Annotated in this window: 48 protein-coding genes and 2 pseudogenes (1 of these 50 running past the window's edge); 25 read left to right on the top strand and 25 right to left on the bottom strand. The window is 41.5% G+C overall.

All coding sequences use genetic code 11. From position 1 onward, the window contains the following. A protein-coding gene (gene yghU, locus K358_RS0103515) for a glutathione-dependent disulfide-bond oxidoreductase (RefSeq protein WP_027695521.1) crosses the window boundary here: on the top strand, window positions 1–157 show its end. The gene continues 698 nt to the left of window position 1, outside the view; only the last 157 of its 855 coding nucleotides appear in the window; its start codon lies off the left edge, out of view; the stop codon is at window positions 155–157. 70 nt (window positions 158–227) lie between these two features. Here the strand turns inward: yghU and K358_RS0103510 are convergent, their stop codons facing one another. Further along, on the bottom strand, window positions 228–584 hold the full coding sequence (locus tag K358_RS0103510) for a helix-turn-helix domain-containing protein (protein ID WP_027695520.1): 357 nt from the start codon (window positions 582–584) through the stop codon (window positions 228–230). A gap of 346 nt (window positions 585–930) precedes the next feature. Here K358_RS0103510 and K358_RS0103505 point away from each other — a divergent pair, with 346 nt between their 5' ends. Genes K358_RS0103505 through K358_RS0103495 form a run of 3 tightly spaced genes read left to right on the top strand, consistent with a single transcriptional unit; the run spans window position 931 to window position 6,124 of the window. After that, entirely contained in the window at window positions 931–3,003 is a 2,073-nt protein-coding gene (locus K358_RS0103505) for a type VI secretion system Vgr family protein (RefSeq protein ID WP_027695519.1), read from the top strand. Beyond that, window positions 2,985–3,626 carry a DUF4123 domain-containing protein gene (locus K358_RS0103500; protein ID WP_027695518.1) on the top strand — a complete coding sequence of 214 codons (642 nt, stop codon included), beginning with the start codon at window positions 2,985–2,987 and terminating at the stop codon, window positions 3,624–3,626. The genes K358_RS0103505 and K358_RS0103500 overlap by 19 nt, the downstream gene beginning before the upstream one ends. Next, entirely contained in the window at window positions 3,623–6,124 is a 2,502-nt protein-coding gene (locus K358_RS0103495) for a LysM peptidoglycan-binding domain-containing protein (RefSeq protein WP_027695517.1), read from the top strand. The genes K358_RS0103500 and K358_RS0103495 overlap by 4 nt, the downstream gene beginning before the upstream one ends. A 72-nt stretch (window positions 6,125–6,196) precedes the next feature. Here the strand turns inward: K358_RS0103495 and K358_RS0103490 are convergent, their stop codons facing one another. The 4 genes from K358_RS0103490 to K358_RS0103475 all read right to left on the bottom strand — a co-directional run bounded on the left by K358_RS0103490 (window position 6,197) and on the right by K358_RS0103475 (window position 10,687). Then, a complete protein-coding gene (locus K358_RS0103490) occupies window positions 6,197–7,249 on the bottom strand; it encodes an SUMF1/EgtB/PvdO family nonheme iron enzyme (RefSeq protein ID WP_027695516.1) in 1,053 nt (350 codons plus the stop codon). A gap of 136 nt (window positions 7,250–7,385) precedes the next feature. Next, window positions 7,386–7,868 (bottom strand): DUF1097 domain-containing protein, encoded by a 483-nt coding sequence (locus K358_RS0103485; protein WP_027695515.1) that lies wholly within the window; start codon window positions 7,866–7,868, stop codon window positions 7,386–7,388. Between the two features lie 170 nt (window positions 7,869–8,038). Beyond that, window positions 8,039–8,908, bottom strand: coding sequence for a DMT family transporter (locus tag K358_RS0103480; RefSeq protein ID WP_027695514.1), 870 nt, complete (start codon window positions 8,906–8,908; stop codon window positions 8,039–8,041). A 147-nt stretch (window positions 8,909–9,055) separates the two neighbouring features. Beyond that, window positions 9,056–10,687, bottom strand: a complete 1,632-nt coding sequence (locus tag K358_RS0103475; RefSeq protein WP_027695513.1) for a diacylglycerol kinase family protein — start codon at window positions 10,685–10,687, stop codon at window positions 9,056–9,058. A 567-nt stretch (window positions 10,688–11,254) separates the two neighbouring features. On the opposite strand from K358_RS0103475, the gene K358_RS0103470 reads away from it, so the two are divergent. The 5 genes from K358_RS0103470 to hpf all read left to right on the top strand — a co-directional run bounded on the left by K358_RS0103470 (window position 11,255) and on the right by hpf (window position 16,077). Next, window positions 11,255–12,379 (top strand): polyamine ABC transporter substrate-binding protein, encoded by a 1,125-nt coding sequence (locus K358_RS0103470; protein ID WP_027695512.1) that lies wholly within the window; start codon window positions 11,255–11,257, stop codon window positions 12,377–12,379. 91 nt (window positions 12,380–12,470) lie between these two features. Beyond that, window positions 12,471–13,622 (top strand): polyamine ABC transporter ATP-binding protein, encoded by a 1,152-nt coding sequence (potA, locus tag K358_RS0103465; RefSeq protein WP_027695511.1) that lies wholly within the window; start codon window positions 12,471–12,473, stop codon window positions 13,620–13,622. Then, the gene (locus K358_RS0103460) at window positions 13,619–14,509 is read left to right on the top strand and encodes an ABC transporter permease subunit (RefSeq protein WP_027695510.1); all 891 of its coding nucleotides are present in this window, start codon (window positions 13,619–13,621) and stop codon (window positions 14,507–14,509) included. The genes potA and K358_RS0103460 overlap by 4 nt, the downstream gene beginning before the upstream one ends. Before the next feature lie 28 nt (window positions 14,510–14,537). Continuing rightward, window positions 14,538–15,380, top strand: a complete 843-nt coding sequence (locus K358_RS0103455; RefSeq protein ID WP_027695509.1) for an ABC transporter permease subunit — start codon at window positions 14,538–14,540, stop codon at window positions 15,378–15,380. Window positions 15,381–15,717: 337 nt separating this feature from the next. Continuing rightward, a complete protein-coding gene (gene hpf / locus K358_RS0103450; protein WP_027695508.1) occupies window positions 15,718–16,077 on the top strand; it encodes a ribosome hibernation-promoting factor, HPF/YfiA family in 360 nt (119 codons plus the stop codon). Window positions 16,078–16,171: 94 nt separating this feature from the next. On the opposite strand, the gene K358_RS0103445 is transcribed toward hpf, so the two are convergent. The 14 genes from K358_RS0103445 to K358_RS0103375 all read right to left on the bottom strand — a co-directional run bounded on the left by K358_RS0103445 (window position 16,172) and on the right by K358_RS0103375 (window position 32,793). Then, window positions 16,172–16,798 (bottom strand): LysE family translocator, encoded by a 627-nt coding sequence (locus tag K358_RS0103445; protein WP_027695507.1) that lies wholly within the window; start codon window positions 16,796–16,798, stop codon window positions 16,172–16,174. Window positions 16,799–16,876: 78 nt separating this feature from the next. Then, on the bottom strand, window positions 16,877–17,782 hold the full coding sequence (locus K358_RS0103440) for a DMT family transporter (RefSeq protein ID WP_038149638.1): 906 nt from the start codon (window positions 17,780–17,782) through the stop codon (window positions 16,877–16,879). A gap of 105 nt (window positions 17,783–17,887) precedes the next feature. Beyond that, window positions 17,888–18,595 carry an AraC family transcriptional regulator gene (locus tag K358_RS0103435; protein ID WP_051241154.1) on the bottom strand — a complete coding sequence of 236 codons (708 nt, stop codon included), beginning with the start codon at window positions 18,593–18,595 and terminating at the stop codon, window positions 17,888–17,890. A gap of 280 nt (window positions 18,596–18,875) precedes the next feature. Further along, on the bottom strand, window positions 18,876–19,223 hold the full coding sequence (locus tag K358_RS0103425; protein ID WP_027695504.1) for a YajD family HNH nuclease: 348 nt from the start codon (window positions 19,221–19,223) through the stop codon (window positions 18,876–18,878). 97 nt (window positions 19,224–19,320) lie between these two features. After that, entirely contained in the window at window positions 19,321–19,980 is a 660-nt protein-coding gene (locus tag K358_RS0103420; RefSeq protein WP_244875220.1) for a Qnr family pentapeptide repeat protein, read from the bottom strand. Between the two features lie 92 nt (window positions 19,981–20,072). Further along, on the bottom strand, window positions 20,073–20,282 hold the full coding sequence (gene cspE, locus K358_RS0103415; RefSeq protein WP_017025474.1) for a transcription antiterminator/RNA stability regulator CspE: 210 nt from the start codon (window positions 20,280–20,282) through the stop codon (window positions 20,073–20,075). A gap of 379 nt (window positions 20,283–20,661) precedes the next feature. Continuing rightward, window positions 20,662–22,155: a sodium/proline symporter PutP gene (gene putP, locus K358_RS0103410; RefSeq protein ID WP_027695502.1), complete on the bottom strand. Its 1,494-nt coding sequence runs from the start codon at window positions 22,153–22,155 to the stop codon at window positions 20,662–20,664. Window positions 22,156–22,258: 103 nt separating this feature from the next. After that, the gene (locus tag K358_RS0103405; RefSeq protein WP_027695501.1) at window positions 22,259–22,972 is read right to left on the bottom strand and encodes an aldehyde dehydrogenase family protein; all 714 of its coding nucleotides are present in this window, start codon (window positions 22,970–22,972) and stop codon (window positions 22,259–22,261) included. Between the two features lie 11 nt (window positions 22,973–22,983). Continuing rightward, the gene (putA, locus tag K358_RS0103400; protein WP_027695500.1) at window positions 22,984–26,133 is read right to left on the bottom strand and encodes a bifunctional proline dehydrogenase/L-glutamate gamma-semialdehyde dehydrogenase PutA; all 3,150 of its coding nucleotides are present in this window, start codon (window positions 26,131–26,133) and stop codon (window positions 22,984–22,986) included. Window positions 26,134–26,322: 189 nt separating this feature from the next. Next, window positions 26,323–27,111: a helix-turn-helix transcriptional regulator gene (locus tag K358_RS0103395; RefSeq protein WP_027695499.1), complete on the bottom strand. Its 789-nt coding sequence runs from the start codon at window positions 27,109–27,111 to the stop codon at window positions 26,323–26,325. 90 nt (window positions 27,112–27,201) lie between these two features. Continuing rightward, window positions 27,202–27,846, bottom strand: a complete 645-nt coding sequence (gene pdxH / locus K358_RS0103390; protein WP_027695498.1) for a pyridoxamine 5'-phosphate oxidase — start codon at window positions 27,844–27,846, stop codon at window positions 27,202–27,204. A gap of 154 nt (window positions 27,847–28,000) precedes the next feature. After that, window positions 28,001–30,211, bottom strand: a complete 2,211-nt coding sequence (locus tag K358_RS0103385) for a tRNA(Met) cytidine acetyltransferase TmcA domain-containing protein (protein ID WP_027695497.1) — start codon at window positions 30,209–30,211, stop codon at window positions 28,001–28,003. Between the two features lie 384 nt (window positions 30,212–30,595). Continuing rightward, window positions 30,596–31,570: a ParB/RepB/Spo0J family partition protein gene (locus K358_RS0103380; RefSeq protein ID WP_027695496.1), complete on the bottom strand. Its 975-nt coding sequence runs from the start codon at window positions 31,568–31,570 to the stop codon at window positions 30,596–30,598. After that, the gene (locus tag K358_RS0103375; RefSeq protein WP_027695495.1) at window positions 31,570–32,793 is read right to left on the bottom strand and encodes an AAA family ATPase; all 1,224 of its coding nucleotides are present in this window, start codon (window positions 32,791–32,793) and stop codon (window positions 31,570–31,572) included. Before K358_RS0103375 ends, K358_RS0103380 begins: the two co-directional genes overlap by 1 nt. 1,528 nt (window positions 32,794–34,321) lie before the next feature. Between K358_RS0103375 and K358_RS0103370 the strand changes: the two genes are divergently transcribed. Then, the gene (locus K358_RS0103370) at window positions 34,322–36,298 is read left to right on the top strand and encodes a replication initiator protein RctB domain-containing protein (protein ID WP_027695494.1); all 1,977 of its coding nucleotides are present in this window, start codon (window positions 34,322–34,324) and stop codon (window positions 36,296–36,298) included. Window positions 36,299–36,404: 106 nt separating this feature from the next. On the opposite strand, the gene K358_RS17985 is transcribed toward K358_RS0103370, so the two are convergent. After that, the gene (locus K358_RS17985; protein WP_051241153.1) at window positions 36,405–36,869 is read right to left on the bottom strand and encodes a hypothetical protein; all 465 of its coding nucleotides are present in this window, start codon (window positions 36,867–36,869) and stop codon (window positions 36,405–36,407) included. Between the two features lie 406 nt (window positions 36,870–37,275). Between K358_RS17985 and K358_RS0103360 the strand changes: the two genes are divergently transcribed. The 3 genes from K358_RS0103360 to K358_RS0103350 all read left to right on the top strand — a co-directional run bounded on the left by K358_RS0103360 (window position 37,276) and on the right by K358_RS0103350 (window position 38,783). Next, window positions 37,276–37,473 carry a hypothetical protein gene (locus K358_RS0103360; protein ID WP_027695493.1) on the top strand — a complete coding sequence of 66 codons (198 nt, stop codon included), beginning with the start codon at window positions 37,276–37,278 and terminating at the stop codon, window positions 37,471–37,473. A 255-nt stretch (window positions 37,474–37,728) separates the two neighbouring features. Beyond that, window positions 37,729–37,938, top strand: a complete 210-nt coding sequence (locus K358_RS0103355; RefSeq protein ID WP_027695492.1) for a DUF3283 family protein — start codon at window positions 37,729–37,731, stop codon at window positions 37,936–37,938. A gap of 122 nt (window positions 37,939–38,060) precedes the next feature. After that, a complete protein-coding gene (locus K358_RS0103350) occupies window positions 38,061–38,783 on the top strand; it encodes a YebC/PmpR family DNA-binding transcriptional regulator (protein ID WP_027695491.1) in 723 nt (240 codons plus the stop codon). A gap of 108 nt (window positions 38,784–38,891) precedes the next feature. On the opposite strand, the gene K358_RS0103345 is transcribed toward K358_RS0103350, so the two are convergent. Further along, on the bottom strand, window positions 38,892–39,878 hold the full coding sequence (locus K358_RS0103345; RefSeq protein WP_027695490.1) for an HAD family hydrolase: 987 nt from the start codon (window positions 39,876–39,878) through the stop codon (window positions 38,892–38,894). 100 nt (window positions 39,879–39,978) lie between these two features. Further along, entirely contained in the window at window positions 39,979–41,526 is a 1,548-nt protein-coding gene (locus K358_RS0103340) for an arylsulfatase (RefSeq protein ID WP_027695489.1), read from the bottom strand. Between the two features lie 303 nt (window positions 41,527–41,829). Here K358_RS0103340 and K358_RS19550 point away from each other — a divergent pair. The 9 genes and pseudogenes from K358_RS19550 to K358_RS17975 all read left to right on the top strand — a co-directional run. Beyond that, window positions 41,830–42,421, top strand: a pseudogene (locus K358_RS19550) (AAA family ATPase); the annotation flags it as partial. Window positions 42,422–42,498: 77 nt separating this feature from the next. After that, window positions 42,499–42,816: pseudogene (locus K358_RS19545) on the top strand (AAA family ATPase); the annotation flags it as partial. Window positions 42,817–42,826: 10 nt separating this feature from the next. Next, window positions 42,827–43,771: a DUF58 domain-containing protein gene (locus K358_RS0103330; protein WP_027695487.1), complete on the top strand. Its 945-nt coding sequence runs from the start codon at window positions 42,827–42,829 to the stop codon at window positions 43,769–43,771. After that, window positions 43,768–44,271 carry a DUF4381 domain-containing protein gene (locus tag K358_RS0103325; RefSeq protein WP_027695486.1) on the top strand — a complete coding sequence of 168 codons (504 nt, stop codon included), beginning with the start codon at window positions 43,768–43,770 and terminating at the stop codon, window positions 44,269–44,271. The genes K358_RS0103330 and K358_RS0103325 overlap by 4 nt, the downstream gene beginning before the upstream one ends. Further along, window positions 44,268–45,314, top strand: coding sequence for a vWA domain-containing protein (locus K358_RS0103320; RefSeq protein WP_038149633.1), 1,047 nt, complete (start codon window positions 44,268–44,270; stop codon window positions 45,312–45,314). Before K358_RS0103325 ends, K358_RS0103320 begins: the two co-directional genes overlap by 4 nt. After that, entirely contained in the window at window positions 45,307–46,995 is a 1,689-nt protein-coding gene (locus K358_RS0103315; protein WP_027695484.1) for a VWA domain-containing protein, read from the top strand. The genes K358_RS0103320 and K358_RS0103315 overlap by 8 nt, the downstream gene beginning before the upstream one ends. After that, window positions 46,992–48,260, top strand: a complete 1,269-nt coding sequence (locus tag K358_RS17980; protein ID WP_038149630.1) for a BatD family protein — start codon at window positions 46,992–46,994, stop codon at window positions 48,258–48,260. Before K358_RS0103315 ends, K358_RS17980 begins: the two co-directional genes overlap by 4 nt. An 87-nt stretch (window positions 48,261–48,347) precedes the next feature. Further along, complete coding sequence (locus tag K358_RS0103305) at window positions 48,348–49,289, top strand: LysR family transcriptional regulator (protein WP_027695483.1); 942 nt, start codon at window positions 48,348–48,350, stop codon at window positions 49,287–49,289. Between the two features lie 184 nt (window positions 49,290–49,473). Then, window positions 49,474–51,744: a tetratricopeptide repeat protein gene (locus K358_RS17975; RefSeq protein WP_038149627.1), complete on the top strand. Its 2,271-nt coding sequence runs from the start codon at window positions 49,474–49,476 to the stop codon at window positions 51,742–51,744. 76 nt (window positions 51,745–51,820) lie between these two features. On the opposite strand, the gene K358_RS17970 is transcribed toward K358_RS17975, so the two are convergent. Together K358_RS17970 and K358_RS0103290 are read right to left on the bottom strand one after the other, a co-directional pair. Beyond that, window positions 51,821–52,111 carry a hypothetical protein gene (locus K358_RS17970; protein WP_038149624.1) on the bottom strand — a complete coding sequence of 97 codons (291 nt, stop codon included), beginning with the start codon at window positions 52,109–52,111 and terminating at the stop codon, window positions 51,821–51,823. 186 nt (window positions 52,112–52,297) lie between these two features. Further along, complete coding sequence (locus K358_RS0103290; RefSeq protein ID WP_027695482.1) at window positions 52,298–53,692, bottom strand: MATE family efflux transporter; 1,395 nt, start codon at window positions 53,690–53,692, stop codon at window positions 52,298–52,300. 112 nt (window positions 53,693–53,804) lie between these two features. Here K358_RS0103290 and K358_RS0103285 point away from each other — a divergent pair, with 112 nt between their 5' ends. The 3 genes from K358_RS0103285 to K358_RS0103275 all read left to right on the top strand — a co-directional run bounded on the left by K358_RS0103285 (window position 53,805) and on the right by K358_RS0103275 (window position 57,016). Next, window positions 53,805–54,689: a helix-turn-helix transcriptional regulator gene (locus tag K358_RS0103285; RefSeq protein WP_027695481.1), complete on the top strand. Its 885-nt coding sequence runs from the start codon at window positions 53,805–53,807 to the stop codon at window positions 54,687–54,689. Between the two features lie 295 nt (window positions 54,690–54,984). After that, complete coding sequence (locus K358_RS0103280; protein WP_027695480.1) at window positions 54,985–55,962, top strand: DUF1852 domain-containing protein; 978 nt, start codon at window positions 54,985–54,987, stop codon at window positions 55,960–55,962. 19 nt (window positions 55,963–55,981) lie between these two features. Further along, window positions 55,982–57,016 (top strand): methionine synthase, encoded by a 1,035-nt coding sequence (locus K358_RS0103275; protein ID WP_027695479.1) that lies wholly within the window; start codon window positions 55,982–55,984, stop codon window positions 57,014–57,016. A 100-nt stretch (window positions 57,017–57,116) separates the two neighbouring features. On the opposite strand, the gene K358_RS0103270 is transcribed toward K358_RS0103275, so the two are convergent. After that, complete coding sequence (locus K358_RS0103270) at window positions 57,117–57,455, bottom strand: hypothetical protein (protein WP_027695478.1); 339 nt, start codon at window positions 57,453–57,455, stop codon at window positions 57,117–57,119. Between the last annotated feature and the right edge of the window lie 216 nt (window positions 57,456–57,671).

Raw genomic sequence — 57,671 nt, 5'->3', positions numbered from 1 at the left:
TTACACGCATGTTCAGCGCTGGGCGAAAGCGATATTAGAGCGACCTGCTGTTCAACGTGGCCGTATCGTCAATAAACCGATGGGTGAAGCTTGGGAAGCCATTGAAGAGCGTCATAGCGCAGAAGATATTGATAAAGCGCTGAATTTGAAGCCTTAATTACATTTCTATCCAAACCCAAACGCCTAGCCGATACAATGATCGGCTAGGCGTTTATTTTATTAGCATATCAATTAAGTTTGGCAACCTTACAACAGTAATCAATGATCACTTGGTTACCGTCGATTTGTACGTTTTGAATATCACCATCAATGCTAATTCGGTTTTGCAAATACACCACCGCATTTTCTGGCGCTATCTGGTTTTTAAGTGACGGTAAAATCGTATGTGGCTCAAGATCTAGTTGCTGAAAGAAGCGACTAACAAAGCTTTTACTAATCTCGCCTTTGCCACGGATCACTTCTGAAAACTCACTGATCGTCATGCCCAAACGCTTTGCCATATCCATTTGTGTTAAGTGACGTTTGGCTTTTTGGGACATCCATACATGATAAATCGCGTCTCTGTCTTGCTCTGTATATTCCATTACTTCTGTAAATCCATAACCGATAAAAACTGCCTACCAAAATGACAAAATCTGGTAAATGGCATGTCATTGACAGGTCAGGTTTTGTTTGGGGAAATTTAAACTATGACCTAAGGGGCTGTTGATCGGATTTTATTGGTTAAAAACCACACGTATCGACTAGGCAAAAACTTGCCGTACTGTTGGCAAGTTCTTGCCTAACTTAAAGAACAATAAAACATAACCAGTTGATTTAAATAAAAATAAAAGATGGCTCAATTATTGCTTAGACCACTCCAAACATAGTGTTCAACCGATCATATAAATGGCCACTATTGAATTCCAAATTTAACGAGCAGGTTTATCTATGGCAAGGCTACAATTTAGTATTCGCGTCGATGGCGTCAGTGACGAATCGTTAGTAGTGAGAAGCTATCAAGGACAAGATAACTTTTCTTCGGTTCAACAAGCTGATGGTAGTTGGTGTCATGGTTTTCGTTACCAAATAAAGCTTGCCAGCCGTCGCCCAGATTTAACCGCTTTGGATATGGTTGATAAAGGTGCTGAGCTTGTAATGCATCGCGATGGCGAAATCGTGCAGCGTATCAACGGCATTGTGCGTAACTTCACCCAAGGCGAAACAGGCCATCACCACACCTTTTATTCCCTAACTCTAGTACCTGAAATTGAGCGTTTATCCCTGCGCCATAACAGCCGCATTTTCCAATCCATTTCTGCGCCGGATATCATCGCCACCTTATTTAAAGAAATGGACATTCAGGACTTTGCCTTTGCGCTAACTCGCACGCCAAAACAGCGTGAGTTTTGCATGCAATATCGAGAAACTGACCTTGAGTTCATTAACCGTCTTGCCGCTGAAGAAGGGATGGTCTATCACATTGAGCAATCGAAAGGTAAACATAACGTATTGTTCACCGATGATTCTCAAATCATTAACTCGTTAGATTCTCCTGTTCCTTATAACGTCATGGCAAGTGGTATTAGCCCAACGCCGTATATCAAAGAGCTCAGCAAGACCACTCAGTTTGAGGTCAGTGAAGCGCATAGTGGTGACAACAGTTTTAAAAAGCCGCAATACACCTTTAGCCAACAAGCAGTCGCCAGTGATATAGACTACCAGCGTGATACCTACCAACACTATGACGCGCCAGGGCGTTTTAAAGATGACGCGATTGGTAAAGAGTTTAACCAACTACGCTTAAATAGCCTGCGCCGCCATGCTCACACCGCCAAAGGCAAAAGTAATGAGCCACAACTACAAACGGGCGCTAAGTTCGAGCTAAGCGAACATTCTGATGACAGCTTTAATAAAAGTTGGTTGATTATCGCCAGTACCCATCAAGGCGACCAACCGCAAGCACTTGAAGAATCCGCAGGCAGCAAACCCACAACTTACGCCAACCAGTTTGAAGCCATTCCAGCCGATAAAACCTGGCGCATGCCACAGATGACTCGCCCACAAGTCGATGGCCCAATGACTGCTTACGTTGTCGGCCCTGAGGGTGAAGAAATCTTCTGCGATGAATACGGCCGAGTAAAACTGCATTTCCCGTGGGATAGATACTCAAACGGTGATGAGCACAGTTCGTGCTGGGTGCAAGTCTCCCAAGGCTGGGCAGGCAGTCAATACGGACAAATCGCCATTCCAAGAATTGGCCATCAAGTCATTGTCTCATTCTTAAATGGCGACCCAGACCAGCCTATCGTGACGGGTCGTGCATTTAATGCGCAGAACCTACCGCCTTACACACTACCTGATAACAAAACCAAAACCGTATGGCGCAGTGAATCTCATCAGGGTGAAGGCTTTAACGAAATCAGCTTTGAAGACCAATCCGGCTCAGAGCAAATCTATGTTCATGCGCAGAAAGACTTTAAATCGGAAACTCTCAATGACCACATTACAGATGTAAATCACGACCAGCATTTAACAATAGAAAACGACCAATTCACTCAGATCAAAAATAATCACAATTTAACCGTAGAGGGTGAAAGCCGTAGCAAAATCACCAAAGATCAAACCTTTGTGGTTGACGGTAACCTACAAATCAAATCCGGCTCAGTGATCGTCAATGATGCTGCCAATGAAGTCCACATAAAATCGGGTAACAAAGTAGTAATTGAAGCCGGTGCAGAAATCACCGTTAAAGTGGGTGGTAGTTTTGTAAAAGTCGATGCAGCTGGTGTTCATATTGTCGGTACTGGCGTGAACATTAATTCTGGTGGTAGTGCAGGCAGTGGTAGTGGGTTTAGTGGCACGATGCCAGCATTGCCGAATGGGATAGAGCCACCGATTGTAGAAAGCACACCGCCCGCTTCAATTACTCCGAGCATGCACGCTGAGATGGTCGATTCTGGCAGCTTAATGATAGAGCTTTGCAACTGTGGCATGGGGGGAATATGCAAAATTCATGGTTAAATCCTAATTGGAAAATCCAAGAATCGGACAAGGATCCATTAGGCAATATTTCCTCAAATACATCGAAGATCTACGCATTAATTGAATCATCATTAATGCCGAATTGGAAAGTGGAGCTCTACCAACACATCAATCAACACCAACTCAGTGAACCTTATAGCGAACTACTTTTCAGTGGCACTCACTATCAACACTTAGATTTCGGTCCTGTAGTCGTCGATATTACCTCCTACCCTGAGCTACAAGCCAAATGGCTAACTCAATTTGAGCAAGCCCCTTTAGGATGCATACTTATCGCACCTCCAAATGTTCAACAAAGTAATATCGTTGATTTGTTACGCAATAGATTAACCATCTATAAAAACGCCTCCCCCACCTTTATTCGATACTACGAACCAAGAACCATGTTGGCATTTATCGGTGCTTTGAGTGACGAGGAAAGGCAGCACTTCTTCTATCCAATTCATGCGGTTTATTGGCATCACAACCAATGGTTTCAAGCGCAATGGTCCACACCAGAGGTCGCCCCTAAACAGCTAGATTCATGGAAAATGACACCAACTCAGATCGATAAAATGGCAGACATTATGCAACAAATTCAATCTCATGAGGCATTAGCATGAGCCAAACTTATACCGTTCAAGCCGGTGATACCTTACTGGCTATCGCAATCCAGCAACAAGTTGATTTTAACCAAATACTGGCACTTAACCCTAAATATCAACCCAATCCAGATTTGATTCAAATTGGCGATATCATCAGGTTACCAGAGCCCGTAACAGCAGAAACCAATAAACCAATCAGCCCAGTTGCCCCCCCAGAGCCGAAACGTCCGTTATGCAATACAGGCTCTTTAGATACGCCTCCGCAGTGTGAAGGCAAAGATATTAAAAATGTGTTGTTTGTTACTGAAGAACAAGGCAAACAATATTATTGTTTAGATGAAAATTCACAACAATATCTAGAAGAAGAAGCCTCTTATACCCAACAACTTATCGAAGGTTTTCAGCAGGTGTTAGAACAAGCACCAGATGTAAACTCCGCCAGTGAACAAGATCACCTTGATCATGCCAATAAGAAAAAACAATGGGCGATTGATGCGGCAAATGCGGGAGCGATTGCTGTCGAACCACCCAAAGGTGAAACACAAGCAGCTTCGGCACAACAAGATGACAATCCAAAACGAGTGCAAGCCAAGCTAAAAGAACTTAAGCAACGCCGACGCTTTGTTTCCAACTACCGCCCCCCTTTCCTTAAAGATGAAAGCTCAGTTGATGATGTAAAAACGCGAGTTCTACAGTCGATTGAAAAAGAAATCACGTTTTATCAGCAACTAACAGAACCAACAACTAAACCTCAAAAGCCAGCGACAAGTGCCGTAACACTAGAGAATTTCACTCATAGTAAAGCATTAACCAGTAAGCCGGCTCGTAAGCATATTGTTGAAGTTTTTTCGGTACGCCAAAATCACTTCATGTATGTACGCGCAGAGTTTTTAGAGCGCGAGCAAACCTATTGGCACAAAAGAACCACCAACCAAACCATGCTTTCAAAACTGCGTGATGGCAACGTGGCAGAATTTAAAGATGCCATCATCAAAGACATAAAAGACGGCGTCACCAAGAAAATAGAAAACCCAGAAATCGATCTGGTCCTTAAAGAATGGAAAGCCGAAGGGGGTAATAGCGGTAAGTGGAAAGCCAGTCATTATATTTTAAATGAAGATGGTGATACTCGCTTTGCCACTAACGCCGAAGCGCAACTCCTACGCTGGGGTGCCAGTGCGACGGTTAAATCCACCTTTGAGCCAAGTAAAGGCAATGTTGATATTGGTATTAAAGCAGAGGCCGCCTACTCACTAGCGGAAGCCTCTGTAGAGTTTACTTCCTACCTACCTTATGAGGCGGGGTTTCCTATATCGCTTAGCTACACTGATGCCAACAAACAGACCATGAATTATTCTTTTGGTCGTTTTCGTACTAACTGCACAGCCAAACTCAGTTGTTTTGCAGGCGCAATGGTCAATGGCTCAGCAGGAGTAAGTAATCAAAATTCACAAAATAACCAACAACAACCAGCCGGCCATAGCATATTGCTGGCACCATCAGTTGGCATGGGCGTAAACCAAGCAACCGGCCAAGTGGGCGTGAAAGCAGAAGGGTTTGCTGGGGCACAAGTTGGGGGAGAACTTTCAGGCGGCCTTGAGTGGCAGCATCCAGACAAAGAAACTACGTTAAATTTTGCTGAGCTGGCTAAATTAAAAGCGGAAGGTAACGTTGCATTTGGCCTAGGTGGTGGGATTGATTTCCAAATCGAACTAAGGGGGAGCGAACTCTACCTCTTATGCAATGGCCGTATTGTTTGGGGAGCGGGAGGAAGCGGTGGCTTTGGTGCTACAGTCAACTTTGAACAGATATGGGAGCTTGCTCAGGTCGTCTGGGAGGGGTTGCAATATGTTGACTATCGTCAACTAGAAAATGTGAATGGCTTGATGTATGAATATTTAATGAAGTCTAGCTATGTTGCTTTTGCTACTGCAATGTTCAACCCAACTCAAACCCTGATAAATACTATTAAAGTGGGTAGAACTGGAATTGAAGAATACTGGAGTAACAGACAATCACAACAAGCCGAAGCCGAAATGCTATCCGAGCGTATTTTAAATAAACAAGCTTGGTCTGGCATTACGCCAGATAAACTGCAACCAGAAACCATCGGCATGATGCTTGATACCTTAACTGAAACCTTTTATAACAGCTGGGAAAAAGATCAAGAAAAGGCGATTTGTTACCTACTGGGCAGTAGCATATACAGTTGGCGTAAGTTTGAAGAAGTATTAGCTAGAATGAATCCAGAAGGACAAAAACAAAATAGCGATAAATCTTTGTTTGACAATCTCGCTCGTTTAAATGCCATTTTAGATAATAACCAACAGCAAGAATTTAACGACTGGGTGCATACCTTAGCGCAAAAAGACAAGCTAACCAAGCTGGCAGAGATTAAGGGAACAACCAGACCATTCACGCCCTATAAAGGCAATCAATTTGATATGAAACGAAATCAAATCAATGTGCAATTAGCCAGCATAGGTCGAACACCCAAAAGCGGTCAATATGTATAACTAGAGGTTTTAATTAATTAAATAAAAAAACAAAAGTCTCACCTCGCAATGTGTGAATGAGACTTTTCTTGTTTACTGTGGCATAGCAGGAAGAGGTTGCTGTAAAGCACAACGGAAACTTGATGATAGATAATATTTCTTCTCACCCGAAGAATGTAAACGAGAAAACGTCATTGTCACCCCTCCGCCATCTCGCTGCACCTTCTCCGTGCCTGTTTCTGGGCCTTGTGGATTATGTTCTGGTGAGTGTAAATAATAGTCTTTAGCATACCAGTCATTGACCCATTCACTAACTTGATTGCTCATGCCGTACACGCCTAATGGATTTGGTGGGTATGCATTAACTTCATCCGTACCACTAGGTGCGTTAATTTCACCCTTGGTGTAATCCACCATATAGCCAGTTTTAGTGTCATAGTAGCTGCCTGAACGTAACTGTAAATACCCTGTATTGGTAGCAAAATAATAATGTTGGCCGCGACTACGCGCAGCGTATTCCCACTGGGCCTCGGTTGGTAAATCAAATGGTAGCGCAGTAACTTTACCTAGCCATAGACAGTAATCTTTAGCGTCTTGCCAATTTTTAGCAGGAGCGGCAAATGCTGTCCTCTTTTGCAACTGTTTAATATATTCATCAGTTCCCCGTATATAAGGGGAACCATCTAGTTTTTGGTAGGCAACAGGCAAGTCATTTACTTTCCGCATCACTTCCATATCTGGAAAGGTTGTTTCAAATTTAGCAATCGAGTAAGAGTCCAACGTAACTTTATGTAGATGCATAGCCCCAGCCAATGTTGCACTTGGCCCGCTAAAGCACTTATTATCAGGAGACCAATCAATGCGTTCAGCTCTTCTACTTGGAATTTCACAGGGCGCTTTAAAATCGCCCATATCAAAACTTCCCCCTTCGACAAACACCAAATTTTCAATGGCTTTTACTGCGACATCCGCAATTTGTTGTTTTTCTTCCGCGCTCGCGTTGGGGTATTGAGAGGCAATATTTTGCTTAATGGTATTGGCTTGCTGTTCGCTAATTTGAGTGCTGTTGATAGTGATATCCGAACGGGCATCACAGGCGGTTAACAACGGTAATAATAGCGTTATCCCTAACCAAGTGGCTTTCATAAAAATTCCATATAGTTCAATTATTTCCAATGAAAAACATTATAAATAAAAGGGCGTTATCTGGCTATAAAAACAACAGTCTATTCGTTGATTTTCAGAAAACACCTTAGAAATAATGCAACAAAAATCGCCTCTTTCATTTTTCTTGTATCACTTTAGGTTTTAGGCTTACACCGCTTCTCGCCTGTAACCACATACCACTCGCTTTCATGCTGTAACCGAATACTCCACCAATTAACAATGAAGGGATAACCAGCTGCCAATTTCCGTCGGCGGCAAAGGTGGCACATGCGCCAATGAAGGTTCCGGGAATAAAACTCAACCAATGTTTCTGCGCTTGAATGCACATAAAAAAGGAAACCAATGCTGTCAGAATATAGCCAATGACATCGCTGCCTAGCCATTGAGAGCCATGAATAATGATCAGAGCCCAAACTACCCCAGAAAGATTGGTCAGTAAGCTCACACTTAAACCTTTTAGTCCTTGAACCGGCGAGGCAAAATAGCTGGTGCAACCGAGAAAACCTGCCCAAGACAATAATCCCAAAGAAATGGCCACCCAGCCCCAAATCCCCGAAAGCAATCCAGTGGTCAATGAAATGGCAAATAATGTCGACATAAGCAGATCTTCAGTTAAAAAATGAAGAAGGGAGAGTAAAGAAGGAACAGGCTAAAAGAAGAGATTTTGATCACAGATAATATGAATGAAAAATTGCCATTACATATAAATGATAACGCAAGCGATTAACTACCATCACTTGCGTTATAGACCACTTAGGGTGAGGTGATTTACTTACGTCTCTCCCACTGAGTAATAAACACAATCGAAGCCATCATAATTGCAGCCCCTACCCATAAATTGCCTGTCGGGATCCAACCAAAAACGAGCCAACCTAAAAAGACATTAAACGGCAATTTTGCTAAATCAAATGGTTGCACAAAAGAGGCATCTGCCACGGCATAAGCTTTAACAATCGCCCATTGCGCTAACGCTGTCATTACGCCAGCACCAATCAATAACCCCCAAACACTCCAACCGGTTGGGGTAGACCATTCAGGTAATGCCAATAAGATATTAAAAGGCGTGAGTAAGATCAGCAGGTAAACCACCATGGTAGACGGTGAATCATTAACTGACATTTTCTTCACCATCAATGAATAACAGGCCCAGAAAAAAGCCGCACCGACAGGTAATAATGTTGCCCAACTAAACGCATCTGACCAAGGTTCCAATATGATCATGGCTCCGCCAAAGCCGGCTAAGGTTGCCATCCAACGTGCCCAGCCCACATTTTCTTTTAGTAATAGCCCAGAACCGACGGTCGCAAACAATGGTGAAGTCATTAACAATGCAATACCTTGCCAAATAGGAACCGGATACGCCAACGCCCAAAACCAAAGTTGAATGCCTATTACCGATAAAAAGACTCGAAACGCATGCCAGCCAAAGTGTTTGGTATACAGAGAACGGCGAATACCTAATGTTTTTAAGTAAGGCATGATCGCCACCAGCGCAATCGCATATTGAAGCAGAGCAACCGTGGTAGAAGGAATAGAAAAAGTAATGCTAATGTACTGTGCTGCGCTGTTAACTACAGCAAAAGACAAACCAGCAATTAGCATCCACGAGGCACCAAGCACTGGTGAGTGGTTAGGCATATTCACAAATTCTCATACAAAGGAATAAATTAAAGAGTGGGATAATAAATCACACAGATGGGAATAACTAGGCCAAACCGCATTCTCCCTACAGTGTGGCCTTAATTAATCTGACTGCGGATAGCTAAAGTGCTTAGTTACTTGATATTACTGCTCATTAAACCAACGTGGCACCATCACATTCAATGAGCGAGGTTGAGTGCGAATACTAAGTTGTTCAGTTTCATACAGCTCACCATCAATCACATATTTAAAAGCCACTTCACTGGATATAGTGACGTCTTTGGCTTGCTTATGCACAAACCCCATCGGCTCTGCGGTAGGGAGTAACCCTGAGATGGCCAATTCAGATAACGATAATAAGCGCCCCGCAACACTTTGATGACTAGGCATGTAGGTAATATCCAAAATACCATCTTGTAAATCCGGCTCTCCGCCACCTTGTGCAAGTAGCGTCGTAAAAGGTGCGGCATTGGCAACCACTAAACTACTCACGTCTAATTCTTGCGGCGTTTGTTTATCTAAAGCAATTCGAATCGTTAACGTTTCATTATTGGCAATCGCGCCCCATAAACCTTTTAAATAAGCCAGTTGGCCATCGTTATTTTTCTCTTCACGCTCAGCGTATTCAATCATTTGTTGTTCAAAACCAATCCCAGAGACCAACAACATTAAATCGCTATTACATAAAGCAGTATCAATTTGAGTCACCTCACCATTTAAAATAGCGCCACATGCCGTTTCCACTGGAATAATTTTATTCTCAATACCATAAAGTACATGACACAAGGCATTCGCAGTACCCAATGGTAAGATACCAAGAACAATGTCGGTATGGACTAATTGACTTGCCACTTCCGTTACTGTGCCATCACCACCACCCGCGACAATCAAAGAAGCCCCTGAGTTAATCGCCTCTTTCGTTAGTTCGGTTGCCGATATTTCAGGTGTGGTTTCGCGCACTTCTATCTGATATTTAGCTTTAAAGTTTTCTAGAATTTCATCTTTATAGGTGCCCCACTTTCCCCCACCAGAAACCGGATTCACAATCAGCCACACGGTCTGTTCAGAAACTAATGCTTGCTGCTTATCAAGTTGCTTTAACATTTTCATTTGTTCCTTATTCAAATTGGCGGTGCTGCGAATCGATTGAATTTTTTTCATTACATCTTCAATACTCATTCTTGGGTAACGACGTAATAAATAGGCAGCCAATACAAACACCGAACGCCCGCGACCTAATGCGCAATGCACCACTATTTTCTTAGAATCCGCGAGTTGAACATCCATCCAATCTAATGCTTTTAATAACTTCCGCTTTGATGGCACTTTATGGTCAAGCACTGGCAGATTGAAATACTCAAAATCACGGCTGGCTTTACGGCTTTGTAATCCATGAAATTCAGCAGTGATGTCTAAAATGCTGGTAATACCTTGAGCTTTTAACTCTTTTAGATCTTTGGTAAATAAGCGTCGAGCTAAGTACAACTGAGGATCAATACGTTGAATAGGCGCAACCGAATCATGAGTTCTCGCCCAATAATTATAGTAATGCGCACCAATCAAAAAAGGTGCAAGCACGAGCTGAATACCATTAGGGATCACCCCGTTAGGCTTTTTACGAAATAAGTGAGGGAAGTTGCATAGATAAGCGATGCTGACAACCGACAAGGATAAAGCAATCCAAGCAAGCGGAATCGACAACCAAAAATTAGGGCACAATAAGGCCAACATATAAAATAGAATACTGCCCACAATATAGTATTTGGTGACTAACATTGTCTCTCCCTGCATACCTCAGCCATTACAATAATGAAACAATAACATTACCTTACTAAAAATGCCTATCTTATCTCAGCCAAATTCCAGCATCGTTAAATCAAGTTTATTCTTTTAAGAAATAATAACACTCGCGGCCTTAACGTTTTCATCAAAACCGGCTGAAAAGCCAAAGAAACACCACCTTTTCTACAACAAACAAATCTTATCGAAACCATAAAATTATTCTGATTTACTATTTGAAAATTCGTTTTATTATCGCCCCTGTTCTTCGCAAGAAAGTACCAACCGCCACACTCAACTGTTAACATTTACAGTGTAAACAGCCTATTTAGTGTCGCTATTCGTTAACGCAAGGTTAATGGGCGCAGGTTGCAAATCTACGAGTTTGGATGATTTTTCCCTTCATACATCCAACTCAGAAAACGTCATATTGAATAAATTAACTTATGTTCAACCTGACTCAAATCAGTGATCTCCCAAGGCTAAAATCAAAAGGAATGCTGGCTATAAGCTAGGTTGGTGAGCTAACCATTGGATCAACCGATCCATTATTTGGGACCTACCATGTCTTTTAAAAATACTGTGTTCGCTGCATCAATGACAGTAACAACCTTGTTCACGTCTGCGGCTTTATTTACTTCAAGCAAAACTTACGCTCAAGATGAGCAAGTGCTACACGTTTATAACTGGAGCAGCTACATCGCGCCGAATACGATTAGCGATTTTGAAAAGCAAACCGGCATTAAAGTGGTATACGACGTATTTGATAGTAACGAAGTACTGGAAGCTAAACTGCTTGCAGGTCGTTCTGGCTATGACGTGGTGGTGCCATCGAATAACTTTTTAGCTAAACAAATTCGCGCGGGCGTTTTCCAAAAATTAGATCGCTCTCAACTGACTAATTGGAAAAACCTCAACCCAGAACTATTGAATGCTCTATCACCTAGCGATCCAGGCAATTTATACGCGATGCCTTATTTATGGGGCACTATCGGCTTTGCTTACAACATCGATAAAGTGAAGAAAGCACTCGGTGAAGATATGCCAACCGATTCATGGGATTTGGTGTTTAACCCGCAGTACATGGAAAAACTGAAAACCTGTGGAGTGTCATTTTTGGATTCACCAACCGAAATGTTACCAGCAGCATTAAATTACTTGGGGCTAGATACAGGCACACAAAAACCGGAAGACATCAAACAAGCGGAAGCATTGTTCTTGTCTATTCGTGAAAACATCAGCTATTTCCACTCATCTAAATACATATCTGATTTAGCGAATGGCGATATTTGTGTCGCGGTCGGTTATTCCAATGACTTATTCATTGCTCGTGACCGTGCCAATGAAGCGAATAATGGCAACAAAATTGAATACGTGATCCCGAAAGAAGGCGCAGGCAGTTACTTTGACATGATGGCCATTCCAGCCGATGCCAAAAATGTACAAGCCGCTCATGTATTTTTGAACTACTTAATGACACCAGAAGTGATTGCCAACATTACTAATGAAGTCAGCGCTGCCAACGGTAACCAAGCGGCAACGCCTTTTGTAAACCAAGACATTAATACTAACGCTGGAATTTATCCAGATGAAGCAACATTGAAAAATATATACACGATCAGCGATCTACCCGCCAAAACTCAACGTGTCATGACACGTACTTGGACCAAGATCAAAACAGGTCGATAGCGCCGAAAGCACATACTTGAGTTGAAGTGTGATTAAGGCGTCCAGGTTAGGACGCCTTTTTATTTTAAGAATAATTTAAAAGAGAGTTGAAATGGCCATCACTTCCAGTGCCTACAAAAAAGCATTAGAGCGTCAATCTAAACCAAAAGAAATCTTGGTGAAAATTGATCGTGTAAGCAAACAATTTGACGACACACTTGCGGTCGATAATGTGTCGCTCACCATAAATAAAGGTGAAATCTTTGCTCTACTCGGTGGTTCAGGTTCTGGCAAATCAACCTTGCTTCGTATGCTAGCCGGTTTTGAAAAGCCAACCGAAGGACGCATCATTTTAGACGGCGTCGATATTACCGACATGGCGCCTTATGATCGGCCGATTAATATGATGTTTCAGTCTTACGCGCTATTTCCACACATGAGTGTTGAGCAAAATATTGCCTTTGGTTTGAAGCAAGATTCACTGACAAAAGAAGAAATTAACGCACGCGTGGCAGAGATGTTGAAACTGGTTCATATGACGCAATACGCCAAACGTAAGCCACATCAATTATCTGGTGGTCAGCGTCAACGGGTCGCATTGGCTCGCTCACTCGCCAAGCGTCCAAAACTGTTGTTATTAGATGAACCAATGGGCGCACTGGATAAAAAGCTACGCTCGCAAATGCAGTTAGAACTGGTTGAAATTATCGAGCGTGTGGGCGTGACCTGCGTCATGGTGACTCACGATCAAGAAGAAGCGATGACTATGGCGCAACGTGTAGCCATCATGCACCTAGGTTGCATTGAGCAAATTGGTAGCCCGATGGACATTTACGAAACGCCAGTTAACCGTTTGGTGTGTGAGTTCATTGGCAACGTAAACTTATTCGATGGCATGCTGGTCGAGGATGAACAAGATCACGCTACGATTGCCTGTGTCGATTTGCCACAGCCCATCTATGTCGGCCATGGTATTAGTACTCAAGCTGAAAACAAAAAAGTGACTTATGCATTGCGTCCTGAAAAGTTGTTGATCAGCCCTACATTGCCAGAGGATTTTGTCCACCCTGACTTTAACTGGACAACCGGAAAAGTGTACGACATTGCTTATTTAGGTGGCTCTTCGATGTATCACATCCAATTGCCATCAGGAAAGATTGTCCAAGCGTTTATTGCTAACGCCGTGCGCCACGTCAAACGCCCAACCTGGGAAGATGATGTGTATTTATATTGGGAAGATGATAGTGGTGTGGTTCTGCAATGAATAAATGCATCCAACAACTAGGACGTAAACTGGTCATTGGAATTCCATTCTTTTGGCTATTTATTTTCTTTTTATTGCCATTTGTGATCGTACTTAAAATTAGCTTTTCACAAGCCGATGTCGCCATCCCGCCCTACACCGAACTGGTCAGTTGGGCCGATGAGCAGCTGACCATTTTACTCAACATGGGTAACTACTTGCTACTCAGTGCTGATGAATTGTATTTAGCCGCTTATCTCAGCTCGCTAAAAATGGCGCTGATCAGCACCCTAGCTTGTTTGATGATTGGTTACCCAATGGCGTATGCGATTTCTAAAACCAAAAAAGAAACGCAAACTATCTTGTTGTTATTGATCATGATGCCAACTTGGACAGCCATTTTGATCCGTGTGTATGCGTGGATGGGTATTTTAAGTAACAACGGATTATTAAATGGCTTCTTACTTCACCTAGGGTTAATTAATGAACCATTACGTATTTTGAATACTGATCTCGCGGTCTACATCGGTATTGTGTACTCATATTTGCCGTTTATGGTGTTACCACTGTACGCCAATCTAGTAAAGCATGACCAAAGCTTACTAGAAGCGGCGTCAGACTTAGGTTGTCGTAATGTCTCGACCTTCTGGAAAATCACCGTGCCGCTGTCAAAAGGCGGGATTATTGCAGGCTGTATGTTAGTGTTTATTCCCGTTGTCGGTGAGTTTGTAATCCCAGAACTGTTAGGTGGCCCAGATACCTTGATGATAGGTAAAGTTTTGTGGCAAGAGTTCTTCAACAACCGCGATTGGCCAGTGGCGGCGGCGTTAGCTGTCATTATGTTGGTGGTTCTTATGATCCCAATAATGTTCTTTAACCGTACTCAAGCCAAAGAACTTCAAGGTTAAGTTAAGTTCGAATTGTTTAGGAATAACGATGAAACGTTTTGGTTTTGCAAATCTAATGTTGGTGATCGGTTTGGTGTTCATTTACTTGCCGTTAGTCATCATGGTGATTTACTCATTTAACGCTTCCAAACTGGTCACAGTATGGGGCGGATGGTCAACGCAATGGTATGGCTCGCTCTGGCAAAATACTCAGCTGATGGGTTCGGTATTTCGCTCATTAGAAATAGCCTTTTACACCGCTATTTCTGCGGTTGCATTAGGCACCATGGCAGCTTTTGTCTTAACTCGAATCCCTCGCTTCCACGGTAAAGCATTACTAGGTGGCATGGTTACCGCGCCATTAGTGATGCCAGAGGTGATCACCGGTCTTTCATTGCTACTGCTATTTGTGGCAATGAATAACCTGATTGGTTGGCCGGTAGAGCGCGGCATGATGACAATTTGGATAGCCCATACCACATTTACTAGCTCGTATGTGGCCATCTTAGTCTCATCTCGCTTGCGTGAATTAGATATCTCAATGGAAGAAGCGGCGATGGATCTAGGCGCTAAACCTTGGAAGGTGTTTATGCAAATTACCATTCCAATGATCGCGCCATCACTTGTTGCGGGTGGCATGATGGCATTTGCTTTATCACTCGATGATCTAGTATTGGCAAGCTTTGTGTCAGGCCCAGGCTCAACGACGCTACCGATGGAAATTTTCTCCTCGGTACGCCTAGGGGTGAAACCTGAGATTAACGCGATTGCTAGCTTGATCTTACTGTGTGTATCCCTGTTTACTTTTAGCATCTGGTTCATTATGGCAAGAGCAGAAAAACGTCGTAAAAGAGAAATTTACCAAAGTAAAAAATCATTAGTGATGGCCTAAAATTAGAAAAAGACCGTTCACATCAAGAGGGGCTTCTATATTTGAAGCCCTTTTTTATAACGAATTCATCAACATCAATCTAAAACCAAATTTCAGTGCCGATGTTTTAACCCGAACATGACGAAAAAAGCACGAATCGGTCAACCTAAAAATGATTTTGTAACTAGACTTAAAAATGGAACAAAGCTCTTTGCCTATTGTCTTAAAGTTTGATAGCTTGAAACAACAGTGACGAACTTCTTAAGCAATTAGGCTTTTGAATAACAATCACTTATGGATATTAAATCCGCATTTTTGTCTTGTATTTTCAAGGCGCTTCAACAGGAAGGTATTGTGTATGAAAATAAACATCCAAACGCATCATGTTTCTCTCAGCGAAGACTCACGTTCTGAGATTGAAGGAAAATTCGATAAAATATCTTCACACTTCCCCGACTTAATCAGCTGCGACATTATTATCACTAAACAGCATAATGAACACCAAGTTGAAACCTTCACTAACTACGAAGGCGTTCGCATCTCAGCTAAAGCTGAAGACAAAGTGATGTATCCAGCGATTGCCGCTGCGGTTAAAAAATTAGAAACCGGACTTAAAAACCGTAAAGGCCAACTGAAAGCCGAACTTCATGCAACACCGACCAGCACTAAGCCGGAAATTGCCTCTGATATTATTCAAGAAATGAAGTTAGTCGATTAATTACTTCATTGTTTAAGAACACAAAAAGGAGCTCAAATTGAGCTCCTTTTTTCATTTCATATACCCAAAATAATTGGGCACGATGGATATAAAATTAACTACGAGTAATCATCAACTTAATACCTAGTGCCACCATCGCACCACCAAGTACTCGATCAATCCAGTGACCACATTGCTTAAACTTCTTATTAATCGTTGGTCGAGACAATAACGTCACAATCAAAGAGAACCATGCGAACTGTAAAATCATGATCCATACACCATAAATCGCGATTTGATAGATTGGCATCTCCGCTGACAGCACTAAAGTAAATAAAGACACAAAATAAATCGGCGCTTTAGGGTTTAAAGCATTACACAAGAAACCCATGCCAATCATCTTTTTCGCAGACTGCGCTTTCGCTACTGGCAATTCCACCTCATCAGGCATTGCAGCTTTCGCTTTTAATCCCTGCCAGCCTAGATAAATTAAATAACCACCGCCGAGTACTTTAATCACCCAAAGTAAGCTTGCTGAATTAGCAATAATCGCCGCTAAACCAAAAGCAGAATAAAGAATATGGATAGACAGACCGAGCGCAATACCGATACTACACAATAACCCTGCCTTTTTACCATTCGATAACGTTTGCTGAGATACCAGTATAAAATCCGGCCCGGGAGAAGCTGCGGCTAATAAGTGAATAGAAGTAATCAATACTAACCCATGCCATAAATCCATTCGAAAACTCCTTTTCCTATCAATGATTTGTATATAAAAACATCAATTGTGATTTCATTCAATAAATAGTTGATAGCTTTAGTCAGATATATCTTTAACTGGCTTCACTTTTTGAAACCAATACACCGCGATTACCACCACGACAATGCCAACCATCGTAATAACACTAAGTTGTTCACCAAAGATCAAATAATCAAACATAATGGCTAAAAGAGGTATGCAATAAAATAGCACACTGACTTGGCTGGCACTGCCTCGCTTAAGCATGTAAAGCAGCAACATCACAGCACCAACCGAAACCACAATACTCATCCAAAATAATGAAATAAACAGTTCATTGGTCCATTCAACTTGCCAGTCAGTACATAAGGCCACCACGCTAAATAGCAATAAGGTGAATAAGTTTTGGTAAACCACCATGCTTTCAATATTCATATTGATGCCTTTTTGCTTAATGGTGCCAAAAGTTAGCGACATCAAAGCCAGCGCGGCAAACAACAGGCCTATTACATGTGAAGCATCGATCCCTTTTGCGCCCAAAACCGCAATACATAAGCCGATAAAGCCAAGCGCTAACAGAGCATAACCTTGTTTCGACATACTCTCTTTCGCAAGAAATGGTGTAATGAGCGGCTGAAAACCTAATATCATGGTAATCAACCCTGGCGATATTCCGGCGTCAATCGACAAAATATAAGTACTCAGGTAGGCAAACTGCAAAAAGAAACCGACTTTTAGTACCGCAATAATCGACGCTTTATCATGGCGAAACAATTCAAACTTTAATTTGGGTTTTACCACCAGCAGCACAAGAGTTGAGAATAGGAAAGTCGCCACTGCTCGTAGGAATAAAAAAGTCCACGGTGACGCATCCATTAACCCCATTTTCACCATTACCGCCCCACTACTCCACATCAGCAAGAACAGCAAAGGAGCAGCGGTTTCAAAGCGAATAGGTGAGCGTAAATTTTCAATCCTTTGCATTTTTAACCTTTTGAATCCATAACTTTACCCAAGTGAGTTTTCAGTATAAGAATCATTGTTAACTAAAATGTGCTGATAAGACGGTCTTTATGACTAAAGTGATGGTTATCGATACGATTTAGGAGACAGACCAAAAAATTGGCTAAAGCGGCGAGTAAATGCTGATGGGTTGGAAAAACCGACTTTTTCTCCGATCAATTGCACAGGAAGATCGGTATGAGTTAATAGCGCTTTGGCTTTTTCCATTCGAAGTTGTAAAACAAACTGCTGGCTGGTTTGGCCTAGGTTCAATTTGAATACGGTTTTAAATTGAGTAGGACTTAAAAAGGATAGTTTGGCTAATCGTTCAACCGACCAATTTTGACTAATATCTTGTTGAATTTCACTTATGACACTCGCAATACGAGGATCGATTCTAAGCTGCTGGCCTTGCTGTTCTAATAGCTGAAATAGCATACCGCACATCGCATTTTCTAAATAGGCATTAGTTTTGCTCATCAACTGCAACCCGGCAAATTGCACATAAGCTAGAGTCGCTGGAGATAACAAAAACTTTTTCGTTTCAGCATGGCATAAGTTCGCTGGAAGTTGGCTGAGATCGACTACTAAAAAGCGTGCGGCTTCATCAGCGGAAAAAGCATGGTTCAAGCCAGCATGAATAACGATGGCATCGCCAACACTGACTTTGCCATCAAACTCACCGACTTGCATTTCAATCACGCCCTGTAGTGGCAGCACAATTTGATGATAATCATGCTTATGCTGGCGTGATTGACTAATGTAAGAACGAATCGATAACCGATCGTTAATCATAACCGTTTATACCCAAGTAACTTCAAGATGCGAGTTTCAGCAAGAATAAAACAAGCTTTAGGCAAGGCAAATTGAACATGATCATAGTTATTCTATCTCTGTTCAATTTAACGCAGGATAAAGCTTGTTTTAACTTGCCCTCCGGGAGCTTCACCCAAGCCTTTATGCCGCGTCAGATTAGCTTGAAAGGTGCTTACATTCCTACGCCAATCATCCTTGCCTAAAGGCTTGGATGATAGCTTTGAATTCTGCATCTTGAAGTCACTTGGGTATATATTCATTACTTTTTCAGTAAATCTTTCAAGTTTGCAAACGGGTTATGGGTTGCCGCTTGATGCTCATCTTCTTTTGGCGTGGAGTCAGCCGAGCCATATAAATCATGCTCTAAATATTTAGAGTGTTCATGGTCGTGACAATACAAACAAAGCAATTCCCAGTTACTGCCATCTTCTGGGTTATTAGTATGATCATGGTCTTTGTGGTGTACCGTTAATTCACGCAAATTAGAATACACAAACTCACGAGCACAGTTGCCACAAATCCAAGGATAAAGCTTTAAGGCCTTTTCACGATAACCACTTTCTTTGCGCGCATAACTGGCACTAGAACCATAAAAATCAGACGACATATTGTTTCCTAATCATTGTTATTATTGATTTAATTTACACTGTAAACTGATTATACCCAAGTAACTTCAAGGTGCAGAATTCACTTGGGTATATAACCTAATCTGGAATAGTGATCACACCTAAATGTTCAAGCAGCATTTCTTGTTGCCACTGACAAATCATCACGCCTTTTAAGTTCACGCTGCGAATGTCTAGGCCTTCAAGTTCAACATGCGCGAGATTACAGCTTTCCCAGTTTGCTTGGCTCCACTGTTCGCTAGAGAACTCACCGCGACTAAGATCAGAGCCTTCAAATGATGTGCCTTGTAGATTAGCACCACGCCAACGGTTTTCAAACAAATCACACTTTTCGAGGCGTTGATTTTCTAAGTTTGCGTAGGTTAAATCACACTGCGTAATATAAGCAGAACAGAAATAAGTATTGTGCGTTATGTGATTGGCAAACAAGGTTCGAACAAAGCTCGCCCCTTTCAGCATACTATTACGTATTTCGATGCCAAACGCTGAAGCCCCATCAAAGTTGGCCATGCTCAAATTACAATGTTTAAAACTGGCATCATTCAGTTTGGCGTAAGCAAAATTACAACCGATGACGTCACCGGATTCAATAAAAACACAATCGATAAACTGGATATCAGACAAGTCACAACGAGAAAAGTCACACTGATAAAAATGACATTTCTCAAACACTTCACCACTAAGATCTTGAGAAGAAAAATCGTGTTGATGAAAGGTTTGGATTACTGGTTCAGTCATTAGCATTACTCGAAGAGTTAAAACTTAAGAAAAACTGGCAACAAAAAAGCCGCAACAAGTGCGGCTTTTTTTAATTCGTTATAAGTACTTAATTATAGTACTTCAACGTTTGCAGCTTGAGGGCCTTTTTGACCTTGCTCAACTTCAAACGCTACTTTTTGGCCTTCAGCTAGAGTGCGGAAACCTTCACCTGTGATAGCACGGAAGTGAACAAATACGTCTGCGCCGCCATTCTCTTGAGTGATGAAACCAAAACCTTTCTCTTCGTTAAACCACTTAACTGTACCAGTTGTCTTAGACATGGGTAAATCCTATAAATATTTTTTACTAATCAATTACGCTTGTTGCGTGTTATAGCCGGCAATAGAGTTACTTAAGTGAGGATACTTAAGAGGCACTTCATGACACTTGACTGGTATATCAGGTGTTGTGAAGACTTCTAAAGTAAATTTCAAATAAATAGATCCTTTACAAGCCGTATCTAAAGATACTCGGGTTTTTCATCGTTGTATAGAGTTATTTTTAAAAACTTGGCCTAAGTAGTTTAAATTTTTTCACTGTCATTACCGACCTATTTATGTCTTTATTTTTATTACCAAAATCACTATAGACATTTAAACGTAAAAGCCCCCATTGCGTAAACAATGGAGGCCAAATGATAGGCAAATTTTTAGAAAAAGATTAATCTAATTCTTCTAATTGGCGCTGATATTTTTTGTATTGTTGAGTGACTTCTTCATTTGGACCACCCGTTAAGAGGCTGACTACAACAATCGAAATCGTCGAGAAAATAACACCCGGAACGATTTCATACACATCGAACCAACCGCCGGTTAATTGCTTCCAAATAACGATGGTCGCGCCACCAATTACAATACCCACGAGAGCGCCATTACGGTTCATCTTAGACCAATACAAGCTCAGTACAATGGCAGGGCCAAATGCAGCACCAAAGCCTGCCCACGCATAAGATACTAAGCCAAGCACCGAACTTTCAGGATTCATTGCCAGTATTAATGCTAATGCTGAAACACCAACCACGGCAATACGACCAACCATCACAACTTGCTGTGGCGTCGCATCTTTCTTAAACACTTGCTTATAGAAATCTTCCGCTAATGCTGAAGACGATACCAATAGCTGAGAATCGGCAGTACTCATAATGGCCGCCAAAATCGCCGCCAGTAAAATACCTGCCATCACAGGGTGGAAAATCGCATTCACTAGAATCATGAAGATTTTCTCGCCATCTTCAATTTGCAACGTTGGGTGACCGTTAACATAAATTAAGCCTACTAGGCCTACCATAATTGCACCCGCCATTGATAGTGCAGTCCACACAACCGCAATACGACGAGCAGTGGTTAAGTCTTTATTGCTACGAGTGGCTTTAAAACGCGCCAAAATATGCGGCTGACCAAAGTAACCTAAGCCCCATGCAACAAGAGAGATAATAGCTATAGCTGTTAATGGCTCCCCTTTGGCAGATGTCCACATGTTTAGCAATTCAGGGTTGATATTATTCAGGTCGATATCAACTTGAGTAAAACCGCCACTCATTGCCGCAATTGGGACAATCAATAGTGCTGCCGACATCAATAAACCTTGCACTAAATCGGTCCAAGCTACCGCTAGGAAGCCACCAAACAAGGTGTATGAAATGACACAAACCGTACCAATAATTACTGCAATTTTGTAATCAAGACCAAATACTGTTTCAAACAATTTACCGCCTGCTACTAAACCAGAGCTGGTATAGAACAAAAAGAACAACAAAATAAAGAAAGCGGAAATGGTTTGAATTAATTTTGACTTATCTAAGAAACGACGAGATAAGAAATCAGGAATGGTAATCGCATCAGTCGTAATACTATAAGTACGTAGACGTTTAGCATTAATTAACCAGTTAAGCCATGAACCCACAAGTAAGCCAGCACAAATCCAAGTCGCTTCAAGACCAGCAGCATAAGCATAACCTGGCACCCCAAGTAATAACCAACCACTCATATCCGAAGCACCCGCAGACAATGCCGCCGGCCAAGGCCCTAATGTTCTCCCCCCGAGAAAATAATCCGTCGAGTTAGATGTACGTTTATAGGCATAATAACCGATGGCAAGCATCATTATTAAATATGCAATAAACGTACTGGTAATAGCAAAGCTACTCTCAATCATAGATATACCCTTTTTAATTTATTACTCCCCTTTTCCTGAGGAGCTAATTGTGTATTCTGTTGCATTTGTGAAAGTAATGTCAGGCTATAGCCGTATCAATTACTTAGTGTTGATTACCTAATTCTAGCAGAGTTGCGTTACCCCCTACTGCGGTAATATTTATGGTGCGTGTACGCTCAGTAATAAAGCGTAACACAAGGCAAGGATCATGAGCTAAAGTTAACTCTTTCTCCTCTGCTGTCGTATCAATGGTTTCAGCGACAAAAGGCACGATAACGCCGTCTTTTTGTGCTAATAACCGATTAATCGACAATTCTGTAGTTGCAGAGCCAACAAACGAAGCGATTCGAATATCGGAACCAATCACTGACTGGTAAGAGTCATAAGCTACGATGTGCACAAGGTGTGCAGGCAAGGCCGCTGCAATCGCCGTTTCGATGCATTGGTTAAATGCCATATCATCACTACATATAATCACCGCATTACTAGCAATCACCGCGCAAGCCATTTGCGCCATAATTGCAGCCCAAGGCATATCCGGCTCGACAATCAAAGCGCAGATACCACGACCTGCAGTATAGAGCTCATTTGTCTCCCCTGTTGGCCCTGGCATTAATTTAGGTTCTGCTATTAATAATTCTGCCTGTTGCAAATGATACTTGATTACGGCTGTTAATTCAGGCTGTTCCTGCTCTAAATTGCGACAAACGGATAGTAAACACTCACTTTTGAAAGTGTAGTCGGTCAAGTTCCATTGTTCCCATGCCGTTTGAGCATCAAAAACCGTGACTTCAGAAAAACGAGTAATAGGTTGCATGACAAACTCTCCTAGGCTGATGGGTTAGAGGTGGACATTGCCACTTGAGAAAAACGGTACAAATAATGAGGGCCGCCAGCTTTAGGACCAGTACCCGATAAACCTTGCCCGCCAAATGGTTGAACGCCCACTACTGCCCCTACTTGGTCGCGGTTGATATAACAGTTACCGACTCGCGCTTGCTTTTCAATCCAACGGTAAGTGGTTTCATTACGGCTGTGCACGCCCATGGTTAGACCAAAACCAGTTTGATTTATATCTTTCACGACTTGAGCTAACTGATTCGCTTTAAAACGAACAATGTGCAAAATCGGACCAAATTTTTCTTCTTTCAGTACGCGAATATCATCAATTTCAATCGCAGTTGGTGGTACAAAGTCACCTTTCTGACACGCTTCCGATAACGGCAGTTCAATCACAACGCGTTGGCTTTGTTTCATATTGTCGATATGCGCAAGCAGCTTGTCTTTAGCGGCTTTATCAATCACCGGCCCAACATCAGTCTGATGCAAATATGGCAATCCAACCGATAACTCCTGCATTCCGCCTTTGATTAACTCGATAATACGGTCCGCAATATCTTCTTGTACGTAAAGCACTCTCAAGGCTGAACAGCGCTGCCCTGCTGAAGCAAAAGCCGAACGCAGCACATCACGTACCACTTGCTCAGGAAGAGCGGTACTGTCGACGATCATGGCATTTTGTCCGCCGGTTTCAGCGATAAATGGGACAGGTTTTGCTTCACGCTGCGCCAATGTGGCATTAATACGCTGCGCGGTGGGTGTCGAGCCAGTAAAAGCCACACCTGCAATCGCGGAATTAGAGGTTAATGCTTGGCCAATTTCAGCGCCATTACCCGGCAATAGTTGGATTGCACCTTTTGGGAAGCCTGCTTCTAACATTAGCTCAACGGCACGGGCGGCAATTAAGCTCGTCTGTTCCGCAGGTTTAGCGATCACCGTATTACCACTGACGAGTGCAGCGGTAATTTGACCCAGGAAAATCGCTAGTGGGAAGTTCCACGGGCTAATGCACACAAACACGCCACGCCCTTCACGGTGAATCACTCGCTCTACTCCATCAAAACCTAATTGACTTTGAGGATTAAAAATACCGTCTTGCTTGGCGTAGAAGCGACAGAAATCCACCGCCTCGCGAACTTCATCAATACTATCGTGTATGGTTTTACCCGCTTCTTTGTGACAAATCGCCACAAGTTCAGCCAAATGATCTTCCAACAGATCCGCCAAACGATCCAATTTTTCTGAACGAGACTGATAGCTAGCCGAGTTCCACTCATGGAAGCATGATTGAGACACCTCAATTGCCTCGGAAACATGATCAAGGTTAGAAAAGACCACCGATCCCACAGAGATCTTTCTATCATATGGTGCGGTGACTGGTTGGATCTTGGCATTCGCTACATTTTCATCCTTGATCATGCTTTCGTAATAACATTTACCAGCAATGATAGGACCGGCTTGCCAAGTTTCAGCAAGCCAATGTTCAACTTGCGCTTCAAATGGCTCTAACTCACTTTGGATATCAACATTAACGCCATAAGAGTTCTTACGGTCAGAGAAGATAGCTGGCGGCAGAGGAATCGCAGGGTTGTGGTATTCCTGATGCGCCATCAAAGTATCGACAGGATGTTGGTTTAACGTCTCAATTGGGCAGCGAGCATCTACTAAGCGGTGTACAAACGAACTATTGGCACCATTTTCAAGTAGACGACGGACCAGATAAGGGAGTAAATCTTTATGGCTGCCTACTGGCGCATAAATTCGTACTGATTGCTTAAACGCTTTCATCGCATGTTCATACAAAGAATCACCCATGCCATGTAAGCGCTGGAATTCGTAATCTTTATGTTCCGCCATTGTCGCAATAGCCGTAACGGTATGAGCATTGTGGCTGGCAAATTGTGGGAAGATATTGCCACGAACATGTTCACTTAATAAGAAACGCGCACACGCAAGATAAGCAACATCAGTCGCTTCTTTACGAGTGTAAACCGGATAGTTGGAATAGCCTGCTTGTTGAGACCATTTGATTTCACTATCCCAATACGCGCCTTTTACCAAACGTAGTGGAATAAGGTCACCTTGTTCTTTGGCGAGTGCATTTAACCAAACCAAAACAGGCAGCGCGCGTTTAGAGTAAGATTGAATCACCAGACCAAATTTACCCCAGCCTTTTGCAGCTTCACTGCGATAAAGCTTTTCAAAAAGCTCAAGAGACATTTCAAGGCGGTCAGCTTCTTCTGCGTCAATAGTAAGCGCGACACCAAGTTGTCTTGCCTGCACAATCAATTGTTCAACGGTCGCAAATAGCTCTGTCATCACACGGTCTTTATTAGCCACTTCATAGCGTGGATGCAATGCAGAAAGTTTAATAGAAACCGAGGGAGCAGGACTCACCGAATGATCAAACTTGTCATTACCAACAGCAGTGATCGCCATTAGGTAGTCATTAAAATATTTTTGTGAGTCTTGAGTCGTAAGCGCCGCTTCACCGAGCATATCGTAAGAGTAGGTATAGCCTTTCTCTCGCATAGTTTTACCGTTCTTTTGCGCTTCAGCAATGCTACGGCCCAGTACAAATTGGTGGCCCATGATTTTCATCGCCTGATGCATCGCTTTACGTATAACCGGCTCCGACATTTTATTGACTAGACGATTCAAGCCTTGAGTTGGGCTTTGCGCTTCTGATTCTTTCAGACCGACCACTTTTCCGGTCAGCATCAGCCCCCAAGTAGAAGCATTTACAAATACAGAATCGGAACTTTTGAGATGTGATTTCCAATCGGCCACGCTCAACTTATCGCGAATCAAAGCATCAGCTGTCGCAGAATCAGGAATTCGCATTAACGCTTCTGCCAGACACATTAATAAAATACCTTCATGAGTATCTAGGCTATATTCCAATAAAAGCGCATCAATCATTTGTACTGACTTCTTATCAGCACGAATGGATTTAATTAAATCAGTAGTCTGGCTTTCTATCGATTGCTTTTCCTGATCACTAGGCTGTGCTAACGGTAAAAGCTGCTTCAGCCAAGTCGACTCATCAACCATATATAAAGGAGAGATTAACGCCCATAGTCGATTTAAGGGCTGTTGATTAAATTCCGCTTTCAATACATCCGTTGCTGTAAACATGCATTTTCCTCATACCAATCGGAATAAATTAGTTAATAGATCCGAAGTGTAGTGGGAAAAATGGTAACAGAATTGTTTAAAACTCCGTTTTATTTGTAAAAAAGAACGCTTAGAAACAAAAAACCAACAAGATCACACAATTTAAACACAATGAAAGGAATATATACCCAAGTAACTTGGGTATATTGTTTAACGCTGCTTACGGAAGGTAGAAGGAGACATGCCGATAATGCGGTTAAAACTGTGGGTAAATACACTCTGATCCGAAAAGCCGACCATTGCCGCAATATTGCCAAAACTATATTGGCCTTCTTTAATCAGACGCTTCGCTTCTTCCATACGTTTAATCAACACATATTGATGAGGCGTCACGCCAACTTGAGCTTTAAATAGCAGGTGAAATTGGCTTTCGCCAAGGAAGGAACATGCGGCTAAGTCTGCCACGGTAATTTTTGAAGCAAGGTGCTGATGAATATAGCGGTCGATTAATTCCATATTTAATCGATGCCCTTTTTTGTACATCTCAAATTTCTTAATATGCCGATTCAATAAAGCAATAATAGTATCTTGGCAAGCTCGGCAGAGTAGAAGGTCGTCAGGGCTAGATTTAATTTCTTGCACCAACATTTGGATAAGCTGCTGAATTTGGAAATCTAATTGAAAATACACTTCTTCGGAAAGTAGATCATCAAGCAGATGGGCAACTGAAGAGTCAGACTGGCTAATATCTAAGAAGTTAAGCACGAGAATATCAGATGCACCAATCCCACCAAAACTATGCTCAGAAGAAGCTCGGACGATACATCCCTGCCCAGGGCCAATGAGATTCACCTCCCCTTCCACATCAAATTCTGCTCGACCAGATAGACCAATCACTATTTGAGTATAATTGTGCTGATGGCGAGCCATATGACTAGGCAAGGTCATTACCTGTGCCGGTTTCGGTGGCTCTGGGTGCAACTCATCAAAGGTAAGCATAATCCATTATCATCCTTTGCTTTTACTTGATCATCGTTCCGAAACGATGATCAAGAGTGTCTATTTTACGGTTAAATGCCGCTCAATAATTTATGGTGCTAAACGAGAGATATCCCAGCTGCTAGTAGAGGTATCTTGGTTACTATATACAAAGCGGTCATGCAGACGATGCTCACCACCTTGCCAAAATTCAATAGTATCCACTTTCACTCGATAGCCACCCCAGAAAGTTGGAACGGGTATTTTCCCTTCCGCAAACTTGGCTTTCAGTTCCATGTATTTGCCTTCTAAAACACTACGGGCAGAAATACGACTGCTTTGCTTACTCGCCCACGCTGCTAGCTGACTTTCTTTTGGTCGCGAAGTGAAATACTTCATATTTTCTATTGCCGATAATTTTTCTACGTGACCGGTAATGTGGACTTGTCTTTCCATTGGATGCCATGGGAAGTGTAAACTGATTTTTTGATTGTGCTCTAAGTGCTGAGCTTTACGGCTACCTAGGTTGGTATAAAAAACGAAACCATCATCATCGACATTTTTTAATAATACGATTCGCTGGAAAGGCTGACCATTTTCATCAACCGTTGCGACTGTCATTGCGGTAGGATCGGATAAGCCAGATTCAATCGCTTGCTGTAACCATAAATTAAATTGCTCAACAGGATTGTCCGCTAACTCAGAACGCTTTAAGGCATTCATCGCATACTCACGGCGCATATCAGAAAGTTTCATGTATTTTCCCTAATTCTATTTTTTATTATTTTGCGCTTAACGTCAGGTGAATTCAAGGCCTGAGGTTGATAGCTAAGAGTAAACTTCACGAGCCAGTTTACAGTGTAAATCGAGGTTATACCCAAGTGACTTGGGTATATTCATACCAACAGATTTACACTGTAAATTGCTTCAACCATTCTCTTAATTGTTGTTCAACTTGTTTTCTGCCCGCCAGTTTATGCTTTGCCGCTACCACTTGCCATGAATGGAAAAGCAGTACCTTATCAATCACAACTGATACGCCATCGCTATCCAGTTTACTTTGTTGTGAAGCTAATTCTGAAAATGGATTCACTTGAGATAAGTATTCTATGACAAACTGACTATACCAAGGCACAACCGATTCAAAACTATTTCCACCTAAAGCAAAGTTAGACAGCATAGGAGAAAGTAAAAATTGCGTAGAATCCTGATTCGGCTGAAACAATAAACTCGCTAATGTTTCATGCTCGATATCTTGATATTGCAGAGGCAGAACTCGCTGAAAGTTATCAAAGCAACTTAAAGCGGCTGGTTCAACCCAGAGCTTAGCGCGCTCAGATAATGCTTGTACCATAAAAGCAGAATAACAGCCGCTAGCGTGATCTCGACGAGTTCCGATTGAAACTAACTGAAAAGACTTTTTCCAGAAATTGATCAGCGCAGCCGTTGCGCCAAAACTAACAGAGAGAAAATCAACCGGACTTACGACATCAACCGATGTTAATTGCTGCTGTAATTTCTGTAGAGCCAAATTCCCTACCCCATTTCCTTGCCAAGTTGGGTCAACCGCAATTCGCATAATGCGAGCTGATGTTTGTTCCGCGGGTTGATTCATCGCTAGATGATTCGTCAGGTAGGCTGCGGCTAAATGCCCTTTTGGTCGACGTACTCCTAGCTGAATATCTTTAATCAATTGACTATCTAATCCGCCTTCCATGCTTACCAGCAAGCAACCAATCACTTTAGGTTTTTCTAAAGAATCCTTATTCAGATAAGAAATCTGATAAACCTGAATTTCATCAGACGCTAAAACTTGCATCACATCATTGGGCGTTGTTTGATAATGCGCAGTCACCAGCAAACCAAAAATAGAACGAAACAGTTCAGCGTTTTGGAGCAGCTGTTGTTTGGATACCAGACTCAGCTCTATTTGCGAAAGAAGTATTTGTGAAAGATCTAGCTGAGAAAGCTCCAATGACTCGGCATTAATATCATTGGTAGCATTAGTAGTATTGCTAGGAAGATTAAACTCAGAAACACCATCATCAGCATTAAGTAAAAACGTCTCAAACGACCAGTTTTCTAATGGATCATTTTCCGCCCAACGAATCGGTTGAGTTAACTCGACATGCTTCCAACCAGGACGATGCTGATTCAGCCATTGCATAAACTTAATCGAAAACCCTCGACCACAACCTTCGTAACCATGAATAGTGGAACTAAAAACTAAACGATGAAAACGATTCACGAAGTTTTTTAGCATAGGTAAAGGCAAAGCAGCTGCTTCATCAACTAATACTAGGTCAGCATCAACTTCCGAAATATTTAATTCATCCGGAGCCATAAAGCGTAACTGCGAGCCATTAGAAAGATGCCATTCGGTACGCGTTTGAGATAGCCAAGTTAATTGACCAACCGATTTATCAGCAAATTCAAAAAAGGGATTTAACGCGTTAATAGACGGCGCGGTAATGACTATCTTCATCACGCGCTGTGACATCAATTTTGCCGCCGCGATACCTAGACTGGCCGTTTTTCCTCGGCCGCGGTTGGCATTTAAGACTAATGGTCGGCGACGATGGCCGGTCACTACTTTTTCAATTGCAGCAACCGCCTCAGCTTGTTGATCATATCGATTACGGATTGCAGAAGCCTGATTAAGTTCAACATCAGCAAGTGATAAATCATCTTCTGAAAGATTATCAATACACGGCCAACGCTTAAAATGTTGAGCTAACCATTGGGATTGATATGAATTATCTAAAGATTCAAAATTGATAATAAAAAGAATGCCACCACCGACCAAAGCACCCAGCGCAGCATTAAAGCTATTGGCATCAAAGCTGCTGCTATCCAATACTTGGCTAAAATCCACAACCAGCAACTCTACCTCTTGCCCAAGTAAACGTTGGCCTTGTTTACTCGTATAATGTGCACAGCCTAGCAAAGGTTGATAGCCACCAAGCCAAGCGGTTCTGTTGATATCAATATTCTGCTGCTCGATAAACCGCGTTAGCAATTGATGAGCATCGGCATCATTTAACTGTAATTGCACCGCAACGCGCTGATTAACAAGGCGCAGCTGAGCAGACAAGGTAGTGAGGTAGTTAAGTGCTGACATACTTATTTCTAAATTTAAAATTGATAGTGTATACCCAAGTGACTTCAAGATGCAGAATTCAGAGCTATCATCCAAATCTTTAGGCAAGGAAGATTGACGAAGGAATGTAGGCACCTTTCAAACCAATCTGACGCGGCATAAAGGTTTGGATGAAGCTCCCGAAGGGCAAGTTAAAACAAGCTTTATGCTACGTTAAATTGCAAAGAGATAGAATCACTATGATCATATTCAATTTGCCTTGCCTAAAACTTGTTTTATTCTTGCTGAAACTCGCATCTTGAGGTTACTTGGGTATAAGCATATCACAGAGACAAAAAAAGCCGCACAAATGGCGGCTTAATTAAGGAGAACAGTGATAACCCAAGTTACTTGGATGAAAGCTAATTAGGCTAATTTACCTTGCACATAGGCTAAGATATCTTGCATCACTTCATCATCTACTTTTTTCAGAGAAAGCGATAAGTTAGCGCCTTTGCGAGTATAACTAACGCGCCCTTTCACTAACTCAACTTTATCAGAAGCTGTCTCTTTTTTGCTTGGTAGCAACTCTTCAATCCACGCTTCTAACTGGCTTGATACTTCTTTCGTCAAGCGAGCAACACCTTGAGATTGTGATTGTTGCCAAATTGCACCGTGCCCTTTTCGACACTTCTCAAGTAGCGTTTCTTGTGATTTTTGCGGTAATGAAAAGTACTGTTTATGCAGTTTAACGATAGTCGGACGGCCCACATCGCTTACATTAGGGTACGCTTGCAGTAATTCTAATGGTAGTGCGGCGGCTTTAAGTGCCCCACTCACCAAGGCTTCACTGCATTGGAACATTTGCGCTAATGCTTTTTGATCTTCAGCGGCACCAGAATCGAGCTTAGCTTGCATTTCGCGGCCACGTTCATATAACGATAACGGCTTATGCGCATTCGCTACATCAGATAAAAACTTAGCATGATCAGATTGAATATCGTCGGCGACATAGATCAGAAAATCTTTCTGCGCCAAAATACACGACATACGACGACGGCTACCGTCTAGTACTTCAATTTTACCTTCAGCATTACGTCGACCAACCGCAGGATACTGTTGCCCACGCTCTTTTAAAGTAACTAAAATGTCAGATAACGCATGCTCATTTAAAAATGATTGTTCACGGGAGTTCTCAGAAAACACCACGGTTTCGCTTTCGATCTCAGAGGCAGGTACAGACATCAACTCAAAAGCCACCAAATCTTGGCCAGCGATCGCTAATTCAATCACTTGTGCTTTTTCTTTTACTGCTGCTTGAGCTTCCACAGGAGAAGTCGCACGGCGTTTATTCGCCTTGCCAAATAATTTAGCATTCAATTCAGAAGTTTTAATCGCCATTATTTATCCCCTTGGTTTAATGACGCCCAATGACTATGCATCACACGCTCTAATTCTAGCGCGCTTTTTTGAATAGCATCTTGTGCAGTAGCTAAGGTTTTCTTACCGCCTTCAAAATCACCGGCAGTTAAATCAAATACTGTACTGTAAGTATCAGCACAAGTTTCAAATGCACGACTACGTGGAATGGTTGCCATCATCACTTGCTCAGCAAGTAGGTAATTCATTTCCGTTAATACCGAAACTTGTTTTTTATTGTCATCTTCAAACATCGTCGGCATGAGACGAACAAATTCTAAACCTTGCCAATCTTCCGGGAACATTTCATACACAGTTGGTAAATGTTGGAAAAAGTTCACTGTTGATGCCCAGTCTAAGCGCTTAGCAGCACAAGGAATTAATAACGCATTAGAGGCATACATAGCATTCCAAACTAATGGATCAACGTGCGGACCGGTATCCATCATGATGATGTCAAAATCATCGGCAATCTTATCAATCAGCTTCTCTTTTAGTAACTTCACAATATCTAATGACTGATTTTGTGATAAATGCTGCCAAGCTTCCGCATTGAACATAGCATCTTCAGGAAACGCCGAAATGGTTTTTAAGTTCGGATATTGAGTCGGCAATAACACATTTTTACGTAAAAACTCAGTATCAACCTCTACCCCTTCCGGCACATTATCCAGCATGACATCCACTGCAGAATAGATTTCTTCGTGATCATCAACGCTAATTTGTGGATTAAGGAACAAACGTAATGAGCCTTGTGGATCCAAGTCAATTAAACAAATACGGTAACGTTTATCTAAATTCAATGCTAAACAAGCGGCAAGATGCACTGCTGACATGGATTTACCTGTGCCACCTTTTTGGTTCTGCACATTAACAATCCAAGGTTTATTACCGGCGTTCTTCTTACGCTGATAAAACATATCAACGCCAGCTGCATCCATTAGCTGATGAGCTTCACTCAATGTAATTGAATAATGGTTCGCATTGTTTTTGGTAAATTGATGGCCTTCCGCTTCCATTTTAGCAATCGCTTCGTCTAACTTACGACGCGTCAGCCCTGAACGGGTTTCCATCAAAGCTTTAGACATAGCAGGGAAATGATCATCTTTACGTTCTTCTAAAACAATCTCGATACGATCTGCTTGAACTTGTTTCGTTTGCTCAGCAAGGCGTTCCAGATTTTGAATCGTCTGTTCTCTTTTCATAAGTTCATCCAGTTAACTTTATCTAAAATCATTGTACAACAAAAAACGATATAAACAATGATTAGCTGCACATTTAGTGTAATGATAAATTCAAAGCAAAATTGTCATTTATTTGCAATAACAGATAAAAACGTGCATTTACTCACATATTTTTCAGCATAATTTACCCTAAAACAGCAAAACTTTTTAACAGTTACAGCGTCACTTATTTACAATGTAAATACTCTTTACTACGGAACGATTAATTAAATAGATAAAATTACGGTCATTGTCGAATCAACATAAAAGTAATGATAAAGCAAGCAGGCTATTAACAAATAACCAATCGATAAGAGGGGAGGGTAAGATATAAATAAACAAATTATCAGGAACAAGCCAAACTAAGATTAACGATACAAAAAATGAATGAATTGATTTGTCTATAGCCAGATATAGAAGTTAGCAGATAGGGAAAATACACCAATTTCAGCTTGTAACTATATACTCAGAGTTGCAGTGAGGCGACAAGTGAATGAGACCCCATGAGTTTAGCTTTCCTGAGTGATTAGGGCCCATCACCAAAGCTGCAGCTTCAAGTACGATGGATATATACACAACATAAGTGAAGAATATGAATGAAATAGTCTAAAATTAGGATTTTCAAAGCGATAAATTGTCCATTAATCTCTAAAAAATAAATGAATAATACAATTTTAAGCCAAGCTGGATCGATAAAACAGCCTTGATCATAGTTCCATAACTGCGATGGAAATGGTCACAAACCTCCATACAAAAGTTGATATATTGAAAAACAGGGATCATTTCTATTTTAATCGGTCATTTATCAAATATAAGGTGAATATAGAGGAAGCATGATCAAGGATTAAAGTGTTCATTCACTTTAAGATCACTTTCGGATCGATGATCAAGCATAAATAAGCCTCGGAAGCATGAAAAGCCTTGTATAGATTACATTGAGTGTAAATTGAAGTGACATTTTTTATCTAAAAACACGCTTTAGTGTCGCCAATCAACGACTAATAGCCTTGATCAATCTTTCTAGCAGTAGAGACAAGCTATAATAATAGAAGGAACGATGAACTATAGTGCTCCAGCTTGATCATCGTTCCATAAGCAATAAAAAGTGAAAAGCAGACTATATTTCCATTTTTAACTAAATCGGCTGTTATGATCTGTGGATAACATGTCAATAGTAGGTGATCATCGTTTCACTATTTGTTTGATCATGCTTCATTAAATTAATGATCATGCTTCTGTATCAAATTGATCATGCTTTCAATTAAGTAATGATCATCGTTCTGAATTCTCTATGATCATGCTTTCAAACGATAAAAAAATAACTTATTTATATTCATGGACTTAAAAGTGAAATCCCAGCCAGATCATAAGATCATATAACCATTTAAGATCAAATAAACATAAAGATCAGTTATTAAAAGAAAAGCATTTTTTTCTTTCTTTTTTGATCTTTTTTATTTATTCTTTTGGAACTATATTAGATTTACATCCAATGACAAATGGAATTGATATGCCAGCCCAAGAAAAGATCTTGATCAAATTACCTAGAAATCACAAAGATGGTCACTTATTTCAGATCTCAGAACACACTATCGATTGGATTGAGCAATATCAACATTTCAAAGGTGTTACCAAAAGCATTGTTGAGCTATTAAATTTAATTTCTCTTAAAGGCTTATCCAGCAAAGATGGTTTAGTTTCTACCACTGAATTAATTGAAGCCACTGATGGACAATTAACTCGCGCTGCAATTCAACAACGATTAAGGGCCGCTGTCTCTATCGGCTTATTTGGTCAAATTCCAGTTCGATTTGAAGAAGGTCTTGCTGGCAAAACAATGCTCCATACCTTCGTGAATCCAAATCAATTAATTTCTGTACTTGGTTCTACCAGCTTAAAAACAGATTCCACTCGCCAAACCGAAAAGCAAAAACGTTCTAAAGCGCTGGCGCAAACTCAAGTGAACCGTCAATTGCTCAATGAACATGGTTTATATACGCCACCAGCAATGCGTGATGAAGCGGATCAATTTGTGGTTTCACCGACCAACTGGGCGGGTATTATAGATCAGGCTTTAGCACCACCAAGAACAAGAAAAAATTATCAAAAATCAATGGTTTCTATTTCTGGAACCCGAGCGGTCATTGAAACACGATCATCAAAAAATATCATGACGGTTGACGATCTCATGACCCTGTTTGCTTTGTTTACACTAACCGTTCAATATCATGATCATCACCAGGATGATTATCATATGAATGCTAAACAGATGCCAAATAAAACCCCTTTGTATATCACTGATATTTTGTCTTTACGTGGTAAAAAAGACAGTGGACCAGCACGGGATTCAATCCGAGACAGTATTGATAGAATCGAATTTACTGATTTTCAATTGCATGAATTAACAGGACGCTGGCTCAGTGAGAATATGCCAGAAGGCTTTAAGAGTGATCGTTTCCGTTTTATTGCTCGTACGATCACGGCATCAGATGAAGCACCAACAGAAAATGCCTCGGGCGAAATTAGAATTAAGCCTAACCTGTATATTTTAGTTTGGGAGCCTTCATTTTTTGAAGAACTATTGACCAAAGATTACTTTTTCTTATTCCCCCCAGAAATTCTGAAGCAGCATACCTTGGTCTTCCAACTGTATACCTTCTTCAGAAGCCGTCTGGTACGTCGTTTAACTGAATCCATGCTGCTTAGTGAGATTAACCAGAAACTCGCTCGTAACATCGAATGGCGTCGTTTTTCGATGGATCTTATTCGTGAATTAAGAAAATTATCGGAAGGCAAAACAACAGAGGATCTTTTCGTGGTGAATTTATGGGGGTATCACTTAACGATCACCACCATAATGGATAAAGGAAAAGTTCAAGATTATCAGATCAATATCCGCTGTGACGCTGAAGAAGTACTGAGATTTTCACGTGCTCGCACCACCAATGCTGGCAAGCGTAATATGGCTCCAACACTGCCAAATCCATTACGCCATGAGTTGGTTTCTAAACAAAAACTACAAGAGTTAGCGGAAATTATTGACGGTGAGTTTGAACCGATCCAACGAAAAGATCCGTCACCAAGAGGCCGCCTAGGTCGTCGCGTGAAGCTCAAAAAGCACCTTGTTGAGATCAATGCCGATGAGTTAACGATCACTCTATCTAAATATACCTCACCACAAGCTCTAGAACGCAGTATAACGGCGTTATCGGCAATGACTGGTCATCCATTCGCTTCAATCAAAGAAGAATGTGACGAGCTTATGAGTAAACTAGATTGGTTGCATGTTGGCGAGGAAGTGCTGCCATACGAAACATTAAGTAAAACCATTGAGTTATTTAATCAAGAAACCAAATCTAAACATCTTTCGATTGAAAGACTAATTGCAGGGCTTGCTGTACGACGTAAAGTTTGCAAGCAAGTGTTTGATGGTCATCTTGATGAAACGGTTATGCGTGCATTAGACGAAATGGCGAATGTTTCTTAATTAATTAGATTCAAATAGTTAGCGTTAAAACTGAAAGCATGATCAAGGAAGTGCTTATTCATGTTTTTGGAACGATGATCAAGTATTAAAAGATCAAGTTGTATGCTTAAAGGCTACTTTGATCTTTATTTTTCATGTTTAGTTCTCCTAACGGTGTCATAAACGCAATATGCAGCTCTATGAGCTGATAGCTTTCTTGCTGCCACTCTGGTTGTCTTTGGCAAAACTCCAACATCATCACTGTTAATTGATCAAGATAAGCGGCTCCCCAATATCTTAGCTCGATTTGAGTATGTGGATTGGCGGTTATGCTCTGTAAGCGAGCATAAGCCAATTGAGTATACTGGTAAGCTAATTGGTGGTGTTCGAGCCCATCAAAATAACGAAATAGCTGTAAACAACCATCAAACCAAAATATTATCGCTTTAATATGTGTCTCTGATAATGGCTCCGATTCCGACCAAAGTTGTGGAGGAGGGGAGTGAATAAGAGACACTAATTCTGAAATATTATGACTGCCTGTATCTTGCTGCTGACATTGAAGGCGAAATAACCAAGTGCTGAGTTCCATTGCGAGCCTCTTTCTTGGATGAGTATTTTCTTAGTGTAGCCGATTTGATCGGATGACGCTTATTTAGACAGGCTAAAAATCTCACTGAATATTGATAAAAAAATATAAAATTTGCACTTCTTGATCTTGCCAGCACAAAAAAATTACTTAAAATGCGCCAATCTGCTATTTATTTTTAAGTGATGGTTTAATTCCTAAATATGACCGGTGAAATAGTCATGTTTAGGATGGTGAGATCTTTGACGCTACACCCAGTTAAATAGAAACAAAAGCGGTAAATGGAATGGAAAGCGCAACTTGTTTCTGAACTCTGAGTTTAGTCACACTCTGTATTTTATTTACTTAACAAGTGGGTATGGGTTTGCTTAATATCCACTTTGTTTCCACATGGTTTCTGGAGGTACTTATGTCGATTAATTCAATTGTTCATGATGACATGACTGGAATTGCAACAAATTGGGACAACAAGGATGATTCGAATTCTCAGGCAACGCCAAAGCAAATGAAAAGCGCAGAAGCGCGACGTCGAATTGAAATGTTAAAAGATATTCGCGAGTGTGGTCTAACGCTAGAAGAAGCGAGAGAGCTTGGCTTACTGCATTAAGATGATTAACTAACTTCAGATTAAGTTAGTTAAGTTGATAAAGACAGGGTGTTTATTCATTCTGTCTTTTTATTTTCTGTTTTGGAAGTTACTTGGGTATAGGTATAGCAATATGGTTTGTTTAGTAAGGTAGTTGAATTACTTGCCGCTAAATATCTCAAATTTACACTGTAAACCGATGAATATCTTTTTATCATTTGCCCCCTGATATGGTATATTCCTGTGACTAACGACTCTTGAACATAGGCCATTTCAATGTCTATAAATTTATCTTTGTTGCCTCCAACTGAGAAAAATAAAATCGAATTAGATAAACAAGCTTCGTATGCGGTTTGGCAATTAAAGCAAGCAAAAGCTGGGCCTGAATTATTGCTAACTGAGGCTGAAAAAATTCGTAATGAAGATGAACGTTTATTCTTCGAACAAGCAGTCCAAAAATACAAACGGATAATGGGTGTCGCTTAAATCGCGAATTCGTTATCGGTATTCATAAGAGACATATTGCCAGTTTGCTTGAATGGTAATAGTGATACGCAAACTCTTATGATAAATATAACGCGTTAAATTGAATCAGAGAGAACATTCCCATGGGAAGAAGTTTTGAAGTGCGCAAGGCCTCAATGGCAAAAACAGCTGGCGCAAAAATTAAAGTTTATTCTAAATACGGTAAAGAGATTTACGTTGCCGCTAAAAATGGTGGTTCAGACCCTGATATGAACCTATCTCTTAAGCATCTTATTACTAAAGCGAAAAAAGATAACGTACCTGCTCACGTTATCGAAAAAGCGATTGATAAAGCAAGTGGCGGTGGTGGTGAAGATTTCCAACCAGCACGCTATGAAGGTTTTGCTCCTGGTGGCGCGAGTGTGATCGTTGACTGTTTAACCGATAACGGCAATCGTACCTTCCAAGATGTTCGCCAATGCTTTGTTAAGACAGGCGCAAAAATTGGTAGCCCTGGTACGGTCGCTCATATGTTTGACCACCAAGCTGTATTCCAGTTTAAAGGTGAAGACGAAGAAGCGGTATTAGAAGCGTTAATGATGAAAGATGTGGATGTAACAGATATTGAGCTAGAAGATGGCGTGATTACTGTTTTTGCTCCTCATACTGAATTCTTTAAAGCGAAAACCGCACTAAATGAAGAATATCCAGATCTTGTTGTAGATGTTGAAGAAATTACTTTTGTTCCGCAAAACCATACACCAGTAACGGGTGATGATGCGGTTAAATTCCAGAAGTTCTTAGACATGCTAGATGATTGTGATGACGTTCAACAGGTCTATCACAACGCTGAATTAGAAGGCTAAGTGAGCCTGTCTAATAATTTAAGAAAGTGATAAGCAAACACCGAGCAATTAAAGCTCGGTGTTTTTATTTTTGAGGAAACGAATTTTATATCATCGATTGGAAAGTGGTTAATCAGAAAATATTTGTTTCCAATCTTGCTTCATATCCACTACGTTCCAGTTGTCTTTTTTAGCTAATGGAAGCGCTTTTTCTAAATGACCCACGGAAGAGTTTTTATCATAAGCCCATTCACGCTTTTCATCGGTGTGGTGAATGAGTAGTGCAAAGCTTGAATACGATGAACTTTTTGTCCATTGCAACATTTCTAAATCCCCATCAGAGTTACCAGCTGCGAAAACAGGCTTTTTACCGATATAGGTTTGAATAGTTAATGGCTTTTGAGCTTTATCATTATTCACATTTACTTCAGGTAAACGCATGATGGTAGGTTTGCCATTAACGAATTTGTATTCAGTTTTCACTGAAGAACCTAGAATTTGCTCTTTCGGTATACCATAAACTTCCGGGGCCCAAGCTCGCATAAAATCAACACCACCGCCGGAAACAATATAGGTTTTGAAATCATTTTGTTGTAGGTAATGTAGTAGCTCTAGCATCGGTTGATAAACCATTTCAGTAAATGGGCGTTGGCTATCGGGATGACGTGCCGTTTTTAGCCAAGCTTTTACTGATGCATCAAATTCTTCAGTGCTCATTCCCGTATGGCTCGCCATTACTATTTTCACTAGACCATCCATGCCTGATTTTTTAACGCCTTCAAGATCGCCTTTTAACACGGATGCAAAAGGTTCTTGTGTTTTCCATTCTGGATGTTGGTTCGCTTTTTCTTTTATTTGTTCTAGTGCGAAGTACAGTTGGAAGTAAACCGGTTTTTCCGCCCATAGAGTTCCGTCATTATCAAATGTCGCAATACGATCGGATACAGGAATAAATTGTTTTGAGTCGAGAGTGGTGGTTTGTTGAACATATTGAATAATACTTTTTTTAGTTGCGGTATCATTCCATGATGGTAGGGGATCAACCTCAGTACTGGCGAATACTTGATGACTTATTACAGTGACCATCACCACACTTAATATCCGTAAAAATTTCATAATGTGTCCTTAATTAATACGAGCAATACGTTATTTTTTGTCTAACTTGATAAAAATAAGGCCTGCGATTAGTGGCAGGCCTTATATTACGCTCAGTTAATTACTTAGTGGTGGGAGCTTCAGACAGTTTCTTCATCACGTCATCTAAGTTAAATGTTGCTGGTGTTTGGCTTGGTGGAAACTCTTTAAATGTTTCTAAGAATTTCGCCACATACGCTTGAGCCGGCACATATAAATAAACATGATCCATTACCCAATCCCAATAGGTATTAGATGTGATATCGGCTTCTTCATATGGGTCTGAACGTAGGTTAAATAGCTTAGGAGTACGCAATGGTGTGAATGGGTCGGCCCATAAAGCTAGGGTCCCTTTCGTGCGTTGTTCCATAAAGACAATTTTCCAACTTTCATAACGAAGACCAACTAATTGGCCATCATCATTGAAGTAGAAGAATTCTTTACGTGGTGACTCTTTTACTTTACCGGTTAGGTAAGGTAGTTGGTTATAACCATCTAGGTGAACTTTGAAGGTTTTATCCCCTACTTTTTTACCTTTAAGTAGCTCTTCTTTTATGTTTGTTTCACCCGCAGCGGCGGTTATTGTTGGTAACCAATCAAGACCACTGACAATACCATTGGCAATGCTGCCTGGTTTGATGTGACCAGGCCAACGGATCATAGCAGGAACACGGTAAGCACCTTCCCAGTTGGTGACTTTTTCACTACGGAATGGGCTATTACCAGCATCTGGCCATGTGTTTTTATGTGGGCCATTATCAGTGGTATATAACACAATGGTATTATCCGCTACGCCTAGATCATCAAGTTTTTTAAGAATAGCGCCGACTTGATTATCATGCTCAATCATACCATCAGCATATTCAGTACGTGAGTTAAGACCAGGTTTATCACGATTTTCTTCTTTGACGTGAGTACGGAAGTGCATACGAGTTGCGTTCCACCAAACAAAGAATGGTTTATCTGCTTTAACTTGTTTTTCCATGAAATCCATTGCCGCAGATGAGGTCTCTTCATCAATGGTTTCCATACGTTTACGAGTCAGTGGACCTGTATCTTCAATTTTTCCGTCAGAATAAGAATGAATCACGCCACGTGGGCCAAATTTCTTTCTAAATTCAGGGTCTGTCGGGTAGTTACGTTGCTCTGGTTCTTCTTCGGCGTTTAAATGATAAAGGTTACCAAAAAATTCATCAAAACCATGTTGGGTAGGTAGGAATTCATCGCGATCACCTAGATGGTTTTTGCCAAATTGGCCAGTTGCATAACCAAGTGGTTTTAAGAGTTGAGCAATAGTCACATCACGATCTTGTAAACCCACATCAGCACCAGGTAAACCCACTTTAGCCAAACCAGTACGCAGTGTTGATTGTCCTGTAATGAAGGTAGAGCGACCCGCGGTGCAGCTTTGTTCTGCATAATAATCGGTGAAAATAACACCATCGTTAGCAATTTTATCAATATTAGGGGTGTGGTAGCCAACAAGACCCATTGAATAGGCGGAAATATTGGTTTGACCGATATCATCACCCATGATGACTAAAACATTTGGTTTATCCGATGCCGCAAAGCTACTAAATGAAGCTAATGCCCCACTTATTACTATTGCCGTCTTAAAAAAATTACGCATGAAATCCTCCAGCGCGATAGTCCATGAAAAGGTTGGTAAATACCATTCCTTCCGCTTAGTGTTGTTCACAAGATATTTTATCGCACAACCTGATGATGAAATACCCAACACTAATAAGTCTAAACCATTTGCTTAAAATAGCAGGTTTTGTTTTTAACTAATTGTTTATATTTAATTTTATTGGTTTGTTAATTTCCTTTTTTGATTTTTTAAGTGATTATAAAGGTTATAACCGGAAGTTATTTTTTATCCGTATATACTGCAATAAAGGATGTTTTTTTTGCGTGATTATATGAGGTGAACATGACAATAAATCGTGATTCTATTAAATATTTAGTCGAACATGTTGAACAGTCGGTGATTGGGCAATCTCATGTGGTTAATGCTTTAGTCATTGGTTTATTAACCGGTGGGCACATATTATTGGAAGGTTTACCAGGCACGGCGAAAACTCGTTCAGTAAAGGCGTTAGCCAATGCGTTACAAACTCAATTTGGTCGAATTCAGTTTACTCCCGACTTATTACCTTCTGATGTGACGGGAACCGAGCTATATCAAGAGGTGGATGGTCACCATCAACTGCATTTTCAAGCAGGGCCTATTTTCAATAACCTAGTGTTAGCTGATGAAATCAACCGTGCGCCGGCAAAAGTTCAAGCTGCATTACTTGAAGCCATGGCTGAAGGCACCATTACGGTTGGGGATAAAACGCATCAATTGCCAGAGTTGTTTATGGTATTGGCGACTCAAAACCCGATAGAACAAGAGGGCACTTACCCGTTACCAGAAGCGCAAATGGATCGCTTTTTATTGAAAGTGAATGTCGATTATCCGAAGGCAAATGCCGAGAAAGATATTATTCGTTTAGTGCGTAGTGAAGAACAAGGAAGCCTACAATCCCAGATTACCGATGACTCAACTTTTCAATTTGATATTCAAATGGTGTTTGATGCGCGCAAAGAAATTGCCGCGATTGAAGTTTCTGATATGGCTGAAGATTACATCGTTAATCTAGTGATGGCGACTCGTACACCAAGCGATTATCCCGATTCGTCGTTAAGCCAATGGATCCAAATAGGCTCAAGCCCTCGCGCCTCTATTGCTTTGGATAAATGCGCTCGTGCTCACGCTTGGCTTAATGGGCGTGATCATGTGACACCGGATGATATACGAGCCATGGTTCCTATGGTGATGAGCCATCGTTTTATCCTCTCTTATGATGCGCTTGCCGATGGCGTGACTCACCAGCGAGTGATTGATGAGTTATTAAGTTGTGTGGCAATAGGCTAAGAGAGGCAATATGGCGGCGCAAGACTTTGATCCTAGAGTATATTGTGAGTTCTCTCGTTTAGTTCATCTTCAAGCTCAATCCCATGCTTTTAGCTTCTTACCGCAAATGAATGCTGGCACGGCCTTGGCGGGGCGACATAATTCTCGCTTTCGAGGAAGAGGGCTGAATTTTGAAGAACTTCGTCATTATCAATTGGGCGATGATATTCGGAATTTAGACTGGAAGGTAACGTTCCGCACCGGCAAACCTCATGTAAGAACCTACACTGAAGAGAAAGATCGACATGTATTGGTTGCTGTTGATCAACGTAGTGGGATGTTTTTTTCCTCACAAGATACGATGAAATCTGTCGTGGCTGCTGAAATTGCTGCATTAACGGCATGGAGAGCACTTAAAGATAACGATCGCGTGGGTTTTAGTTTTATTACCCCTAACCATATCAGCCATCATAAAGCTCAACGTTCACAAAATGGTTTGTTAAGGGACCTCAATGAGATGGCTCGACATAACCAAGCATTAAACATTGAATCTAAGAATGCTAGCCATGTGCACTTTAGTGATTGGGTGAAAAGTATCGCTCAATTAAAACTAAAAGGGGCAACCATTGTGATGATCAGTGATTGGAATGATGCGACTGAATTAGATATTAAAAGGCTGCAATACTTACAACAACACAATGATATTTTAAGTTTGATGGTATCAGACCCTATGGAGCAATGGCTTCCTGAGCAGATAACCAATAGCCGTTGGGTGATTGGTGATGGGCATTACCAACTTAGTTTAGATACCGCTTCAAAGATTGATACGGCTAATGAAACTCTCCGCTCCACAAGCCATATAAAACGCGAGCAATTAGCTAAAATTATGGCGATCAACAATTTACCTTTCATTGATTTGGATACACGTGGAGAACATATCAGGCAGTACAAGCGCTCGATAGGGGGGCAGATATGAGCAACCAGCCAACCCCACCATCTACTTATATTTTGAAGCAATTACATGATGTCGGATTACCTGATCCGGTGAGCTGGTGGCCGCAAACTATTGGTTGGAAAATACTGTCTGCCATTGGTTTGATATTACTTTCTATCTGGTTGTATAAGCGAGCTCAAAATTGGTGGAAAAACCGCTATCGACGTGAGGCTATCGAGGTCATTAACACACTAGATATCAATAATCCTCAATTTGAGTATCAAGCTTTTGTGATCATCAAGCGTGTGATGGGTTACCTCAACCCTGCGGATCAAGCTTTGTATGGTGAAGAATTTCAGACAGCTTTAAATGCGTATATTCCCTGTGATCACTCGAAGATGGAAAACGAGTTGCTTAGACGGTGGATGCAGTCACTTAACAGTCGTAAAGAAGCGCTGAATATAGAAGAGAAACAGCGAGTTCATCAACATTGTTTACTTTGGATAAGAGAGCACCAGTCACAAGGAGCTAGAGCATCATGATGTCATCACTTGAATTTGCTAGCCCTCATTGGTTTTGGATTTTGCCTTTGCCGATATTGGTTTATTTCTTACTGCCTGCTTATCGAACGGAACAAACCGCGACCAAAGTCCCTTTCTTCAACTTACTGATAGAAGCGATAGGGGAAGAGCCCTCGGAAGGTGCGACACAACTTAAAGCCAGTTGGTGGCAACGTATTGCGCTGGTTATCACTTGGGGATGTTTAGTGATTGCCTTAGCCCAACCGAAAGTGTTGGGAGAGCCTCAAACGCGTGAAAGCATGGGGCGAGATGTCATGGTTGCTGTGGATTTATCCGGCTCGATGTCTGAACAAGATTTTACCGATCAACAAGGTAACAAAGTTAATCGTTTGGATGCAGCAAAAGCCGTATTACAAGATTTTGTGGCAGAGCGTAAGGGCGATCGTCTAGGGCTGATTTTGTTTGGTGATGCCGCTTTTATTCAAACTCCTTTTACGGCGGATAATAATGCTTGGTTAACCCTGTTAGAGCAAACTGATGTGTCGATGGCGGGAGAGAGTACTCACCTTGGTGATGCGATTGGTTTAGCGATTAAAACTTTTGAGCAAACCACACCAGGCTCAGAACGCCAAAAAGTGACAATAGTGCTCACCGATGGCAATGATACTGGTAGTTTTGTCGAACCTATTGATGCGGCGAAAGTTGCTGCTGCCAAAGGCGTTCGTATTCATGTGATTGCCATGGGAGATCCAAGCACCGTTGGTGAACAAGCCATGGATATGGATATCATCAACCATGTTGCTAGCACGACAGGTGGAAAGGCTTATCAAGCAAAAGACAGTGAGGGCTTAAAGCAAGCTTATGCCAGTATTAATGATTTAGAGCCGCAACTTTATGAAAGTATGACTTATCGACCTAAAGTTTCTTTGCAGCATTATTTTGTGATGGTGGTGATTGTTTTATATTCAAGTCTATTTCTTATCGCGACGATTAGGAGGGGGCGTTCGACAGGTCGATCTCAGCCTACGAGTGATATAAATACACGGGAGAGCAAGCATGTTTGATTCTCTGGTGTGGCAGCAGATTCTAAGTCAGTTTCATTTTATTCGCCCTTGGTGGTTGGTGGGCTTCATTCCTTTAGGGATTTTATGGTGGTTACGTTGGCGAGATGAAGATAAACCTCAGTGGGCTGAAGTATTACCTGAACATTTACGTAAAGTATTAACACTTGGTGAACATGGTTGGAAAAAGCAATTACCTCTGAAAGTATTAGCGCTATGTATCTCTATCGGGTTATTGATTTGTGCAGGCCCTACATGGCAAAGAGAGGCTTCACCATTTGGCGAAGACAAAGCCGAAATGGTAGTGGTTCTAGATAATTCGGAGTCAATGTTAGAAACCGATCTACCTCCGAGCAGGCTTGAGCGAGCTAAACAAAAAATACGTGATCTATTAGCCTTACGTGCTGGTGGAAAAACCGGTTTAGTGGTCTATGCGGGTTCAGCTCACACCGCAATGCCACTGACTCAAGATAGCGCGGTATTCACACCATTTTTAACTGCTATTAGTCCAGATATTATGCCGGAATCGGGAAAGTTCGCAGATAAGGCGCTACCGATTATTGACCAACTATTAAAAGGCAAATTAGGTGGAACTGTCTTGCTCGTTACCGATGGTGTAACTCCTCAAGCTATTGATGCTTATGCACAATTTTTTCAAGATAAACCTTATCAGTTATTAATTTTAGCCGCTGGTAACCCTGATCTTGTGGTCAATGACCCTATTGATATGAATTCGCTTAAAGCCTTAGCAAGTGAAACGAATGGTCGATTAGTCATGGCTTCAGTGGACGACAGTGATCTAAAAACGCTAAACAATGCAATTAAACGCAATATGCAAATAAATGGTGAATCAGCCATGCCTTGGAAAGACATGAGTCACCCTCTCATTGTTGTGTTAACTATCCTGACGTTATTGTGGTTTAGAAAAGGCTGGTTGGTGCAATGGTGCCTAATTGGTGCATTATCGTTGTCATTTTTACCATTACCTGCTCAAGCTTCCGTTTACTTACAAGCGAAAAAGCCAGCAGCGACCCAAAAGATCACAACTTGGCAACGGGTTTCACAATGGTGGGTGGACCTATGGCTCACCCCAGACCAGCAAGGTCAATGGCTTTTTAATGATTTGAAGTACCTTGAAGCGGCGAAACATTTTAACGATCCGATGCGTAAAGGTATTGCGTATTACTATGCGAGTGAATTTAAACTGGCTCAGGCTGAGTTTATTGAAGCCAACTCGGATGTGAGCTTATATTACGCGGCAAGTGCTCTCGCTCATCAAAGAGAATATGTGGCAGCTCGTAATTTGCTTCGACAGCTTGCAGCAAAAGAAGATATCGCTCCTCGCTTGCTAAAAGATATTCAGCATAACTTACAAGTGATCAACAATATTGTTGAAGATGTGAATCGCATGAGTCAAAGCCAAGCGGGATCAGCTGAAGGGCCGGAAGCCAGTAAAGAGCTTGGCGATCAACCTCAAACTGGCGAAGGGGCGGAAGAGCAAGTTTCTGCCCAAGCCATGGAAAAAGAAACGTTGAACGCTGAACAAATTTTGGGGAGCGATGAATTAGCAGATAAATGGCTCAAAAAAGTCGATGCCGATCCTAAAAGTTTCTTAGCTCGTAAGTTTATGCTGCAACTGCAACAACCTAGTGTGCCGTCAGAAAACGAAGAGGTGCCAGAATGAAGCGATTAAGCTTAATGCTGACTTTTTTGGGCTTAGTTTTGCTCGGTATTGTTCCTATTGCGCAAGCTGATGAAGTGTCGCCTTCTTCAAGCCCATATTCTGTTTCTGTGAAAACCTGGATTGGCCCTGAACATACAACACAATCAAGAGATTCAGAAAAAGTTTACGCAGTGAATGAGCAAATTGTACTGACGATTGATGTTAGTACACCACGCTGGTTCTTGGGGCCTACGACGATTGGTAAAATTGATATCCCTAATTTGATCGTTAAGCAAAGAAACCAGCTTGCGACGAATTATACCGACCGTAAAGGAGGGGTTACATGGTCTCATCAACGTTGGGAAATCACATTGTATCCTCAATCTTCAGGGACTTTTACGATTCCTCAAATCCCCGTGACAGCAACGATTGCCGGAGAAGGCGGTAAAAAAACACAAGGTACGGTCACGACACATGAGTTCAGTTTTAAAGCCGCCTTACCAGATGCTCAATTGACCGATAAGAAGCAGTGGTTTGCCGCAAGTAAGGTCAGCGTTACACAAAACTGGCAAAGCAGTCATGACCAATTAAAAGTGGGAGATACTATTACCCGCACTCTCACAATCACCGCGGATGATTCACTTTCCATTTTATTACCACAATGGTTAGAAGGACAAAGCACTCCTCATTATCAGGCTTATGCTGATCCCGCTAAATTAGTGGATAAAAGTGTTCGCGGAGATTATCAATCGACCCGTGAAGACAAAGTGGTTTATGTGATGCAACAAGGTGGAGAAGTAACATTCCCAGATTTTAATGTTGTTTGGTGGAATAGTGACAAGCAAAGGGTTGAAACGATTCATATTGAAGGAAAGTCGTTTCAAGTGAAGCATACTTTACACTCCTTTCTTAGCGCCTATTGGTTTGAGATTAGCTTATTCGTATCTGGTTTGGTGGCTATTGTTATCTTGGTGCTTGGAGTAGGGCGTTATTATCGAGATCGTCCGTTGCCACTGTTTATTCAATTTAAACAATCTTTGATAAACAAAGACATCAAAACCGCACGCTTATTGCTGTATATCAAACTTAAAAAAGTAATGAATAAAGATGCTTTTTTTCAAGTAGATGATTTGCAAACGTTGACGGAACGCATTGCTGATTCTGACGCTGATAATAAGCAACTCAAAGGTTACTGGAAATTAATTAAAGCCAGAAAAGCACAGCAAAAGAATCTACTTCAACCACTAAAGTTGAAAAACGCATTAGATAAAATATCGGACAAATAAGACGAATACGTCAAAAACTTGTTTGTCATTGTGTTAACTTATTGTAATTGAAATGAAATCAATCTTGTTTGTTTTAGGTGTCAGCGTATGAAGTCTGCAGATTTAAACCTTATCCCGATATTTATTGTGATTTATGAAGAGTTAAGTTTATCGAAAGCGGCAAAACGTCTTGGGATAAGTCAACCTGCGGTAAGTAAAGCTTTGAAGCGCTTGCGTGATGTGTATGACGATCCTCTTTTTCACCGATCAAGTTTAGGCGTAGAACCTACCTCATTTGCCATGGATATTTATCCATCTTTTCAAGCGGCGTTAGATAACTTTAGCGCCACTTTATTTGCTTCAACGGAATTTGATCCTAAAGTTTCGAATAAAACATTTTCTATTGCTTGTGTTTCTGTGGTGGGTAGTGAGTTGTTTAACCACTGCATTCAATTAATCCAACGCATAGCCCCAAATATTAACTTAGAAATACACCCATTATTTACTCAAGATTATGAGAGTGATTTACGGTTACAGCGCTATGATTTAATTATAGATATCACCCCACCAGCTCGTTCAAACCTTAAGCACGAAGTGTTATTAACCGAAAAAGGCTGTGTTGTGTGTCGGAAAGGCCACCCTAGGCTGATCAATAACACCCTTACCTATCAGGCTTTTTTTGCAGAAGAGCATATTGCACTTTCTCAGTGGAGAGTCAGAGGTAGTATCTTAAGTGATGAACATATGAAGTTTATTGAAAAGAGAAATATTCGCCATCGAGTTCCCGGGGCGGCAGAAATGTTATCGCTTATTTCTACTACTGACTTTATTGGTATTCTACCTATTTCGACGGTGCAATCTTTTCAAGGGTTATATCCCGTGAAACTATTATCGCTTCCTTTTGACAATACCGAGATGACGTTTAGTGCAATTTGGCATCCAAGCCGAACTCAAGATACAGCGCATCAGTGGTTACGAGAGCAGCTTCACAAAGCATTAGAATATAAAGATAAAAGTGAAAAACATCGTATGGGAGAAGTAGAGTACTAACGGCTTTGTTTTATTCTTGCTGAAACTCGCACCTTGAAGTTACTTGGGTATAGACTATCGAAAGAGCCGATAAAAAAGAGTTATATGATCTATAACTAAAATAACAAGTTAGTTTAAAGCACAAACATAGTACATCAATGTAAAATAATAATAGTCATTTGAGGGATCTATCAATGGGGTTTATGTGAAGTTTATTAGCCAGTTGTATCTAGCGATTATTTTAAGTTGTATCAGTTTTTCTAATCTAGCTAATACAGAACATGCCTCTGAATCTTGTGCCAGTTGCCATCAGAAACAAGTTGAAGATTGGAAGCAATCCGATCACTTTCATGCCATGGAACAAGCCACCCCAGAAATTAGCTTAGGGCAGTTTGATGGTCGCAGTATTCAATATTTAGGTAAGCCTGCAACCTTTACTCAAGATGATGACAACAAACTGTGGGTGGATTTTGTCGATGAGCAAGGCAAACAGCATCATTTAAATATTATCTATACCTTTGGTTATAAACCTCTACAGCAGTATTTATTCGATGCGGGTAAGGGGAAGTGGCAATTTATTCCTTTTGCTTGGGATTCTCGCTCTCAGCAAGAAGGTGGGCAACGTTGGTTTGTTCTTCATCCTGATGAAACCCCCAATGATACGTTTCATTGGACTCAAAAGGGACAAAATTGGAATCAGATGTGTGCAGATTGTCATGTGACTGATTATAAGAAGAATTATGATGCTGAAACCAAAACCTATAAACCTGAGTTTTCAGCGGTTAATGTCAGTTGCAATGCTTGCCATGGAGATGATGCGAAACATATAAAATGGGCAAATGGTGATAAGAAGATTGCCAACAAAGGGTATGACGTCAATATCAAGATGCGTACTCCTATGTTCCATAAAAATGAAAATGGGAAAATGGTTTCTGTTCAGCCGCTGGTGGATAGCCAACAAGTGGATACATGCGCCAGTTGCCATGCTCGCAGAGCTCAGTTACAAGATCGCACGTCACCTCAAGATATTGTGAATGCGTTTACGCCATCACTACTGTCTTCCGATCTATATTATCCTGATGGTCAAATTTCCGATGAGGTCTATGTTTGGGGGTCTTTCATGCAAAGTAAAATGCATGAAAAAGGCGTCACGTGTACCAACTGTCATAATCCTCATTCCGGTAAATTAAAGTTGCTTGGCAATGATACTTGTACGCAATGCCACACTAAGACGGAATATGATACGGATTCCCACCATAAGCACGCGAAATTTAAGCAAGGTAATCAGTGTGTTGATTGTCACATGCCAGCCACAACCTATATGCAAGTAGACCCGAGGCGTGATCATAGCTTTAAAGTGCCAAGACCGGATTTAAGTATCTCGACCGGCTCGCCGAATGCTTGTACGCAATGCCATCAAGATAAAGATGATAAGTGGGCACAACAATCACTGAAAACGTGGTACCCGAATAGTCAGTATCAAGGTAGTGCGCATTACGGTAATGTCTTTCACCAAGCAGATACTGGCATGCTGACGTCCAGCACCGAGCTATCTAAAATTGCTCAAGATGCCAATTATAGCGATATTGTACGTGCTTCAGCATTGAGTCGCATGTCGGCACTTCCTGATGCCAATGCCATGGTGGCGATTGCACGCGCAGTTAAAAGTGATGAGTCATTAAAAAAACTAGGGGCGATTGAAGCGGCGGAAAACTTTCCGATAGCACAACGATGGAGTTTATTGAGCCCATTATTATCTGATGATGCGTTATCGATAAGAACAGAAGCGGCGCGCGTTCTTGCACCTGTCGTGCCGGATCTTGCCCAATCTGCAAAACTCTCGGCTCAAGAGCGAGATAAATTAAATGAGGTGCTTGATGAATACCGTCAAGTCCAGGCCTATCAAAGTGATCGTGGTTTCTCGTATGCGGCATTAGGGAGCTTGGCGATTAACTTAAACCGTTTAGATGAAGCGCAAAATCATTTCAATCAAGCAATCAAAGTTGAGCCGAATTTTGTGCCAGCTTATGTGAACTTAGCCGATGTGTATCGCCGTCAAAATAATGAAGCAGCAGCTCAGAAAGTGTTATTAAAAGGTGTAGAGATCGCACCGGATAATGCCTCGCTCTATTATTCTCTAGCCATGAGTTATGTGCGTAGTCAGGATAAAGCGAAAGCGTTAATCGAGCTGGAGCAAGCAACATTAAAAGCGCCGGATAATGTAAGGTATCACTACACTTATTCACTACTATTGAAAGACCAAGGTCAGCTGAAAAAAGCAGTTGCAGCGTTAGAGCGAGCTTATCAGTTATCTCCAACTAGCCCTGATCTTACTTATGCTTTAGCGCAGGAATATGCGGAATTAGGAGAGTATTTTTCTGCATTACAATATGCGCAGAAGTTGAAAAAATTAGTGCCGAATAATCCTCAAGTGGATGCCTTTATTCAGCAATTGAAGGTTCAAGCAAATAAGTAAATGACCAATATTAGTGTCATTAGAAAGCCCGAATTTAACCTATTCGGGCTTTTTTACTTGTGTTTAGAGTGGCGTGTTAATCGAAGAACTTACCGCAAGGTGTGCCATCACTATCGAGTTGTAATTGTTGATTAGGGCAGTGTTGGTAGAAGTAGGCCGCTTCTGCTTGAGTCGACATTTCATTGCACATTTGTCGACTATCACAGGCGAAACCTTGTTGTGAGGGTTTGTTTGATGACGCTGCACTACCCATATCAAAAAATGCCGCTATTTGAGGCTTGTAATCAGCATTATTTTTGGGCGCGCTTTGGTAAAAAAATTGCCAAATAGCTAATCCAACTAAGATGATGAAGGCGATTTTTTTCATGGTGAGTTTGCGTAGGTCTTTGCTTGATTAATGACCACACCATGGAGTAGTTAAATAATAAAGCCAAGGCGCAATAGAATACGTCTTGGCTTTTTGCGATTTAATTCTCAGTTCTGTTTTATCTCTTTCACACCATACAAAAGTTCTTGGTTGTGGCTAACGTTAAGCTTCCTAGTCACTAAATCATCAAATAGTCTGAATGGTTAAATTATTCAGCCATTTACGTTTTAAATAACGTGTAAAACATAGACTTAGTTTGACGATTTCTTCTGAGATCATTAGTAAGTACACCCAAGCAAAGCTTAATTCTGCGACAAAAGCGCCGTAAGCGGTGAGTGGAATGCCGACCATCCACATGGCAATGAAATCCATGCGTAAGCAGAAATGGTTCTCGCCACCAGCGCGTAATATACCGTTGATGATCAGCATATTAAGCATGCGGATAATAATCGCAAAACTCATCACCACAAAAGCCGGATCAGCAATGCCGCTGAAGTTAGGGCTATCGAGATCCAAAAAGGTGATCACATTGTGTCTTTGTAGCAACATGATGACGCAAGCGACCACTCCCATCACTAAAATGCACTTTATGAAAAACTTCGACATCGCTTGTGCTTGTAGGTATTCATCTCGCCCTAAAGATTGGCCAAGCAGTACCGAGCAAGCCACTGAGATACCCATAAAAATCGCATAACATAAGCCTTCAAATGGCCCAATCATGCTGTAAACGGCTAGCTCTGTGGTTCCCATGTGGCCGTAAATCATCTGGTAAGTGAGCGTACCAAAGGCCCACAATACCGCATTACACGCATTCGGTATTGCGAGTCGTTTATAAGATTGCCATAGGCGCGAGTTCTGCTTTTGGTAATCGCTGATGATTAACCAATGCTGTTGAAATTTTAACACCCCATAAATGAGCAGTACTTGTATAACGCGCGCAATAGTGGTCGAAAGTGCCGCACCCGCAACGCCCATTGCCGGAACTCCGAAGCCACCGTGAATTAACCAAAAGTTCAGACCAATATTAATCGCGATAGTAATCGCCGCTAGAATTAAAGGCAGTACCGCGTTACCACTAGAGCGTAAACTGGCTTCTGCGGTGATCACCCAGTGAGTCAACATAAGTAAAGGTAGGCTATACAACAGGTAGTCAGCACCTTGTTGGATCACCTGCATATCATCGGTTTGTAGCCGCATAATTTGCGAGCCGAAGCCCACCATTAAAATGGTTACCGGGATCATGATAATCGACCCAAACTTTAGTGATTGCATGGTGACAGTTTTAGCGGTTTCTCTGTCATCACGTCCCCAGTATTGAGAAACAAGGGTTCCGGTGGCGGTAGCAAGCGCTGCCATGATCATGATCGCCACAAAATGCCAACGTGACGCGATACCTACCGCGGCGGTCGCGGTTTGCCCAAAATCACTGACCATCAATACATCAGCCAGCGCTAAAATTGCCACTAAAGCACTTTGTAGCGCCACTGGAAACGCCAGCTTCACTACCCGAGAAAACAACTTAGGTGGCAAGTATGAAGTCGGTGGATTGGTTTGTATGCAAGAGTGTGGTTGAATGGACATAACGCATTTCCCTGAATAATGGCCATTGTCAGCAGAGTAGCCAAACTCGCTACGCTCGAAAAAAGCACAGCAATATGAATGGCAAATATAAAAGAGCCTTGGATAAACCAACATGTTTGAAACCTCGAAAAACCTGTGCAAATCCGTCATTGAACAAGAGTTGCTCAACCGTCATTGGCAAGATGATGTTTATCTGGCTGAAGCATGCAAAGAGCGCTTTATTGTGTCTTCTGAGATCCCTGAATTGAGTAATGAAGAAATTTCGATGGCAGGGCTAGGGGAGTTTTCACAAGGTTATTCAGTAGAGCGCCGTGAACCTGAAATTCATACGATTTTGTTCACTTTAGAAGGGGGAGGTTGCCTATCTACTCGTCATGGTATGCATCATATTCAACCCAATAGTGTAACCGTTCTGCCGCAAGGTCTGCCTTTTCGTTTTGAACTAGGTGAGCATCCTTATTGGAAAATGGCGTGGATTTTATTACCGCCGACCGAAAAATGGCAGCAAGTCCAACAAAGCAAACAAAAGGTAGAGCAGACTCATCTGAGTGAATCAGTCTGGTCACTACTTAATTTAACTCATCAAGAAATTCATGGACGAGCAACCTTTCGCCAGTTGCTATTAAGCGAATTATCTCGAGTATTAATGGGATCAACAGAGCTTAATCCATCGAATGCCGCTATGCGAGTGCACAGTGTGTTTAATCAAGTAGAAGCGCAGTTGCATTTGCCTTGGACAGTCAAAGAAATTGCTCAGAAAAGCTTTTTGAGTGAAGAGCAGCTTAACCGTGTTTCCAAGCAGCTATATCAACGTTCCCCAAGCCAAAAATTGATCCAATTGAGAATGGAAAAAGCACTCGATCTACTGCATCACCGCGATTGGAGCATTACCATGATCGCCCACCGTTTAGGCTATCCCGATCCGTATAATTTCACGCATCGCTTTCGGAAAATATACGGCATGTCACCAAGGGATTATCGCAAAACTAAACTATGATTTTTTGTAGAGCATCGCGAGCAACATGAATTTTCTTCATCTTCATTAGTAAATAAACGACATATCTATGCTGCGCTTAAAAGGTTATAAATTATACCAATCACACTAATTAGGTGGTCAGAAATTGCGCCGAAAAAATACTTGAGAACAAGGCGGAAGTTTTCGATAAGTAGTTATTCTACAATCAAAATTTCTAACGAAGTTATCGAGTCTTTTAGCAAGCAAGGATGATCAGATAATTAGTACGATTGGTATTAAGCACGTTATCTTTTCGGATATAGGGACAGTAATCGATATGAGCCACGAATTTTCATTTAGTATCAAAAGCATCAGTTTTGATGAAAACTACCAGCCAGCGCAAAGCACTCGCGCCACGACTAATTTCGCTAATTTAGCTCGCGGTGAAAACCGTCAAAACAATCTTCGTAATACTCTGAACATGATCACCGATCGCTTCAATACACTCGCGCATTGGGATAATCCAACTTGCGATCGCTACACCGTTGAACTTGATATCATTTCAGTGGACATGCACATTCAAAGCCATTCTGATCCTTTCCCATCAATTGAAGTGCTAAAAACCAGTATTGTCGATAACAAAACCGGCCAACGTCATCAAGGCATTGTGGGCAATAACTTTTCATCGTACGTAAGAGATTACGATTTTAGTATCCGGTTAAGCGAGCATAATAAAGATAAAGATCAATTTAGTATTCCCGCTGATTTCGGCGATCTTCACGGCAACATTTTTAAAGCCTTTGTCGATTCGGATCTTTACCGCGACCACTTCAGCAAGCGCCCAGTGATTTGCCTGAGCGTGTCAGAAAATAAAGTTTATCGAAAAACCACCAATCAACACCCTGTGCTTGGCGATGAATATGTCCCTAATGAATCCTCACTCACAGAGCAATACTTTCAAAAAATGGGCCTACAAGTACGTTATTTCATGCCGCCACAAAGCCGTGCGCCACTTGCCTTTTTCTTCTTTGGCGATTTGCTCAATGATTACACCAACCTTGAGTTGATTAGCACCATCAGCACGATGGAGACATTCCAAAAGATCTATCGCCCAGAGATTTACAACGCGAATGCAACTGCGGGTGAGCACTACCAACCTAGCTTGAAAAGCTCAAATCATTCGTTCACGCAAATTACGTATGACCGTGAAGAGCGCAGCCGCCTTGCTATTGAACAAGGTAAGTTTGCCCAAGAACATTTTATTAAGCCGTATCAATCTAGCCTCAAGCAATGTTTTAAAAGCGTCGCGGCTTAATTAAGTAAAGGATCGAATCATGAAAACACTTTTACCGACTTCAACCGCAGGAAGCTTGCCGAAACCATCATGGCTGGCAGAGCCGGAAACCCTTTGGTCACCATGGAAACTCGAGGAACAAGCACTTATCGATGGCAAGCATGACGCCTTACGCATTGCTCTGCATGAACAAGCCCAAGCGGGGGTCGATATCGTCAGCGATGGCGAGCAAACACGACAACACTTTGTGACTACCTTTATCGAACACTTAAATGGCGTGGATTTTATTAACCGCAAAACCGTGACTATTCGTAATCGTTATGAGGCGAGTGTCCCAGTGGTTGTCGGCCCTGTGAGTCGTAAAAGCTCGGTGTTTGTCGATGATGCAAAATTCCTCAGACAACAAACCACTCAGCCTATCAAGTGGGCATTGCCTGGCCCAATGACCATGATTGATACCTTGTATGATGATCACTATGGTAGCCGTGAAAAATTAGCATGGGAATTTGCCAAGATCTTAAATCAAGAAGCCAAAGAGTTAGAAGCGGCAGGCGTGGATATTATTCAATTTGATGAGCCAGCTTTTAATGTGTTTTTTGATGATGTGAATGATTGGGGGATCGCCTGTTTAGAGCGAGCGATTGAAGGGCTAAAATGCGAAACCGCTGTCCATATTTGCTATGGCTATGGCATTAAAGCCAATACCGATTGGAAGAAAACGCTCGGTTCAGAATGGCGTCAATACGAGGCAGTATTCCCTAAATTACAACAATCCAATATCGATATCATTTCACTGGAGTGTCATAACTCACACGTGCCAATTGAACTACTCGAATTGATCCGAGGTAAGAAGGTTATGGTTGGCGCAATTGATGTCGCCACCGATACCATTGAATCAGCGGAAGAAGTCGCCAATACACTACGAAAAGCACTACAGTACGTGGATGCGGATAAGCTTTACCCTTGCACCAACTGCGGCATGGCACCACTTTCCCGAGATATATCCTCAGCAAAATTGCGCGCCTTGAGTGCGGGTGCCCAAATTGTGCGTGATGAATTGGCTCTGAGTAAATAAACGTCACAATGGGTAGGGTAGTTAACGCGCTCTGATCCATTAAATTTGACACATATAAAAAATCCGATAAACACTGAGCTGTTTATCGGATTTTATAGTTTTAGTCTATGCGGGTAATAAAGGTTTGCTCATCATCCACAAAAGCAACAAAGCCACCGTGATAGATAAACACCCGACCACGCCCTTCAACTAGACAAGCAAGCTGTGGATTTAAATCTTCTTCATTATTAGGTCTTTGAAAAGTACCCGTATCGGTGATGGTGCCACCGAGTTTAGGTAAATATCCATAAGTGTGCTTAGCTTGATCAATCAGGCTCAATTCGCTGGTGGTAGAAAAGCAAGATGGAACATCACCGGCTTCTTCAATAAATAGTGTTTTCAGTTCTTCAAAAGCGGTAATCACCAGCCAGTCGATGTCGTTAACATGATGGATAAACATTACTTAAAATACCTAGAGTCTCGATAATTCTGATGCGGGGATTCTATCATTATCAGGGGGAAAGCATAGTAGGGATTGAGTGATTAAAGGCGGCGATTTGGATTCTCAAACATTATTAGATCGTCATTCCAGCCGAGCCTAAGCGAGAGCAGGAATCTACTTATCACGCGCTGAATATTTGAAGTGTTTTTTTTCGCAGATACCATTACACAACAA

It is taken from the genome of Vibrio litoralis DSM 17657 (assembly GCF_000426765.1).
Classification (GTDB): Bacteria; Pseudomonadota; Gammaproteobacteria; order Enterobacterales; family Vibrionaceae; genus Vibrio; species Vibrio litoralis.
Note: the sequence above shows the minus strand (reverse complement) of the source record. Positions and strands in the feature narration are given on the sequence as shown.

What these genes read in the sequence shown, in the direction of transcription:
- K358_RS17980 (WP_038149630.1), top strand. Translation starts at nt 46,992, where the DNA reads ATGAAGCGATTAAGCTTAATGCTGACTTTTTTGGGCTTAGTTTTGCTC.
- K358_RS0103355 (WP_027695492.1), top strand. Translation starts at nt 37,729, where the DNA reads ATGTCTATAAATTTATCTTTGTTGCCTCCAACTGAGAAAAATAAAATC.
- K358_RS0103425 (WP_027695504.1), bottom strand. Translation starts at nt 19,223, where the DNA reads ATGTCGTCTGATTTTTATGGTTCTAGTGCCAGTTATGCGCGCAAAGAA.
- K358_RS0103490 (WP_027695516.1), bottom strand. Translation starts at nt 7,249, where the DNA reads ATGAAAGCCACTTGGTTAGGGATAACGCTATTATTACCGTTGTTAACC.
- K358_RS0103395 (WP_027695499.1), bottom strand. Translation starts at nt 27,111, where the DNA reads ATGCTTACCTTTGATGAGTTGCACCCAGAGCCACCGAAACCGGCACAG.
- K358_RS0103305 (WP_027695483.1), top strand. Translation starts at nt 48,348, where the DNA reads ATGAAGTCTGCAGATTTAAACCTTATCCCGATATTTATTGTGATTTAT.
- K358_RS0103360 (WP_027695493.1), top strand. Translation starts at nt 37,276, where the DNA reads ATGTCGATTAATTCAATTGTTCATGATGACATGACTGGAATTGCAACA.
- K358_RS0103270 (WP_027695478.1), bottom strand. Translation starts at nt 57,455, where the DNA reads ATGTTTATCCATCATGTTAACGACATCGACTGGCTGGTGATTACCGCT.
- K358_RS0103385 (WP_027695497.1), bottom strand. Translation starts at nt 30,211, where the DNA reads ATGTCAGCACTTAACTACCTCACTACCTTGTCTGCTCAGCTGCGCCTT.
- K358_RS0103380 (WP_027695496.1), bottom strand. Translation starts at nt 31,570, where the DNA reads ATGGCGATTAAAACTTCTGAATTGAATGCTAAATTATTTGGCAAGGCG.
- K358_RS0103285 (WP_027695481.1), top strand. Translation starts at nt 53,805, where the DNA reads ATGTTTGAAACCTCGAAAAACCTGTGCAAATCCGTCATTGAACAAGAG.
- K358_RS17985 (WP_051241153.1), bottom strand. Translation starts at nt 36,869, where the DNA reads ATGGAACTCAGCACTTGGTTATTTCGCCTTCAATGTCAGCAGCAAGAT.
- K358_RS0103275 (WP_027695479.1), top strand. Translation starts at nt 55,982, where the DNA reads ATGAAAACACTTTTACCGACTTCAACCGCAGGAAGCTTGCCGAAACCA.
- K358_RS0103325 (WP_027695486.1), top strand. Translation starts at nt 43,768, where the DNA reads ATGAGCAACCAGCCAACCCCACCATCTACTTATATTTTGAAGCAATTA.
- K358_RS0103505 (WP_027695519.1), top strand. Translation starts at nt 931, where the DNA reads ATGGCAAGGCTACAATTTAGTATTCGCGTCGATGGCGTCAGTGACGAA.
- K358_RS0103435 (WP_051241154.1), bottom strand. Translation starts at nt 18,595, where the DNA reads ATGATTAACGATCGGTTATCGATTCGTTCTTACATTAGTCAATCACGC.
- K358_RS0103330 (WP_027695487.1), top strand. Translation starts at nt 42,827, where the DNA reads ATGGCGGCGCAAGACTTTGATCCTAGAGTATATTGTGAGTTCTCTCGT.
- cspE (WP_017025474.1), bottom strand. Translation starts at nt 20,282, where the DNA reads ATGTCTAAGACAACTGGTACAGTTAAGTGGTTTAACGAAGAGAAAGGT.
- K358_RS0103280 (WP_027695480.1), top strand. Translation starts at nt 54,985, where the DNA reads ATGAGCCACGAATTTTCATTTAGTATCAAAAGCATCAGTTTTGATGAA.
- K358_RS0103460 (WP_027695510.1), top strand. Translation starts at nt 13,619, where the DNA reads ATGAATAAATGCATCCAACAACTAGGACGTAAACTGGTCATTGGAATT.
- K358_RS0103370 (WP_027695494.1), top strand. Translation starts at nt 34,322, where the DNA reads ATGCCAGCCCAAGAAAAGATCTTGATCAAATTACCTAGAAATCACAAA.
- potA (WP_027695511.1), top strand. Translation starts at nt 12,471, where the DNA reads ATGGCCATCACTTCCAGTGCCTACAAAAAAGCATTAGAGCGTCAATCT.
- K358_RS0103480 (WP_027695514.1), bottom strand. Translation starts at nt 8,908, where the DNA reads ATGCCTAACCACTCACCAGTGCTTGGTGCCTCGTGGATGCTAATTGCT.
- K358_RS0103290 (WP_027695482.1), bottom strand. Translation starts at nt 53,692, where the DNA reads ATGTCCATTCAACCACACTCTTGCATACAAACCAATCCACCGACTTCA.
- K358_RS0103500 (WP_027695518.1), top strand. Translation starts at nt 2,985, where the DNA reads ATGCAAAATTCATGGTTAAATCCTAATTGGAAAATCCAAGAATCGGAC.
- K358_RS0103315 (WP_027695484.1), top strand. Translation starts at nt 45,307, where the DNA reads ATGTTTGATTCTCTGGTGTGGCAGCAGATTCTAAGTCAGTTTCATTTT.
- K358_RS0103320 (WP_038149633.1), top strand. Translation starts at nt 44,268, where the DNA reads ATGATGTCATCACTTGAATTTGCTAGCCCTCATTGGTTTTGGATTTTG.
- K358_RS0103445 (WP_027695507.1), bottom strand. Translation starts at nt 16,798, where the DNA reads ATGGATTTATGGCATGGGTTAGTATTGATTACTTCTATTCACTTATTA.
- K358_RS0103350 (WP_027695491.1), top strand. Translation starts at nt 38,061, where the DNA reads ATGGGAAGAAGTTTTGAAGTGCGCAAGGCCTCAATGGCAAAAACAGCT.
- K358_RS17970 (WP_038149624.1), bottom strand. Translation starts at nt 52,111, where the DNA reads ATGAAAAAAATCGCCTTCATCATCTTAGTTGGATTAGCTATTTGGCAA.
- K358_RS0103455 (WP_027695509.1), top strand. Translation starts at nt 14,538, where the DNA reads ATGAAACGTTTTGGTTTTGCAAATCTAATGTTGGTGATCGGTTTGGTG.
- putP (WP_027695502.1), bottom strand. Translation starts at nt 22,155, where the DNA reads ATGATTGAGAGTAGCTTTGCTATTACCAGTACGTTTATTGCATATTTA.
- K358_RS0103420 (WP_244875220.1), bottom strand. Translation starts at nt 19,980, where the DNA reads ATGACTGAACCAGTAATCCAAACCTTTCATCAACACGATTTTTCTTCT.
- K358_RS0103340 (WP_027695489.1), bottom strand. Translation starts at nt 41,526, where the DNA reads ATGCGTAATTTTTTTAAGACGGCAATAGTAATAAGTGGGGCATTAGCT.
- K358_RS0103375 (WP_027695495.1), bottom strand. Translation starts at nt 32,793, where the DNA reads ATGAAAAGAGAACAGACGATTCAAAATCTGGAACGCCTTGCTGAGCAA.
- K358_RS0103485 (WP_027695515.1), bottom strand. Translation starts at nt 7,868, where the DNA reads ATGTCGACATTATTTGCCATTTCATTGACCACTGGATTGCTTTCGGGG.
- K358_RS0103495 (WP_027695517.1), top strand. Translation starts at nt 3,623, where the DNA reads ATGAGCCAAACTTATACCGTTCAAGCCGGTGATACCTTACTGGCTATC.
- K358_RS0103405 (WP_027695501.1), bottom strand. Translation starts at nt 22,972, where the DNA reads ATGCAACCTATTACTCGTTTTTCTGAAGTCACGGTTTTTGATGCTCAA.
- K358_RS0103470 (WP_027695512.1), top strand. Translation starts at nt 11,255, where the DNA reads ATGTCTTTTAAAAATACTGTGTTCGCTGCATCAATGACAGTAACAACC.
- K358_RS0103440 (WP_038149638.1), bottom strand. Translation starts at nt 17,782, where the DNA reads ATGCAAAGGATTGAAAATTTACGCTCACCTATTCGCTTTGAAACCGCT.
- hpf (WP_027695508.1), top strand. Translation starts at nt 15,718, where the DNA reads ATGAAAATAAACATCCAAACGCATCATGTTTCTCTCAGCGAAGACTCA.
- putA (WP_027695500.1), bottom strand. Translation starts at nt 26,133, where the DNA reads ATGTTTACAGCAACGGATGTATTGAAAGCGGAATTTAATCAACAGCCC.
- pdxH (WP_027695498.1), bottom strand. Translation starts at nt 27,846, where the DNA reads ATGAAACTTTCTGATATGCGCCGTGAGTATGCGATGAATGCCTTAAAG.
- K358_RS0103345 (WP_027695490.1), bottom strand. Translation starts at nt 39,878, where the DNA reads ATGAAATTTTTACGGATATTAAGTGTGGTGATGGTCACTGTAATAAGT.
- K358_RS0103475 (WP_027695513.1), bottom strand. Translation starts at nt 10,687, where the DNA reads ATGTTAGTCACCAAATACTATATTGTGGGCAGTATTCTATTTTATATG.
- K358_RS0103510 (WP_027695520.1), bottom strand. Translation starts at nt 584, where the DNA reads ATGGAATATACAGAGCAAGACAGAGACGCGATTTATCATGTATGGATG.